This is a genomic window from Roseimaritima sediminicola, assembly GCF_009618275.1.
Lineage (GTDB): Bacteria > Planctomycetota > Planctomycetia > Pirellulales > Pirellulaceae > Roseimaritima > Roseimaritima sediminicola.
The window spans coordinates 1-57671 of the sequence record NZ_WIAD01000003.1; the positions used below are offsets into that span (position 1 = coordinate 1).

45 protein-coding genes and 1 tRNA gene (1 of these 46 running past the window's edge) are annotated in these 57671 nt (G+C 62.8%); 23 read left to right on the forward strand and 23 right to left on the reverse strand.

Annotated features, from left to right (window positions below):
* Positions 1-1223: 1223 nt before the first annotated feature.
* From GE027_RS02790 to GE027_RS02800, 3 genes are all read right to left on the reverse strand, one after another.
* Positions 1224-1658: a hypothetical protein gene (locus GE027_RS02790; protein ID WP_153555657.1), complete on the reverse strand. Its 435-nt coding sequence runs from the start codon at positions 1656-1658 to the stop codon at positions 1224-1226.
* Between the two features lie 48 nt (positions 1659-1706).
* Complete coding sequence (locus GE027_RS02795) at positions 1707-2225, reverse strand: four helix bundle protein (protein ID WP_153555658.1); 519 nt, start codon at positions 2223-2225, stop codon at positions 1707-1709.
* 195 nt (positions 2226-2420) lie between these two features.
* Entirely contained in the window at positions 2421-2792 is a 372-nt protein-coding gene (locus GE027_RS02800; protein WP_153555659.1) for a hypothetical protein, read from the reverse strand.
* A 623-nt stretch (positions 2793-3415) separates the two neighbouring features.
* Between GE027_RS02800 and GE027_RS02805 the strand changes: the two genes are divergently transcribed.
* Positions 3416-6973 (forward strand): AsmA family protein, encoded by a 3558-nt coding sequence (locus tag GE027_RS02805; RefSeq protein ID WP_153555660.1) that lies wholly within the window; start codon positions 3416-3418, stop codon positions 6971-6973.
* A gap of 261 nt (positions 6974-7234) precedes the next feature.
* Here the strand turns inward: GE027_RS02805 and mutS are convergent, their stop codons facing one another.
* From mutS to GE027_RS02850, 9 genes are all read right to left on the reverse strand, one after another.
* Complete coding sequence (mutS, locus tag GE027_RS02810; protein WP_153555661.1) at positions 7235-9892, reverse strand: DNA mismatch repair protein MutS; 2658 nt, start codon at positions 9890-9892, stop codon at positions 7235-7237.
* Positions 9893-9965: 73 nt separating this feature from the next.
* A complete protein-coding gene (gene mtnA, locus GE027_RS02815) occupies positions 9966-11078 on the reverse strand; it encodes an S-methyl-5-thioribose-1-phosphate isomerase (RefSeq protein WP_153555662.1) in 1113 nt (370 codons plus the stop codon).
* A 48-nt stretch (positions 11079-11126) separates the two neighbouring features.
* Positions 11127-12575, reverse strand: a complete 1449-nt coding sequence (gene lpdA / locus GE027_RS02820; RefSeq protein WP_153555663.1) for a dihydrolipoyl dehydrogenase — start codon at positions 12573-12575, stop codon at positions 11127-11129.
* Between the two features lie 163 nt (positions 12576-12738).
* The gene (rpsD, locus tag GE027_RS02825; protein ID WP_202617313.1) at positions 12739-13347 is read right to left on the reverse strand and encodes a 30S ribosomal protein S4; all 609 of its coding nucleotides are present in this window, start codon (positions 13345-13347) and stop codon (positions 12739-12741) included.
* Positions 13348-13563: 216 nt separating this feature from the next.
* The gene (locus GE027_RS02830) at positions 13564-14517 is read right to left on the reverse strand and encodes a GHMP family kinase ATP-binding protein (RefSeq protein WP_153555665.1); all 954 of its coding nucleotides are present in this window, start codon (positions 14515-14517) and stop codon (positions 13564-13566) included.
* Positions 14486-15061 (reverse strand): DUF447 domain-containing protein, encoded by a 576-nt coding sequence (locus GE027_RS02835; RefSeq protein WP_153555666.1) that lies wholly within the window; start codon positions 15059-15061, stop codon positions 14486-14488. Before GE027_RS02835 ends, GE027_RS02830 begins: the two co-directional genes overlap by 32 nt.
* Entirely contained in the window at positions 15058-15651 is a 594-nt protein-coding gene (locus GE027_RS02840) for an anthranilate synthase component II (RefSeq protein ID WP_153555667.1), read from the reverse strand. The genes GE027_RS02835 and GE027_RS02840 overlap by 4 nt, the downstream gene beginning before the upstream one ends.
* Positions 15648-16964 carry a citrate synthase gene (locus GE027_RS02845; RefSeq protein ID WP_153555668.1) on the reverse strand — a complete coding sequence of 439 codons (1317 nt, stop codon included), beginning with the start codon at positions 16962-16964 and terminating at the stop codon, positions 15648-15650. Before GE027_RS02845 ends, GE027_RS02840 begins: the two co-directional genes overlap by 4 nt.
* A 172-nt stretch (positions 16965-17136) precedes the next feature.
* Positions 17137-18087, reverse strand: a complete 951-nt coding sequence (locus GE027_RS02850; protein WP_153555669.1) for a putative 2-dehydropantoate 2-reductase — start codon at positions 18085-18087, stop codon at positions 17137-17139.
* 380 nt (positions 18088-18467) lie between these two features.
* On the opposite strand from GE027_RS02850, the gene GE027_RS02855 reads away from it, so the two are divergent.
* From GE027_RS02855 to GE027_RS02865, 3 genes are all read left to right on the forward strand, one after another.
* A complete protein-coding gene (locus GE027_RS02855) occupies positions 18468-19616 on the forward strand; it encodes an NPCBM/NEW2 domain-containing protein (RefSeq protein ID WP_162006545.1) in 1149 nt (382 codons plus the stop codon).
* Between the two features lie 8 nt (positions 19617-19624).
* The gene (locus GE027_RS02860; protein WP_237607211.1) at positions 19625-21451 is read left to right on the forward strand and encodes a S1C family serine protease; all 1827 of its coding nucleotides are present in this window, start codon (positions 19625-19627) and stop codon (positions 21449-21451) included.
* Positions 21452-21545: 94 nt separating this feature from the next.
* Positions 21546-22547: a S1C family serine protease gene (locus GE027_RS02865; RefSeq protein WP_315852902.1), complete on the forward strand. Its 1002-nt coding sequence runs from the start codon at positions 21546-21548 to the stop codon at positions 22545-22547.
* Between the two features lie 51 nt (positions 22548-22598).
* On the opposite strand, the gene GE027_RS02870 is transcribed toward GE027_RS02865, so the two are convergent.
* Positions 22599-22910 (reverse strand): hypothetical protein, encoded by a 312-nt coding sequence (locus GE027_RS02870; protein ID WP_237607213.1) that lies wholly within the window; start codon positions 22908-22910, stop codon positions 22599-22601.
* 277 nt (positions 22911-23187) lie between these two features.
* On the opposite strand from GE027_RS02870, the gene GE027_RS02875 reads away from it, so the two are divergent.
* Positions 23188-23682, forward strand: coding sequence for a hypothetical protein (locus GE027_RS02875; RefSeq protein ID WP_153555673.1), 495 nt, complete (start codon positions 23188-23190; stop codon positions 23680-23682).
* Between the two features lie 169 nt (positions 23683-23851).
* On the opposite strand, the gene GE027_RS02880 is transcribed toward GE027_RS02875, so the two are convergent.
* The 3 genes from GE027_RS02880 to GE027_RS02890 all read right to left on the reverse strand — a co-directional run bounded on the left by GE027_RS02880 (position 23852) and on the right by GE027_RS02890 (position 28370).
* Positions 23852-25018 (reverse strand): sialidase family protein, encoded by a 1167-nt coding sequence (locus GE027_RS02880; RefSeq protein ID WP_153555674.1) that lies wholly within the window; start codon positions 25016-25018, stop codon positions 23852-23854.
* A gap of 341 nt (positions 25019-25359) precedes the next feature.
* Positions 25360-26823, reverse strand: a complete 1464-nt coding sequence (locus tag GE027_RS02885) for a sulfatase (RefSeq protein WP_153555675.1) — start codon at positions 26821-26823, stop codon at positions 25360-25362.
* 17 nt (positions 26824-26840) lie between these two features.
* Positions 26841-28370: a hypothetical protein gene (locus GE027_RS02890; RefSeq protein ID WP_153555676.1), complete on the reverse strand. Its 1530-nt coding sequence runs from the start codon at positions 28368-28370 to the stop codon at positions 26841-26843.
* A gap of 507 nt (positions 28371-28877) precedes the next feature.
* On the opposite strand from GE027_RS02890, the gene GE027_RS02895 reads away from it, so the two are divergent.
* Entirely contained in the window at positions 28878-29144 is a 267-nt protein-coding gene (locus tag GE027_RS02895; protein WP_153555677.1) for a hypothetical protein, read from the forward strand.
* A gap of 192 nt (positions 29145-29336) precedes the next feature.
* Here GE027_RS02895 and GE027_RS02900 read toward each other — a convergent pair whose 3' ends face one another.
* Complete coding sequence (locus tag GE027_RS02900) at positions 29337-30065, reverse strand: N-formylglutamate amidohydrolase (RefSeq protein ID WP_162006546.1); 729 nt, start codon at positions 30063-30065, stop codon at positions 29337-29339.
* 158 nt (positions 30066-30223) lie between these two features.
* On the opposite strand from GE027_RS02900, the gene GE027_RS02905 reads away from it, so the two are divergent.
* From GE027_RS02905 to GE027_RS02965, 13 genes are all read left to right on the forward strand, one after another.
* The gene (locus GE027_RS02905; RefSeq protein WP_162006547.1) at positions 30224-32386 is read left to right on the forward strand and encodes a vWA domain-containing protein; all 2163 of its coding nucleotides are present in this window, start codon (positions 30224-30226) and stop codon (positions 32384-32386) included.
* 2 nt (positions 32387-32388) lie between these two features.
* Entirely contained in the window at positions 32389-34977 is a 2589-nt protein-coding gene (locus GE027_RS02910; protein ID WP_237607239.1) for a VWA domain-containing protein, read from the forward strand.
* Positions 34978-35009: 32 nt separating this feature from the next.
* Positions 35010-35924, forward strand: a complete 915-nt coding sequence (locus GE027_RS02915) for a hypothetical protein (protein ID WP_162006548.1) — start codon at positions 35010-35012, stop codon at positions 35922-35924.
* 99 nt (positions 35925-36023) lie between these two features.
* Positions 36024-36242, forward strand: coding sequence for a hypothetical protein (locus GE027_RS23010; protein WP_153555682.1), 219 nt, complete (start codon positions 36024-36026; stop codon positions 36240-36242).
* Positions 36243-36511: 269 nt separating this feature from the next.
* Positions 36512-38077, forward strand: a complete 1566-nt coding sequence (locus GE027_RS02925; RefSeq protein WP_153555683.1) for a Do family serine endopeptidase — start codon at positions 36512-36514, stop codon at positions 38075-38077.
* A gap of 35 nt (positions 38078-38112) precedes the next feature.
* The gene (locus GE027_RS02930; RefSeq protein ID WP_153555684.1) at positions 38113-39564 is read left to right on the forward strand and encodes a sensor histidine kinase; all 1452 of its coding nucleotides are present in this window, start codon (positions 38113-38115) and stop codon (positions 39562-39564) included.
* Positions 39561-40931 carry a sigma-54-dependent transcriptional regulator gene (locus GE027_RS02935; protein WP_153555685.1) on the forward strand — a complete coding sequence of 457 codons (1371 nt, stop codon included), beginning with the start codon at positions 39561-39563 and terminating at the stop codon, positions 40929-40931. The genes GE027_RS02930 and GE027_RS02935 overlap by 4 nt, the downstream gene beginning before the upstream one ends.
* 136 nt (positions 40932-41067) lie before the next feature.
* Positions 41068-41142 (forward strand) — tRNA-Pro (locus tag GE027_RS02940).
* A gap of 313 nt (positions 41143-41455) precedes the next feature.
* Entirely contained in the window at positions 41456-42049 is a 594-nt protein-coding gene (locus GE027_RS02945; RefSeq protein ID WP_237607215.1) for a c-type heme family protein, read from the forward strand.
* A gap of 168 nt (positions 42050-42217) precedes the next feature.
* Entirely contained in the window at positions 42218-43825 is a 1608-nt protein-coding gene (locus GE027_RS02950) for a cation:proton antiporter (RefSeq protein WP_153555686.1), read from the forward strand.
* 220 nt (positions 43826-44045) lie between these two features.
* Entirely contained in the window at positions 44046-44747 is a 702-nt protein-coding gene (locus tag GE027_RS02955; protein WP_153555687.1) for a hypothetical protein, read from the forward strand.
* Between the two features lie 306 nt (positions 44748-45053).
* On the forward strand, positions 45054-45326 hold the full coding sequence (locus tag GE027_RS02960) for a BON domain-containing protein (RefSeq protein WP_153555688.1): 273 nt from the start codon (positions 45054-45056) through the stop codon (positions 45324-45326).
* A 489-nt stretch (positions 45327-45815) separates the two neighbouring features.
* Positions 45816-46784: a sterol desaturase family protein gene (locus GE027_RS02965; RefSeq protein ID WP_162006549.1), complete on the forward strand. Its 969-nt coding sequence runs from the start codon at positions 45816-45818 to the stop codon at positions 46782-46784.
* 30 nt (positions 46785-46814) lie between these two features.
* Here GE027_RS02965 and epmA read toward each other — a convergent pair whose 3' ends face one another.
* The 6 genes from epmA to GE027_RS02995 all read right to left on the reverse strand — a co-directional run bounded on the left by epmA (position 46815) and on the right by GE027_RS02995 (position 52286).
* The gene (gene epmA, locus GE027_RS02970) at positions 46815-47792 is read right to left on the reverse strand and encodes an EF-P lysine aminoacylase EpmA (RefSeq protein ID WP_153555690.1); all 978 of its coding nucleotides are present in this window, start codon (positions 47790-47792) and stop codon (positions 46815-46817) included.
* Positions 47793-47799: 7 nt separating this feature from the next.
* Positions 47800-49476, reverse strand: coding sequence for a type II secretion system protein GspK (locus tag GE027_RS02975; protein WP_237607216.1), 1677 nt, complete (start codon positions 49474-49476; stop codon positions 47800-47802).
* Entirely contained in the window at positions 49473-50513 is a 1041-nt protein-coding gene (locus GE027_RS02980) for a prepilin-type cleavage/methylation domain-containing protein (RefSeq protein WP_153555691.1), read from the reverse strand. The genes GE027_RS02975 and GE027_RS02980 overlap by 4 nt, the downstream gene beginning before the upstream one ends.
* A complete protein-coding gene (locus tag GE027_RS02985; RefSeq protein ID WP_153555692.1) occupies positions 50510-51049 on the reverse strand; it encodes a prepilin-type cleavage/methylation domain-containing protein in 540 nt (179 codons plus the stop codon). The genes GE027_RS02980 and GE027_RS02985 overlap by 4 nt, the downstream gene beginning before the upstream one ends.
* The gene (locus GE027_RS02990) at positions 51046-51744 is read right to left on the reverse strand and encodes a prepilin-type N-terminal cleavage/methylation domain-containing protein (RefSeq protein ID WP_153555693.1); all 699 of its coding nucleotides are present in this window, start codon (positions 51742-51744) and stop codon (positions 51046-51048) included. Before GE027_RS02990 ends, GE027_RS02985 begins: the two co-directional genes overlap by 4 nt.
* Positions 51745-51860: 116 nt before the next feature.
* A complete protein-coding gene (locus GE027_RS02995) occupies positions 51861-52286 on the reverse strand; it encodes a type II secretion system protein GspG (RefSeq protein WP_237607217.1) in 426 nt (141 codons plus the stop codon).
* Positions 52287-52673: 387 nt separating this feature from the next.
* Between GE027_RS02995 and GE027_RS03000 the strand changes: the two genes are divergently transcribed.
* The 4 genes from GE027_RS03000 to GE027_RS03015 form a co-directional block, all read left to right on the forward strand.
* On the forward strand, positions 52674-54089 hold the full coding sequence (locus GE027_RS03000) for a hypothetical protein (protein ID WP_153555694.1): 1416 nt from the start codon (positions 52674-52676) through the stop codon (positions 54087-54089).
* 212 nt (positions 54090-54301) lie between these two features.
* Positions 54302-55450, forward strand: coding sequence for a carboxypeptidase-like regulatory domain-containing protein (locus GE027_RS03005; RefSeq protein ID WP_153555695.1), 1149 nt, complete (start codon positions 54302-54304; stop codon positions 55448-55450).
* 258 nt (positions 55451-55708) lie between these two features.
* The gene (locus GE027_RS03010; protein WP_153555696.1) at positions 55709-56818 is read left to right on the forward strand and encodes a phenylacetate--CoA ligase family protein; all 1110 of its coding nucleotides are present in this window, start codon (positions 55709-55711) and stop codon (positions 56816-56818) included.
* Between the two features lie 74 nt (positions 56819-56892).
* On the forward strand, positions 56893-57671 hold the 5' portion of the coding sequence (locus tag GE027_RS03015) for an aldehyde dehydrogenase family protein (RefSeq protein WP_153555697.1). 658 nt of this gene lie beyond the right edge of the window; 779 of the gene's 1437 nt are visible here — the first part of the coding sequence; the start codon lies at positions 56893-56895; the stop codon falls past the right edge of the window.

Sequence of the window (57671 nt, forward strand, 5' to 3'; positions counted from 1 at the left end):
CCTGCGAACCATTACGTCAATGTTCCTACCTCCATTTTCCTACCATCTGCTCGCGAGGGATAGGTAGGAAAATGGAGGTAGGAAGATATGTGGAGATCGATATCCGCGCCCGGTTCTCGCCCAACGGCAGGGGCGAAGACTAACGGTAAGTCCAGCAACCATCGGGAATCTTGGCAATCGACCGCGTATCCAATACGGATCTGACAATTCCGAGGTTTGGCACTTGCGGATCGGGGCGTTCGACCGCGCAAATCCGTAGCCGGCAACTCGAGATGGGCGCATCGACGGAGCAAGCTTCTGACTCGTACTTGTACTCGTACTCAGCAACGCGGTACTCGTACTCGATTCGGGAGAAAAGGCAGCATCGCAACCACGGCCGAATCGGCGGTGCATCGGCCACTCGTCACCGGACATTCGAGTAAGAGTACGAGTACCGGGCTGCGCCCTGAGTACGAGTACGACTCTGCACGTGCAAGAACGTCACGCATCACCGGGTCCCGTGAGCGATGCATCCACTTCAAACCGCACACCAACGGGCCTCCGGTGCATGCGATGGTTACCCGCCGATCTTTGTGATCCATGGCGCAACGTCTTCCAGCATGAGGTCCTGGTCCTGACGCAGCCCGCCAACAATAGTCCGCGCTAATAGTAGCGTTGCCGGCCCAAGGTCGGCATTGTAAACCATCGCTGCTTCCTGCAGCCGGGTAGCAACCCAAAGGTATTCGGGGCAATCGGAGGATCTGTGTCGAATCTCAGCGGCGTGATGTGCGATCGGGTGTCCGTCACCAAGTGGTTGAGCCCATAGTTCATGCCGATAAGACATCAGTCGTAATGGCTCATCGAGATATGGAGGTCGCATCAATTGATCATACACATCGCCCATCGACCATGTGTCGGCATGACGAGAGTAGTAAAGTACCGGCGGCGAACAACCGTTGTCGTTCAAATGGTCAACGAACCGATCAATGTGTGAACAAACACGCGTGGGCCACTGGGACGGGCACCACTCATTCGGATTCTCAGTCGTGCGAGCGTCCGCCCAGTCCGCAAGAATCGACCAAATGACGGACGATGACGCTCCTCCTATTGCAGCAACGGTTAAGAACTGGGATGCCATTCAGTGTTTCAGTCGGGTAACGTTAGGGTCCAGCGGGCCGGGAGGAGCGACTTACCATCGCGAATACGCTCGCAAGCCCGGTTCCGTTGCAACCCATGGTTCCGTCCTATTGGAGCAACTCTTCGGTCCAATAGTCAGTGAACTCTTGACGCTGGTCTTCAGTATAGTCTTCGAAGATCCAGCCAGCACGCAGCGGATTGGAGTAGACACCGTCGTTCGAATCCTTCAAGTAAATGTCGTTGTCTAGAATCACGATACAGGAACAGGTATCGTCATTCCAAACGCCGGTTACCATCCGGCCAATAAGGTCATCGACGGGAATTCCGTCAGTTTCTCCGGGGCAAACCATCTGATCGCTGGATGCGACGGACAGTTCGGCAGTAAAGAGATCAAGAACCAGGCCCGATTCAAGTTGCAGGTAATGCGACCGGAATTCGGCAGGACCGATCCCTTCGAGTACGAATTCGGGTTTGCTGGTACGCGAGTGACCGATTTGCGCCAGCCGCGAATTCAAGATACGCCGTTTGGATAGATTGGCCATCAGGACAGTGTTTCAGATAGCTGCATGTCGATGACGGAACGGCTGCCGTCACCTGGGACGGACGATTGATTTTCCATTGGCAAAACCACGCAAGCCGTCCTCAGGTGCACGGCTTGGTTCTGGCTCTCGTTCGTGCTCGTGCTCAGCATCGCGGTGCTCGTGCTCGTAATCGATCGCCACGGCATAGTCTACCGCCGATTCGCCGACGCCGTCAAACTTCATTGCCATACGAGTCAGCATCGAGACGATTCGTTTGAGCTTCAACTTCATCTCACGACTGTACGCGTAATCCAATCCACCTGACGCTACCAGCACATCTTTGATCGCGGCACACTCAAACGCACTGCCTCGTGCGATGTCGAAAAATCGGGCTCGATCCTTCAGGCTTCGTTTGCCGTTGCCTTCGGCGATGTTCAGTGGAATCGATTGAGCGGCACGGAGCCATTGGTCGCGAGCGTGGCGATGCAAACCGCTCAATGATTTCGATACGTCAAACGCTGCCGAAACGTATTCGATTGAGAGACGATAAACGTCGAGTCGATCGTGGTCAAAAATTGGTTCGGTCAAGTCAGCCCCATTTCAATTACGAGCACGAGCACGAGCACGAGCACGAGCACGAGCACCATTTCATTGAGCACGAGCACGATGATTGATTGTCTGTTCCAGAACGTCTGCCGTCACCGGGTACGGCGGGTTGATTTTCCATTCACGAACGTGCGATGCCGTACTCCGGTGCACGGCATGGTTCCCCGCTTTCTGGAGTCACAGGGCAATCGTTACCGAGTAGTCAAGCACTCTTGAGCAACGCTCCAGCAATCCGATTACCGTTCCGGTATCTCCGTCGGGATAGTGCCCGATTAACGAACTCGTCGCGGGAGTAATGTCGAATGTAACGGAATCGTCCGAGTAATCAAAATCGTAAATCGAAACGCGCAAGATGATGCCAGATCGAGCATCGTCAATCATCTGTCGGGGTGCGTTCAACTCAATGAGTTCAGCCACCATCCCAGCGACGTCCGGCTCACTGATGTCGGACACGGACATTCGATCGCCGAATTCGGATTGAAGCCGAGCGATCAGTTCGGCATAGGGAATTGCGGACGCACCCGTTTTCGGACTGAGCCAGAATTTCACGTTGTCAATTCAGTTGGGGAACTTGTTTCTTACCTGGCGGACAGGGTGAGAACAAGTGTTTTTGGGGGGGGCTCGGGCTTGTGCAGTGAGAATAAGTCTCGTTGGAACACCTTGTTCTCACCGGTTGCCAACTTGTTCTCACCGCGCCGCCGTTTGAGCGAAGACTTATTATCACCGCTTGGGCTGGTGCTAGCAAGCGAATCTTTCACTCGCCTTTGCGCGGAGCCCTCGGCGTTTGCTATCGCCACGGCCTCTTTTGTCGCGCCTCGGTCCGATTCGTCCTGAATGGCCCCGAACAAAAGCTTCTCGCCAAGTCACGGAGACCCCTTGTGGCTGCGCCCTTATGCTAGCGACTGCCGTTGCAGCTGCGATCGAGGTGCGGATGGGTCTTCACAGGCTGGAAGCCTAGGCCACGGAAAAACCCTATGCTACGGAAAAAGCCTATGCCACGGAAAGTCGCTCGACTGTCCCGGCCGAGCCGCGGTGGAACACGGCTTGGAGCGCCATGCTACGTGCACCGACAAAAAAACCTGTCTTGGGGCGGGGCGGCTTTTTTGCCTAAACTGCGCCGGCGTCCAACGCGTCTTGTTGGCCGCTGGCCCTGAATTGGAATCGAGCGTGTCATGGTGGACCGAGAATCGACCAGTCGTTTTCTGCAACACTTGCGCGAACGGACGCAGCAGCGCCGCGGCAAACGCCGCCGCCGCACGCGCACCATGGTGGCGATCGCGATGCTGTTGACCGCAGCCGTCACGCTCGCTCTGCCCAGCATCGCCTTCCAACTGGGCATGGGGCACAACCTGCTGGAGCGCCGCGCCGCCGAATACGGCTTGGACGTCACCGCGGAAAGCATGCAATTCGGCTGGATCACCCCGCTGGAGCTCCGCGGTGTCCAGCTGCAGGGTGCCTCGGGCCAAACCCGCGCTACGATCGACGCGGTCGAAACCGGCCTGCGACTGCTGGACCTGCTGCAGTCGCCCGATCACCTCGGACAGATCACCGTCCGCGGCGTCGAAGCGGAACTGGTCGTCGCCGAGGGGCGAAGCAGTCTAGAAGACGACTTGGCGACGCTGCTGGCCCCCGATCCTGACGCCGGACCGGCACCGGCGACGACGATCGAGGTCCACGACGTGAATTTGACCGTCACCGACGTGGGCAGTGGCACGGCCTGGTTCGCCGGCAATATTCGCTCAACAATCGTCCTGGACGAAACACAAATCAAAGTCCAGGCCTCGTCGGTGGTCACCGATCCGGCCGGAGCGAGCGGGGCCCTGGAAGTCGGGGCGTTGATCGCCAGCACGACCAGCGGCGATAGCGGCGCAGATGCGGCGACCTGGCAGGCGGACCTGCGGATGCGCAGCATGCCCCTGCACATCGTCACGCTCTTCAAACGCCGTTTTCCCGCCTCCACAGAGTCCCTGCCAACCCAGCTGGGCGGCGATGCCAGCGGCGTGATCTCCTTGGCACAGTACGGAGACGGTTCGTTCTCGGGAGATTTCGAAGCGGTTGAGATCCGCAACCTGGTGGCGGCCGACCCGCGACTCGGCCAGCGAACCTGGACCAACGCGCTGGGCCAGATCGATGGTTCGCTGGTCTACGACCGCGGCGTCCTGCAAGCACAAAGCTTGCAGACGGCCACCGACTTCGGCTCCGCCACGTTGACCGGGACGGTACCTTTGCCCAGTCGGACGGCATCTCTGGCCTGGGTGGAAACGATCCGCGGCCAAGGTTCGGCCGAAATCCAACTGGCGAAATTAAATCAAGCCGCGCCCGGGCTGTTGCCGCTGCGAAGCGGCGCGGAGATCAGCGAAGGTCAAGTAACCGCACGGATCGAATCCGGGCCCAGCGACGACGGGCTGTACCGCACGCGGTGCTCGCTGCGTTCGACGCCGATCCGTGGGCGGGCCGCGGGCCGACCGATCGTCCTGGAACCGGTCTCGGCCGATGCCACCCTGGTACTGCGCAGCGGCCGGGCGACGGCCGAACAGGTCCAGCTGCGCAGCGCCTTCGGCACGGCGACCCTGGCCGGCGACCTGCGTTCGGGCACCGGCCGCTTTGACGTCGACTTCAGCCGCCTGGCCAGCATGCTGCGGCCGTTGGTGGAACTGCCCGATGCGGGCCTCCGCGGCACCGCCCGCGGCAACATCGCATGGTCCGCCGGACCGGCCCAACAGTGGCAACTGGAAGGTCAACTGCAGGCCGCCGGACTGGATGTTTCCCTGCCCGGTGGCCAGTCGATCCGCCAACCCTCGCTCGCCGCCGCGGTCGATGCCCGGGGCGTATGGTCCGGCGAGACGCTACAGCAACTCGATCACTTGGCAGCCAGCATGACCAGCGACGGGCATCGCTGGCAGGCGGACTTGGTCCGCCCCGTGGCTGACCCAGCGTCCGGCAACCCATTGCCGCTGCAGATCCGGGGTACGGGCAACTGTGCGGCCGTCGCCGAACTGCTGCGTCCCTGGATGCCCGCCCGCCTGCACTCGATCGATGGCAGCTTCGACGGGCAATTGACGGCCGAAGTGTCGCGGACCGGCGGACGGTTGACCAGCGCTTCGATCAATCTGACACAGCCGCGCGTGGCCTGGCAAGAACAACGCTTTGCCCAGCCCTATCTGAAGCTGCGGTTCGAAGGCGCTTGTGCGTGGCCCGCCGGCGACGTCCTGGCCAACACGCTGACGGTCGAAGGCGAAGCAGTTTCGCTGGCGGTCGTTGGCCAAGCGACGGCCGAAAGCACCGAACTGGAACTGGGCTGGCGGATGGATGTCCAGCGCGTGCAAGCGGCACTGGCCTCGGCGGCCGCGAAAAACCCGGTGCGTCAAGTCGCGTTTGTGGGTCCGCCCCGCACCCGCTCCACCGCCCCCTATCAGTTCTACGGTCGCTGTGAAGGATCGGCGACGCTGCGGGGCGAAGACGGTCTGTGGTCCATCGACACCGACGCGGCAGGCAAGAATCTGGTGGTCATGGAAGCCACCGCGAAGAATCAGATGGTCGGCCCGGTCCGCAACCCCACCGCCAGCGGTCCGGTCTGGGCCGAACCGTCGGCCAGCGTGCGCGGCGTCTTCCGCTACGACGCCAACACCGGTGGGGCGATCGCCGATGCCGTACAAGTCGATACGCCGTGGCTGAGCACAACGGTCGACGGACATATCATCTGGAACGACCTGCTGGGCGAAGTCGTCCTGAAGGGACCGAGCCAACTGAATACGTCGGTTGCCGCCCAGCGATTGTCGACGTTGTCCGGCCAAGACATCCGCCTGCAGGGCGTCCACTCCGCTCCCCTGGACATCATCCTGCAGCGTCGTCCCGACGGACAGGTCACCGCCGACATCCGCAGCTCGATCGGTTGGGACAAGGGTTCGGTCGAAGGCATCGGATTCGGCGCCAGCACCGCATCCCTGGTGATCACCGACACCTCGACCACGGTGCAGCCCACCACCGTGCCGATGGATCTTGGTCAATTGCATCTGAACGGCCGCGTCCACTACGGCGACGACGGCCTCTGGATCGAACAGCAAGCCGGAACGTTTGCCGAGAACATCCAACTGGATCCGCAAACCGCGCGCAAGTGGCTGAAGTACCTGACGCCGCTGGCCGCCGACGCAACCGAAATCTCCGGCACGGTCAGCGTGGACCTGAACCGCTGTGTGATCGCGCCCAACGATCCGGCGCGCAGCCATGTCAGCGGACAGATGTCGGTCCAGCATGCGGAGCTGAACGCTGGTCCGCTGGCCGATCAGGTCATCGCCGGGATCGACCAGCTGAAGAACCTCAGCCGCGGACTTGCCGCCGCGCCGCCGACCAGCCGCTCGCGGCGGCTGCTGAGCATGCCGGCTCAGGTGGTCGAGTTTGAATTGAAAGATGCGGTCGTCACCCACCGCAGGATGTACTTCGCGATCGACGATGCCAGCCTGGTGACCAGCGGCAGCGTCGCCCTGGACGGCCGCTTGAACCTGGTCGCTCAGGTGCCGCTGGAGGCCAGTTGGTTGGGCAGCGACGTACAGTCGTTGGCCGGCGAAACGGTCACCCTGCCGGTTTCCGGCACGCTGTCACGCCCCGCCCTGAACACCGCGGCGATCGCGCAAACGGTCAGCTCCCTGGCGATCAAAGCCGGTCAGAGAGAAGCCGAGAACTACCTGCAGCAGCAGATGAACCGCGGCATCGATAAGCTGTTTGGACGGTAGAGCCGGCGGTGCCCGTAGCTACAAGTCGCCGTAGCTACAAGTCGCCAGAGTTTGGATGGCTGCCCCGACTCGGCTTTCCCAACGCTGTGTAAAGACAATTTCGTTCACTCCCTTCACCCCCAACCCCTCTCCCCGCCGCTCTCGGGCAAGCTCCACTTGCCCGAGAGCGGCGGGGAGAGGGGAGTAAACGTCTAGGTAGTCCGTTGGAGTCCGCGGCGTCGAGGGTCCAAAGTCTGGCGACTTCCGCTACGGGCGGGGACGCTATGACGAGGCGGTCATCTCACTGGTGTCGCTGAGCTTTTCCTGGGCTGCTTTGAGGAAATTCAACGCCTGCATCGGCGTCAGCTCGTCGACGTTTAACTTGCGCACTTCATCCAATAACGGATGGTCGGCAAACCCGAACAGGGTCAGCTGCATGGCCGTGTTGTTCTTGGCCTGCTCGCGAGGCGCGATTGCCGGGCGGTCGAATTGATCGCGGTCGTTGGCTTCCAGTTGAGCGAGGATGTCCTTGGCCCGCTCGTTGACCGCCGCCGGAACACCGGCCAGGCGGGCGACGTGGATCCCGTAGCTCTTGTCCGCTCCGCCGGCGACGATGCGGTGCAGGAAGACCACCTGGTCGTCCCACTCGCGGACCGCCACGTTGTAGTTGGCCACCCGCGGCAGCGAATCGGCCAGCTCGGTCAATTCGTGATAGTGCGTGGCAAACAGGGTCCGGGCCCCGACCTGTTCGTGCAGGTGTTCGGTGATCGCCCAAGCCAACGAGAGGCCGTCGTAGGTGCTGGTGCCGCGGCCGATTTCATCCAGAATCACCAGGCTCCGCGACGTCGCCGTGTTCAGGATCCGAGCCGTCTCGACCATCTCGACCATGAACGTACTCTGCCCCCGGCTCAGTTCGTCGCTGGCCCCGACCCGTGCGAAGATGCGGTCGGTCAGCCCGATCGTCGCCCGCTGGGCCGGCACAAACGATCCAGCCTGCGCCAGCAGGGTCAACAGCGCAACCTGCCGGATATAGGTGCTCTTACCGGCCATGTTCGGTCCGGTGATCAACAGCACCATGCCGTGCTCCGGCGAGGCCAGGCAGTCGTTGGGAACGAATTCGCCCTGCGGCATCGTGATGTCCAGCACCGGATGCCGGCCTTCGACGATTTCCAGCACCGAGTCTTGGGTCAGGACGGGGCGTACCCAGTTCCGCGTGGCGGCCAATTCCGCCAGCGACGCCACGACATCCAAATCCGCCAGCGCCGCGCCAACTTGCTGCAACAACCGCAGGGCGTCGTGGGTCTCGGTCCGCAGTTGCTGGAACAGCGACTGTTCGCGTGCTTGAGCCTGTTCGTCGGCAGCCAGCACCTTTTCCTCGTATTCCTTCAGCTCCGGTGTAATGTATCGTTCGGCATTCTTGAGCGTTTGTTTACGGATGTACGAATCGGGCACCTTGGCCTGATGCGCCTGGCTGACTTCCAGGTAGTAGCCGAAGACGCGATTGAAGCCGACCTTCAGGTTGGCGATACCGGTTTCTTCGATCTGCGCGGCTTGATACTTGGCGATCCATTCCTTGCCACCGCGGGCCAATTGACGTAGCGAATCGAGTTCGCTGTCGAAGCCTTCGCGAATGAAGTTGCCGTCGGCCGCGTTGATCGGACACTCATCGACCAGGGCGGCTTCGAGTTTGCTGCGTAGTTCCGGACAAAGGTGCAGCTGCGCTTCGAGTTCCTGCAGCAGTGTGGCATTGCGAGCGGTCAGTTTGGCTTTCAGCGCCGGCAGACTGGCCAGGGTGCGAGCGACCTGTTGCAGATCTCGCGGACCGGTTCGAGCGGTGGCGATGCGGCCCAGCAGCCGGCTGAGGTCGAACGTGTTTTTCAGCGTCTCGCGGATCGCGCCGCGCAACCGGTTTTCATGAACCAGTTCTTCGACCGCGTCGTGGCGCTGCCGGATCATCGCTTCGTCGACCAGCGGAGCCGATAACCAATCGGCCAACAGGCGGGCGCCCATCGGCGTCTGGGTCAGGTCCAGCACGTCCAAGAGTGAACCTTCGCGGGAGGCGGTCCGCAGGGTTCGTGTCAATTCCAGCGAACGGCGTGTGGAGGCATCGATCTGGACGACCGTGCTGCGACGGTGAGCGATCAAGGAATCGAAATGGTCCAGCCCGCCGGGCTGGGTTTCTTCCAGATAGGCCATGATCGCACCGGCGGCGCGGATCGCCGGCAGGTCTTCGCCGCCGCCCTCGGCGTCCAATTGGAATCCAAAGCCTTCCAGGTTGTGGACGTTCAACAGCCGGCACAGCGTCTCGCGGCTGCTGTCCGCGGCGAAGGTCCAGGCCGGCCGCATCGTGGCGGACCAGGGAGCGGTCGTGTCGGGGCTCAGCCGCGGGTCGTCCTCGCGGTACAGCACCTCGGCGGGCCCGATGCGTTCCAGTTCATCCTCGACGCGGTGACGCGGAAACACGCCGGCCTCGAAGCGGCCGCTGGACAGTTCCGCCCAGGCGATGCCGACGGGCACCTCGGCGTCGCCTTCGCCGCGCCGCGGCGGCACCGAGAAGACGCAGGCCAGGTAGTTTGCGCTGCGCGGGTCCAGCAGTTCGTCATCGGTCAGTGTGCCGGCCGAGACGATTCGCGTGATCTCGCGGCGGACCAGCCCCTTGGCCTGCTTGGGGTCCTCCATCTGCTCGCACACCGCGGCCCGGAATCCGGCCGTAATTAATTTGCGCAGATAACCATCCAGTTGATGGTGCGGAAAACCGGCCATCGCGGTGGGGTTGTCGCTGTCCTTGTCGCGACTGGTGAGCGTTAACCCAAGGACACGCGCCGCCGTTTTGGCGTCCTCGTGGAACAGCTCGTAGAAGTCGCCCATGCGAAACAGCAGCAGCGCATCGCCGCACGCTTCCTTCGCCTCGTAGTACTGCCGCATCATTGGAGTGGTCATGGCGACAATGCTATCGAAGCCGAACTGCTCGGGCCAGTCCCGCCGTGCTCAACTCACCGCGATCGAGCCGAATTCACGGTGCAGAATCGGTTTGGCCGGCAAACTCTGCCACGATTTTGCGGATGTTCGCCGTGTCGACCGGCCGGATCACGCCTCGCTCGGTGATGATCGCCGTAATCAATTCCGCCGGGGTCACATCGAAGGCCGGATTGTAGACCTGGGCTTCGTCGGGAACGCTCTGCACGTCGCCCCAGCGAGACACTTCTTCGCGGCGACGTTGTTCGATCGGAATCTGCGTGCCGTTGGGCAGGCTCAGATCGAACGTGCTGCTGGGTGCGGCGACATAGAAAGGCACGCCGTGATGCCGAGCGACGATGGCCAGCGGGTAGGTACCGATTTTGTTGGCCGCGTCGCCATTGGCGGCGATCCGATCGGCCCCCACGATGACCGCATCGACCTGGCCGCGCTGCATCAAACCGGCGGCCATCGAATCGCACAGCACGGTTACGTCGACGCCGGCTTTGGCCAGTTCCCAAGCGGTCAGCCGCGCCCCTTGCAGCAGAGGCCGCGTCTCGTCGGCGTAGACGTGCACCGGATTGCCGCTCGCGTGCGCCGCATAGATCACCGCCAGGGCGGTGCCGCGTTCGGAGGCGGCCAGCCCGCCTGCGTTACAGTGCGTTAGGACATTGCGGCAACCGTCCAGCAGCGGCGCCCCGTAGAGTCCCATCGCCGCGCACATCCGGCGGTCCTCGTCGTGGATCTGGCGAGCCTCACGCAGCAGCGTCTCGGGCAGGTCGTCGTCGTCGGCGCGGTTGAGAACCGCCCGCATCCGGTCCAGGGCCCAGAACAGATTGACGGCCGTCGGGCGGCTGGTCGCCAGATAATCGGCGGCCCGAGCCACGGCACTTCGCACCGATGCGGCTTGCTGGTGCGATGCGTCTTGCTGGTGCGATGCGGCTTGCTGGCTCGATGCGTTCTGGCGGAGCGCATCGGCAGCGGCCAGGCACACGCCGTAGGCGGCGGCGATGCCGATCGCCGGAGCCCCGCGAACGACCAGCCGCGAGATCGCGTCGTGCGCGTCATCGACCGTGCGACAATCCAGATACGTCTCTTCGCCCGGCAGGCGGGTCTGATCGATCAGCCGCAGGTAGCCGTCCGTACCACCGATCCACTCGAGCGTTTGCATCGCGGAAACCTTCTGGTGCAGGCGAGCCGCCTGCCGGCGCGACCGAGCCTACTCGGCGACGGCGGCCGGTTTGCGTTTGGGTTTATAGATTTCGGTCGCGGTTCCGAAGAAGACTTCGGCGCTATTCATCAGCGTTTCGCTCATCGTCGGATGGGCGTGAACGGTTTCGCTGATGTCGCCGGCTTCACAGCCCATCTCGATGGCCAGCGCGGCTTCGGCGATCAATTCGCCGGCACCGACGCCCACGATCCCACAGCCCAGCACGCGTTGCGTTTCCGGATCGATCAGCCATTTCGTCAATCCTTCGGTGCGTCCCAGGGCCTGAGCGCGACCGCTGGCGGCCCAGGGATAGATCGCCACATCGACGTTGCGTCCTTCGCGGCGAGCTTCCTCCTGCGTCAAACCGGCCCAGGCGATTTCGGGATCGGTAAAGACGACTGCGGGAATCGCGGCTTTGTCGAAAGCGGCCGGTTTGCCGGCGACGACTTCGGCTGCCACCCGGCCTTCGTGCGTGGCTTTGTGCGCCAGCATCGGATCGCCGGCGACGTCGCCGATGGCCAGGATGTGCGGATCGGCCGTGCGTTGTTGGGCGTCGCACTCGACGAAGCCACGCTGATTGACGACGACCTGCGTGTTTTCCAGCCCCAGTCCCTTGGTAACCGGACGCCGCCCGATCGAAACCAGGACGCGATCGAAGCGTTCGTGGCCGAACCGTCCCGGGCCTTCGAAGGTAACTTCGATCCGGCCGTCTTCGGCCTCGGCGATCGAGCCGACTTTGGTGTTCAAATAGACGCGGCCCTCGAGCAATTTCTCGATGCGTTTGGCCAGCGGCTTGACCAGGTCGCGGTCCGCCCCGGGAAGCAGTCCTTCGGCCAACTCGACAACGGTCACTTTGCTGCCCAGACCGGCATAGACGCTGCCCATTTCCAGGCCGATGTAACCGCCGCCGATGACCAGTAGGTTCTCGGGAATGTCCGCCAGCGCCAGGGCTCCGGTGCTGTCCATGACCTTGTCACTGCCGATGTCGAACGCCGGCGGCATCGCCGGAACGCTGCCGGTGGCGAGGATGCAGTGATCGAAGGTCAATTGGCCATCGTCGGGGATCGACGGATCGTCGCCTTCGAGTTTCATCGTGGTCGAATCGATAAACGACCCTCGAGCCCGGATCACGGTCACGCCCCGGCGCTTGGCCAGGTTGCCCAAGCCGCCGGTCAGATTATCGATGACCTTGTCTTTGCGGGCGCGAACCGCATCGACGTCGATCCGGGGACGATCGTCATAGCTGACGCCCCAGTCCTCTCGCAATTCGTCGACTTCGCCGATCACACGAGCCACATGCAGCAGGGCTTTGCTGGGGATGCATCCCCGCAACAAACACGTGCCGCCCAAGCGCGGTTCGGCTTCGACGATCGTCACGTCCAAGCCTTCGTCTGCGGCCAAAAATGCGGCCGCATAACCGCCGGGGCCACCGCCAAGAACAACCAATGGCGTATGCATGATTCAACTACCGTTCGACAGAAAAGAAGCAAGAGGCGTGGAGCACTTGACACTCTCCCACTGGGAGAGTCGGGCTCTCAGGCACGGAGAGGGTGTCGCATCGGCCCTCCCCGGGCCTGAGAGCCCGACCCTCCCGCGGCGCGGGAGGGTTGCGTAAGGGGATTTATCGCGACAGGAATTCGACGACCGCGTTGGCGTCGACCGGCAAGCTGATGTCGCTCGGACCGGGCAGGCCCTGGACGGTGGCTTTCAGGTTTTCGCTGTCAAAGGCGACCCAATCCAGAGCGTCCGGCGTGGCGTTGGCGATCACGCCGCGGTAGACGTCCTTGAGATTCTCGCGGTTGCGGACTTCGATCACGTCACCGGGACGCAGCAGGTAGTTCGGTTTGGTGACCTTCACGCCGTTGACGCGGAAGTGACCGTGGACGATGCCCTGGCGAGCCTGCGGGCGGGTCTTGGTGAACCCGCAGCGACGCACCACGTTATCCAGACGCGACTCGCACATCAGCAACAACAATTCACCCGTGTTTCCGCTCCGCCGAGAGACGGCATCGAAGTAGCGTCGCAGTTGACGTTCGCCCAGCCCGTAATAGTGCTTGATCTTTTGCTTTTCCATCAGCGCGATCCCGTAGTTACTCGGGCGGCGACCGCGGGTGTGCATGCCGGGCGGATTGGGACGGCGATCCAGCGCCTTGGAGGCGCCAGCGGTTTCGTAGATCAAGGCGCCCAAACGACGGTTGATACGGGCTTTGGGACCGGTGTAACGTGCCATAGTGGCAAAACTCCTGCGGAGACCGCTTTCCAGCATCTGCTGAACAAAGCGGCCGGGTGAATGAAAAAACCTCGTGGCTGACATTAGCCGCGCGACGATCCCGCTCCGGTGAGCATTTCCCTCCGGTGGGTCGCCGCTGATTTCGGTGAGTGGCGCCAAGTGTCCTCGGAATCCCCCGTTTTGACAAGAGGACCCGGGCAAAGCCAATCGCTTTTCTTAGCCAATCGACGCCGGACCGTTCAGCGGTGCAACAATTCGGGCCGCGGCGGCCGGTGCCGGGGGGTCCGCCGCCAATCGCTGGGCCTGGTCCAGCGAGGGGCAGACGACGAATACGGTCGGCCCCCACGAGCTTTGCCCGACCGCTTCGTAGCCGGCCTGCTGGACGGCATGCACCAGGTCTGCGATCGCCCCCCCGTGATAGGGTCCGCCCTGAGCGGCTTCGAACAGTTTGCCGCTGAGCCAGTTGTAACGGCGGAGGGCCGGAGCAAAACGATCGAAAGCATCGGCCTGGGCCGCCGGCACCAGTTGCTCGCCCAGGCAGGCCTGCAGGGCCGCTCGTTGGGACTCGCTGGCACGCGGCAGCCGCGCAAAGCGACGATTCTCTTCGCCGCCAGAAACCCGTTCCGAGGCCTGACGAGGCTGCAGCAGCACGATCCGCCAAGCCGCCGGAATGGCGACCCTGCGAATCGTCTCGCTGTCGACGATCAATCCGCCGGTAAAAAAACCGTGGCTGCCCACGCCCGAGCGGGCTCCGCGGGCGGCGACGTGGCGCACCAAGGCCTCGCGATCCAGGCCAGCGTCCAGGCAGTGATTCAAACCCGCCGCAACGGCCATCGCCAATTGGGTCCCCGTCCCCAGGCCGCTGTGCGCCTCCGGACGGCGGGACACGGAGACCCGCACCGGTGGCAACCGATCCAGGGCGGTGCACCGCTGGAAACGGCCGGCCACCTCGCCGATGCGGCGGCGCAGGTCCTGGGCGGCCGGACCGGTGGCGACCGCTTCGAATTCTGCGGCCGGCTGCAAGCGGATCTCGGTCGCCGGACGGTCGATCATCATGCCCGCGCCGCCAAACGGTGCCGCCGTATCGAGCAGCCCGAAGTGCAAACGTGCCCCGGTTCGGACGACGACCTGCCGCGAGTCAGCTTTCCAGTTTTCCCGGTGCGTTTGCAATGTATTCCTCGAGCAGCTGAAAAGCTTCGTGTTCGCGGTCTCCGCCGGTTCGCTCGACCAGAGTGGCCAGCTGCCGCAGCTGGGTCCGAAGCACTTCCGCGGCGATCAAGTGCACTCGCGTCGCCAGGATCGCGGCTTCGACCACCGCGTACTGGGCTCGGTTGAAGCCAAAGAAGTCGCGTTGTCGATTTTGCGCTACGATAATGCATCGAGCGCGCGGTCGCTGGGGGTGGTCGTGCCACTTTTCGACGCGCACGGCGAACCAGCGGCAAGCGTCGCGGAGCACCCAGTGGTCGCCGTCATCGACCGAGCGTACCAAGCCGGCCGGGTCGACCCAACCGATCGCCGAACGCGCCAGCAGCAGGCAATCGTCGGTCACATGAATCGTCGCCCGGCCGCTCTCTCGCAGGTTGGCATGGGTCCGCGAACCGACGAACGGCCGCAGCTCGAACCGCGTCAGTTGGCGATCGACGTGCGGGCCCAGCGGAGCGATGTTGACCACGCCCTCGGCATCGACCGTGGTGACGATTGCTTCGAGAATCAAGCCAACGCCTCGATCCGCGGCGTGGCGGTGGCCAGGGAAAAGAAATTGCGGAGCATCTCCAGACCGTACTGCGTCAGCACCGATTCGGGATGAAACTGCACCCCATGGATCGGGTACCGCCGATGCGCTACCCCCATCACCAATCCCTCGTCGGTCGTCGCGGTTACCCGCAAACAATCCGGCACCGTGGACGGCTGGAGCGCCAACGAATGGTACCGGCCGACGGGAAAACGATTCGGCAGTCCAGCAAACACCGACTCGCCACGATGGTTGATGAAACTGCTCTGCCCATGCATGGCCGGGCACTGCACCACGGCCGCCCCGAAGGCTTGGCCGATGGTCTGATGCCCCAGGCAGACGCCCAGAATGGGGATCGACTCGCCCAACCGGCGCACAACATCCAGGCTGCAACCCGCGTCGTCGGGACGCTTGGGGCCGGGCGAGAGCACGATCGCGGCCGGTGCCAGGCACTGGATCTGTTCAACGGTCACTTGATCGCTGCGGATGACCCGCGTCTGCTGGCCCAGCAGCCGCAGGTAGCGAGCCAGGTTATGGACGAACGAGTCGTAGTTATCCAGCAGCAGGATCATCGCTGGTCCAGCGGAACGAACTCGCGCTCGGTCGGGCCGGTGTAAACCTGTCGCGGACGATAGATGCGTTTGCCCGGCGACTGATGCATCTCGTGCCAGTGAGCGATCCAGCCCGGCAAACGGCCGATGGCGAACAGCACCGTAAACATCTGCACCGGGATGCCCAGAGCGCGATAGATCACGCCGGAGTAGAAGTCGACGTTGGGATAGAGTTTACGCTTGACGAAGTACTCGTCTTGCAGCGCCGCCTCTTCCAATTGCTGGGCCACGTCGAACAACGGATCATCGCGTTGCATTTTGTTTAGCAAGCGGTCACAGGTGGCTTTGATGATCTTGGCTCGCGGGTCAAAATTCTTGTAGACGCGGTGGCCGAAGCCCATCAAGCGGAAATTGTTGTCCTTGTCTTTGGCCATGTCGACGTACTTCTGAACGTTCCCGCCGTCGGCGACGATCTGGTCCAGCATGTTCACACAGGCTTCGTTCGCGCCCCCGTGCAGCGGTCCCCAGAGGGCACAGATACCGGCGGAGATCGACGCGAACAGGTTGGCGTTGCTGCTGCCGACCATGCGCACCGTGGAAGTGCTGCAGTTCTGTTCGTGATCGGCGTGCACGATCAACAACAGCCGCAGGGCGTCGACAAAGTCGGGATCGATTTCGTAGGGTTCGGCCGGCGTGGCGAACATCATCTGCAAGAAATTCTCGCAGTAATCCAGCCGGTTCTGCGGGTACATGAAGGGCTGGCCGTTGGATTTTTTGTAACTGTACGCCGCGATCGTCGGCAATTTGGCCAGCAAGCGATGGATGGAGATTTCGACCTGTCGCGGATCGGTGGGGTCCAGCGAATCCTGATAAAACGTCGACAGGGCCCCGACCACGCTGCTGAGAATGGCCATGGGGTGGGCATCCCGCGGGAAACCGTCGTAGAACGACCGCATCTCTTCGTGCAGCAGCGTGTGTTCGCGGATGCTCGAGCGGAACGAATCGATCTGTTCGGCCGTGGGCAGGTTGCCGTAGATCAACAGATAACAAACTTCGACAAAATCGCAGTGCTTGGCGAGCGCCTCGATCGGATAGCCCCGATAGCGGAGGATGCCTTTCTCGCCGTCGAGGAACGTGATCGCGCTGGTCGTGCTGCCGGTGTTGACAAACCCTTCATCCAGTGTGATGGCGCCGGTTTGTTTGCGCAGTTGGCTGATGTCCAGAGCGACTTCGCCCTCGCTGCCTTCCAATACCGGAAGCTCCAGTTCACGCCCTTCGATGGCTAGCCGCACGGGGTCTTTCTGTTGGGGTTCGCGACTAACAGCCGTACTCATCCTGATCTCCGGGGGACTCTGCGTCCCAATACAAATACAACGGTGAAAAATCTTCGTCTCCGCGGCCCGGACGGGTCCGCTCACGTGAAGACGCAGTGTAACGGGCTAGCAACGGGTCGACAATCTACGGTCGGCGAAGCTGGCCCCGGTTCAGCGGCGCCGCTCGCGCAGCTTAGCGGCTTCGCCCGGACGGGCGCTGCTCGAGGAAGCGGAGCTGGTCCAGCAACATCTGGGCTTTGGGCATCGCCGCTCCGGCGCGCTCGGCGGCCGCGATCGGGTTGCCCAGAATCGCCTGCAATTCCATCGGTCGCCCCGCTTTGTAGTCCAACCGCATGCTGCTGTCGTAGGGAACCATGTTTCGCGTGTGCTCCATCGTCGTCTCGATGGCGTCCTCGGGCTGGGGACGACCGCAGGCGGCCGAGCCAGCGGCGACCTCCTGCATGATCTCGCGGGCCAGTCGAGTGGCCGCGGCGTTGTTCATCAATTGATCGGTCGCCGCATCCAGCACGACGCTCAGCCCATTAAAGGGAATGTTCCACATTAATTTCCGCCACCGCGCTCGCCACAGATCCCCGGTCGCCTGGGCGTCGATCCCGGCTGACTTGAGATCCGCCGCCAAAGCCTGCAGTGGTTCATCGACCCCCACCGGCGGTTGGTCCGCCGGTGAATAGCGTCCGAACAGGATGCGTCCGTAGTCCAAATGGTGGATGTGTCCGGGGCCCACCTTGTTGCTGCACAGAAAACAGCAACCGCCCAGCACGCGGTCCGGCCCGACAACGGCCGCCGTATCCGCTTCGACATCCAGACCGTTCTGCAGGACCAGAACCACGCCGTCCCGGCCGGCCGCCGCCGGCAACAGCTCGGGCAATAGGTGATTATGAGTGGTTTTCAGGCCCAGGATCGTGACGTCACAGGCGGGCATCTTGCTGGCGTCGTCGTACACCAGCACGTCGTTCAGGTGAAAGTCGCCGTTCTTCGAATCGATCTGCAGGCCATGCTCGCGAACATGGTCGGCGTCGGAGTGCAGCAGAAAATGCACCTCGAATCCGGCCCGCGCCAACATGGCTCCGTACAGCCCCCCCAAGGCTCCGCTGCCGATGACGGCAAATCGACGTTTCGACATTCCCGTGACCCATCCATTCGTTGTGAGTGCAGATTGAACGACTTCGCCCACCATAAGGAACGAAGCCGGGGTAGGGGAGGGAGGGCGACAGCCACAGCGCACAGGCTCCGCCGCGACGATGGCCGGCGATTGCAGGGTCGCTTATAATGAGCCGCTATCCACTTCGTACGAATCGCGTCACTACCTTGCGCGATCGAATCCCGACTAGTGCTGTCTCAGCTTTCGATCTTACGTTCTGGCCGTAGCTGAAGTCGCCAGACTTTGGACTGTTTCGCCGCCTCGATCCAATCTCTGGCGAGATCGGCTACCCTAAAGTTAAATCTGGACGAACCACCTGCGGCGCCCTCGCCCCCTTTTTCGGACTGAACGCCCCGATGCCGTTGTTTTTTCTTGCTACCGCCGTCCTGCTGGCCGGCGGTCTGTTCGTGGAGGTCCAGCCGGTCGATGGCGAAGCCTATCAAGCGGAACTGGTCGGGGCCGTCGAGGGGGCGGTGCAGTTAAATGTCGATGGAGAAACGCGCCAGGTGCCGCTGGCGGACCTGCGAAGTTTGCGACGTAGCGAAGCGGACGATCGCGTCGCGGCGTCGATGACAGCCACCTTTCGCGATGGCACCCATCTACCGATCGACGACGTGACGGTTGCCGAAGACCGCGTCGCGTTGAAGCTGCGCCGGCAAGGCGTTTTGGAAGCCCCCCTGAAGCAGTTGGCGGTGCTGCGGCTGCGGCCCGCAGCGGCGGCGGTCGACGACCAGTGGGCGGGCTACACGTCCAAGCCGCAGGCCAACGATCAATTGGTCATCCGGCGGGGCACCGATACGCTGGACGCGGTGGGCGGTGCGGTCACCGGGATCGATAACCGGACGGTCCAGTTCCTGCTCGACGGCGCGCCGATCGATGCTCCCTTTGATCGACTGGAAGGCATCGTGTTTGGCGGCGCGGACGCGCCGAGCCAGCGTCCCGAGATGCGCATCACCGACGTGTACGGCGCGGTCTGGAACGCGCGGGCCATCTATGCTGCCGACCAGGCTGGGCACCTGGTTGTGGACACGGTCGGCGGGCTGAAACACCCGATCCGGATCGATCTGCTGCGCTCGATCGAACTGTCGGGCGGCGTCCAGATGTTGACGGAAGCGGAACCGGCACAAGTCACCTTCCAGCCCTTCATCGCTTTGCCCGAAGGCGTCTCGCAAAGCGTCGCTCGAGGCTGGCTGGGTCCGCGCACCCGCGCCGACCAAACGCTGGTGCTCCGCAGCCGAAGCGTTCTGCGCTACCGAGTGGAACCCGGGTTCAGCCGGTTCGTGGCCTCGGTTCAAATCGATCCCACGGTCACTCTGGGCGGGCAGTGCGAGGTCAGGGTCTTGTTGAACGACCGCGTCGCCTGGCAGAAAACGTTGCGGATCGGCCAACCCGCCCAAGAGATCGAATTGCCTTTGGACAATGCCAGCCGGTTGAGCATCGAGGTCGATTATGGCGACGACGGAGACGTCGGCGATATTGTTTTTGTTCGCGAGCCCAGGCTGTTGAAATGATGCCACGGATGTTTCGAAATCTCTCCGCCGTCTTCCTCGCGATTGCCGCGACGACCGCCTGTTGGGCCCAGGCCCCTGCGGTGCTGGAGTTCCAACAACAGCGCGTCGAGGCCATCGAGAGGGCGGTGCCGACGGCCGTCTCGGTGTTCGTGCCCGGCGGCGGCGGCGGGGGCAGCGGCGTCCTGATTTCTCCCGACGGGTACGCGCTGACGAACTTTCACGTCAGCAGTCCCGCCGGCGTGCACATGCGCTGCGGACTGGCCGACGGCAACGTCTACGACGCGGTGATCATCGGAATCGATCCGGTGGGCGACCTGGCGTTGATCCGATTGCTGGGCCGCGACGATTTTCCCGCCGCCACGTTGGCCGACAGTGATCGGGTGCAGCCCGGCGACTGGTGCTTCGTCGTCGGCAATCCGTTTCTGTTGGCCTCGAATCTCCAGCCCAGCGTCTCGTGGGGCATCGTCAGCGGCGTCCGGCGGTATCAGTACCCGGCCGGAACGCTGCTGGAATACGCCAACTGCATCCAGACCGACGCCGCGATCAACCCCGGCAACTCGGGCGGTCCGATTTATGACGCCCGCGGCGATTTGATCGGCATCGTCGGACGAGCTTCCTTCGAAAAACGCGGCCGCGTCAATGTGGGTGTCGGCTATGCGATCTCGATCAATCAAGCCAAGAACTTTCTGGGATACCTGCACAGCGGCCGCGTGGTCGACCATGCCACTCTGGGCGCCACGGTCGTCACCGACAGCGAGGGCGGAGCGGTGGTCAGCAATATTCTGGAATCCTCCGACGCCTACCGCCGCGGCCTCCGCTACGGCGACGAAATTCTCGAACTGGCCGGTCAGCCGATCATGACGGCCAACGATTTTAAAAACGTCCTGGCCACCCTGCCCAAGAACTGGCGTGTCTCGCTGGTCTTCCGACACGGAGGCGAAACGATTGAGACCCTGGTGCGGCTGGCCGGTGTTCACCTGGAAGACGAATTGCTTGAGAAGATGGCCGGCGCTCTGCCGCCGCCGCCGCCGCGTCCGGTCCCGCAGCCGAAACCTGCCGAAAACTCGGAACCCAAACTGGAAGGGGACGCCGAAGAGGACAGCGAAGCGAATCCGCACGCCGGTTCCGACGGCGACGGCCAATTGCCCGACGCCGTAGCCGCCCTGTACGAGCAGCGCCGCGGCTACGCCAATTACCACGTCAACGCCCAGCATCAACAGCGGTTGTGGCACGCCCTGCGGACCGCGCTGCCCGCGGCAACCCCGTCCGAAGATGCCCCGTCCGACTCTGGGGCGGCAAACGAGTGGTATCTGCAGGGCAGCACGCCCCAGGGCCGCTCGGTCGAGATCCTCATCGGCGACGACGTCCAGCAGATCACGCTGGGCGAAACCGATCGCGAAGAAGCGCGGCGGCTGCAATTGCAGGAACCGACGCACGCCTATCAAGCGATCGAGGAAGCGTCCCCGGCCGCGCTGTTGGCGGCACTAGGCAACCTGAAACGCTTTGCACGCTTGGGTCCCGGTCGCTACGGCGACACGTATTACCTGGGCACGATGCCGCTGCTGGGCCAGTGGCCGCTGCGAGACGTCTTGGTGGCCACCGCCGGCGACGTGGAAACCCGTTTCCTGCTGCACGAGGGTCGGCTCGAATCGATCGAAGCCTTTGCCGGCCGCGATAGGGACCCCGCCGAGTTGCTGCTGCGAGGAGCCGGGGCGGAGGATGCTGAGCTGCCGCAAACGCTGGAACTGCGTTTTGGGACGACTCCCGCCCTGATCATCCAGTTGCAATCCTGGACCACGCGTCCCGCCACCCTCCATTCCGGCTCGTCCAGCTGACTTCGCACGTTCCCAAGGTTTCCCTCTGATGGACTTTTCCGCTCGGTTCTGTTTTTCTGATTTCGGTGTCGCATGCCTTCGCCGAATCTGCCCGGTGACTTGGTTGTTGGGCGTGTTGCTGGGCGGGGCAGTGCTCTCACCCGTTACGGCTCAGTCGACCTTGCCGAGTGTGATTCGCGAGAGTCAGCAGCGGGTGGTCAAGGTTTACGGCGCCGGCGGCGTGGCGACGCTGGAAGGGTATCAGAGCGGTTTTTTGGTTTCGCCCGAAGGCCACATCGCGACGGCGTGGAGCACGGTGTTGGATGTGGAACCGGTGGTCGTGCTGGACGACGGTCGCCGCTTCGACGCGGAGATCGTGGGATTTGAACCGACGCTGGAGTTGGCGGTTTTAAAGATCGACGCCGACGACCTGCCCTTCTTCAAGATGCAAAGCGATGTGCCGGTACGGCCGGCCATGACGGTGTTGGCGGTCAGCAACCTGTTTGGCATCGCCGCGGGCAATGAACCGGCCAGTGTGATGCGCGGACGCGTGGCCACGATCGCCTCGTTGGCCGCTCGCCGCGGAACGTTCGAAACCGCTTACACCGGCGATGTCTTGTTATTAGACCTGATCGCCAACAACCCGGGTGCCGCCGGCGGGGCCTTGGTCGACACCCAGGGTCGCTTGATCGGCATGCTGGGCAAAGAGCTTCGTGATGCCGCGACCGGCGTGTGGGTAAACTACGCCGTGCCGGCGTCAAGCCTGCGGCCAGCGGTCGGGGACATCATCGCGGGTCGTCAGAGCACGCCCGTCGCAGATCAACAACCCATGTTGCCGCGTGACGAAGCCCATTCGCTGCAGACGTTGGGGTTGGTCATGGTGCCTGACGTGTTGGAAAAGACTCCGGCCTTCATCGACGCCGTTCCCGCGGGAACCCCCGCCGCCAACGCCGGCCTTCGGCCAGACGACCTGATCCTGTTGATCGGCGAGGACCGAATCGACAGCCAGCGAACGCTGAAGGAAACGCTGCGGCGATTGGATCGTCGCGATGCGGTCGAAGTAACCGTCCAACGCGGCTCGCAGATCGTCCCGGTGACCCTAACCCCAGCCCCCTGAGCCGCAGGCGGGCTGTCGAAGTAGTCCCGTCCGGGAATATGCGCCGGGCGGTTAGGCGCTGGAGCGGCTGATGAATTTGCAGAACCGGCTCAGCTGGCCATCGCTGGTCTTGTCCTCGTGCAAGAATGCGAGCCCGGACTCGTCGAATTTTGCAAAGAAATCTTCCCAGCTGATCGTCGACAATTCGTCATTGCGTTCGCCGTGCGGAAAATCGACCCGCAGGACGCCGACGTCGTCGGCGGACGAGGTCGTGCCTTCGACGGTCGCCGGCACACCTCCGCGGTCTTCCACCCAGCGGCGGATGGTTTCGTGATCAGTCGTCGTCTCGGCCATGGTCGTTTGCTCCTCGATTCTCGTAGACAACAGCGTTGCTCTCGTAGACAACAGCGTTGCCGCTTCCGCCAACCCGGTTCCTCAAACCAACCACTGACGGTACGCGGCGTTTCTTTTTGTAACACTCGGCACAACCGAAGGAGCAACCGACGTGCCAAACGGCTCCCGCAGTGAGCGCGTCTGATACCGGCGGCGGTGCGCCGATTGGGGTGTGCTAGAGTTGTCTCGTCATCGGTCCAATGTCCATCGGTCCAATGCCGACGTTCCTGAGGGGGCGTCGAAGCCGTCTTTCCCTGTTGCAATGCATATGACTACTACGATTGATCTGAGCGATCCAGTCGCACTCGGCAAGATCTCCTGTGGCCGAATTGTCGTCGAACGGGGCAGGGTGGTGGCTCTGCAGCGGCGACTGTTGCCGCGCCAGGTTTCGCTGTTGGGAGTTTGGCTGGACAGCGTGTTTCCGCGAGGGAAAACCGATCGCTGCGTGTTGGACTTTCATCGCCCCTGGGGCTCGCCGGGATTCCTTACCCTGGACTATGTGCGGAGCGGGCCGCAAACCAGCTTCCGCAGTTTTCGTCGCGCCGTTGCGACGTTGGATCAGGTGGCCCGCAGCCAACAAGTCCTGGCCATCGTCGCGCACGTCAGCACCAATGCGATCAGCGACCGCTTGCTACGCCGCTGGGGGTGGCAGCAGCACTGTTTGCACTGGAAGGGCCGGCACTGGATCAAGCGCTTTGACAAGGGTTATCCGGCACCGCTCGAGCACCGGTGCGCGAATGCAGAGGTTGCGCCCGCATCGTAGGTGCGCAAGCGTTAATCCAGCCAACCAGTGGCATAGGCTTCCAGCCTGTGAGCAGTGGCATAGGCTTCCAGCCTGTGAACTGTGGCATAGGCTTCCAGCCTGTGAACCAGTATGTCCTCGGCTGGGACAGCCGAGCTACTCTGTGGCATAGGCTTCCAGCCTGTGAAACCTACGCCAGCCGCCAACGAGCTTGGCGGAGGACGGCGTTGGGGTTTTCCGGGCGGTGCTCGTACCAGACCGTCAACAAGCGGCCGTCCTCCAGCTCGACGGTGCTGGGGTAGCCCAGGTCGCCGCCGTGGCCATCGTCGGAGATCGTGATCGGATCGCTCCAGGACTTGCCGCCGTCCTCGCTGACACGGGCCTGATTGCCGAACGGTTTACGGCGGTAGCCATAGGTCATCAGTAACCGGCCATCGCGGAGCACGGTCAGGAAGGAAGGCAAGCCCCACACGCCGATCGAATGCGGCTCGGACCACGTCTTGCCACCATCGCTGGATTCGGTCTGCAGCGTTTCGCCTTTGTTGGGCGAATTGTGGTTGCGGATGTGGACCACCAGGCGGCCATCGGGCAGTTCCGCGGCGTGCAGTTCGTGATAGGCGCCGGTGGAATCGCCTTGGCGAGCCGGAATATCGCTCAGCCATTGCCAACTCTGGCCGTCGTCGGTCGATTGAGCCAGACCCACGCGACGAGGTTTATCCCAGAGCGCGACGCCGGCGTACAACAGGCGACCATCGGCGGCTTGAATCGGTCCGTGGGGACTGTTGACGATGCTCGAGTAACGCTCCGACCAAGTCACCCCGCCGTCGGTCGATCGAATCATCCACTGCCCCAGTTCCGCCTGCCGTTGTTCGGCGTCGATCCGCTGGTGCACGCCGCGCCAAGCGGCCAGTTTTTCGGCGGACCACGACGAAGCTTCCGGGTCGGCCAATGCGTTCTGAAACGCTTTCGAGTCATAGGCCAACGAGGTGAAGGTCGTCACCAGTAGCGTGCCCTGAGCGGTTTCCAACACGCCCGCGTCGCGGTCATCGATGGGTCCATCGAGCAGGGTTCGCGGCCAGGTCCACGTTTCGCCGTTATCAACCGAACGCATCATGTCCACTCGGCCGAACGGACAGACGTGTTGTTGCCGCCCACCGGACCACACCACCACCAGCTGGCCATTGGCGCGCCGCGTGAGCGTCGGCCAACCGCAGTAGTACTGCGGTGTCTGGCTGATCGTGCGGATCGATTCCACTTCGCTGGTGGTGCCAGCCCATGACGGTGAAGGCAAGGAAGCGGCGACCGACAAAGCGGCAGCGGTCTGAGTGAAACGACGGCGGGAAAGTTTCCAAGACATGAGCGACATCTCGCACGGAAGGAAGGAAAGAAGGAAGAAAGGAAGGGAATGTGGCATAGGCTTAGTAGCTCGGCTGTCCCAGCCGAGGGTTGCGCGGTCTACGGCCGCCCGCGGCCGTGCTACGTTCACAGGCTGGAAGCCTATGCCACTGAGGGCTCGGCTGTCCCAGCCGAGGGTTGCGTGGTCTACGGCCGCCCATGGCCGTGCTACTTTCACAGGCTGGAAGCCTATGCCACTGAGGGCTCGGCTGTCCCAGCCGAGGGTTGCGCGGTCTACGGCCGCCCGCGGCCGTGCAACGTTCACAGGCTGGAAGCCTATGCCACTGAGGGGAACGGCGACGCTTAGAGGTCGTTGTCACGAACGCTGGCCAGCTTGGCCGCCAGCTTGGCTCGTAACCGCCGGACCGTGTCCTGGTGCTGGGGATGATCGGCCAGATTCGTGTACTGCTGGGGGTCGGCCACGGTATCGAACAGTTCGATGCCGCCCGAAGCGTCCTCTTTGTACTGGATGTAGGCCCAGCGAGGTTCCCGCAGCAGAAAGCCTTTGCGCATCGGCGCGACACTGAAGACGCTGTCGTGCACGGTCGCTTCCGGATCATCCAGCAAGACCGAAATGTCGCGGCCCTGAACGTGCTTGGGCACCGGCAAACCGCACAGGCTGGCGACCGTGGGGTACAGGTCCAACAGTTCGACCAGGCTGTCGCACACCGCCGGAGCTTTGCCGGGAACACGGATGATCAAGGGCACCCCGGCCGATTCGTCTCGCAACGAAACCTTGGCCCAAAAATCGTGTTCGCCCAGGTGATAACCGTGATCGCTGGTAAAGATAACGATCGTGTTGTCTTCCAGGTCGGCGTCTTTCAGGGCCTGCATAACCTTGCCCACCTGCGCGTCCATGTAGGCGACCGAAGCGTAGTAGCCGCCGACGGCTTTGCGTTGCCGCCGCAGGTCCATCTTCATGTTCTGACTGGTTTTGTAATTGATGCCCGCCTTGGGGATATCGTCCCAGTCGCCTTCCACCTTGGGCGGCAGCTCCATCTTGCTGTAGGGTTTAAAGGGGTCGAAGTAGGGTCGCGGGGCCACGAAGGGGACGTGAGGACGCACGAAACCGACGCCCAACCAGAACGGTTCATCGCGATGGCTCTGAATCAACTCGCACGCTTTGCGAGCGGTCTTGCCATCGGAGTGCACTTCGTCGCCGCCATCGGCTTCGACCACTACGAACGTATTGCCTCCGACCGCGGGCTTCTTTCCATCGGGGTTGTTTTCCAGCGTTTCGCCATCCCCGGCCGCCTTCCATTCGGGGCCCGGGCTATTGAACCGCTCGGTCCACGAGCGTGGATCGTCCGCCCCGTCGCCCCCGGATTCGATCCCACCGGGCACACCCATGTGAAAGATCTTGCTGACCCGCGCGGCGTAGTAACCGTGGTCCTTGAACAACTGGGACCAGGTTTGGCGGTCGCCGATGCGTTTGCGCGGATTGCGGTAGCCCAGTTCGCCGCTGGCGTGCGGGTAGTAACCGGACATCAACGAGGCCCGCGAAGGTCCGCAGTAGGTGCCTTGGCAGTAGGCCCGCGTGAACCGGGTTCCGCTGGCGGCCAACGCGTCGATGTTGGGCGTCTGACAAACCGAATTCCCATAACACGACAAAGCATTCGCCGTCAGGTCGTCCGAGATGATGAACAACACGTTCCACTGCGGGTTCGCGGCGCTCTCGGCCGACACGTCCGCGGCGGTTGTGGGATTGCAGGTAAAGAAGCTCAGGGCCAGCCCGAGCACGGGAAAAATCGCAAAGGTGGTTTTCATCAAGCTGTGTTTTTTTATCAAGCTGTGGTTTTCATTGCGTCGCGGATACGGTCGACCAACGGCGTGGTCGCTTCGTCGGCAGCTCTCATTTTAAACAGCGAAGCGGCCAGGAAGCGGTCTCGCCACTCGGGGCTGACACCATGGTAATCTTCCAGCACGGCCGAGCTGTACTTGTAGTCGTGGGAATCGCGTCCTTTCAGAAAAATCAAACGGCGGGCATACGTGACCGCGTCGGCAGGGTTGTTGCCGGCGCGCAAGTAGGCCAGCATCTGCGAAGCCGCTTGCGGAGCGTTCTGCCCCAGCGTGTGGAACACTTCGTCCAGTTCGACCGGCGACTGCTCGCCGGCGGGCTGCAAAGTGTCGATTCGCAGGTCGGCCAATTTACCACGATTGAGGGCCGCGTGTCGGAACCGCGATAAAAAGGATGCGTTCTGCAGCAGCAGGTATCGCCGGGTGGCATCGTCGCTGCAGGTTTGAAACACGTAGTGGATGGCATTGGTCGTGGTCATCGCGTGCAGCGGCACGATGGCCGGTTGCCGCATCGTCAATTCGGCGGCCGCGGCGAACAGCGCGTCGTAGATCGATTGCACGGCGACGCCGCGGTTCAATTGTTCGACGACCAGCCGAGCGGCGTCTTCGGAAGACACGTCGCGCAGCGCCGCCAGCAGTTCTTCGGTGGCCGCCGGATCGGCGCGGCCGGCCAACCAGTCGTCTCGAATCTCCTCGGTCCGCTCGCGGTTCAGCCGCCCATCGCGGTCCGCCTCCAGGTCGGCCGTGGCCGGGTTCGGCTCGCCGCTGTGATTCAGCATCGCGTAGACCAAGCTGCGAACCACCGGCTCGGCATGATGCCAACCGATGGTCTGCAGGGTGCGAAAGCCGTTGGCCAGATAGATCACCTTGTGCCCGATGCTGCGGAAGTCGCGAGCGGCGAACTCGGCCAAGACATCGAACACGGTGCCGGCGGAATGTCCGCGGCACAGTCCGGCCGCCGCCACATCGGCGGCCGACTCGTCCCAGTTCTCGAGCGCCTGACGCATGGCCGCGACCGCTTTGTGGGGACGCGGCACCGCGGATTCGTCCACCGCCGCCATCGTCCAGTCGCCCTCGCGCACGTCGCGGGCCTGCGAGCTCTTGAAATTGTCCAGCGTCCAGAAGATGGGCAGCCAGCGGTCGGTGTCGGGAGAGGCCAGCGCCGCCAGGTGCGCCGAGTTGACGACCAATACCGCGTGGAATTTAAAACCCACCGACGGCCGCGGCTGGACATTGCGAATCCCGGCCAACAACAGCGCCGCGACCGTCTGCCGGTAGGTGACCCGCCCATCGCGCACGCGCCGCGCGACCTCTTCGATCACGCGGTCCCGCGGTGTCTGTTCGATCAGGCGGATCAGCGGTTCCAGGTCGTCGGCAAACCGTACGCTGTCGGCCGGCAGGTCGACGTCGGCCGCCGACAGCCGCCCAAGAGAATCCAGCCCCGCCAAGGCTGGCCATGCCGCGGCCGTGGTCGCCGTAGCACCTTTTAGAAACAGCCGTCGCGTTGCAGTGTCCATCGTCGATCCTCGTGGTTTTGGGGAGGTAAGGGGCGGGGGACCATCCTTGTCGGCCGGTAGGGGCGTTGCCGGCAGGTACGGGTCCAATATACCACCGACCGGCAACTCGCCTTTCCAGTGGCATAGGCTTCCAGCCTGTAAACAGTGGCATAGGCTTCCAGCCTGTGAGAGCAGTGGCATAGGCTTCCAGCCTGTGAAAGCAGTGGCATAGGCTTCCAGCCTGTGAAAGCAGTGGCATAGGCTTCCAGCCTGTGAGATTCCCGTAACGGAACTCGCCAGAGCTCGGCCGGGGCCAATCGTTCGGCGGGTACGTCCCCCAAAGTCTGGCGACTTCAGATACCGGGTTAAACTTTGGCGATCCCTTGGATTGGGTAACCAACAGGGGGTCAAACGGGCCCGCAGATCGGCGAGTTCCGAGGATTGATCCTTTCCCAGTTTGCCTCGGCAAGGTAGAATGACCGCAAGCATTCATTGAACTTTCTGGATGATTCCTTACACGGCTACCCTATGGCGCGCGCAGCAAAAACGATCGATCCCAACGCCCCTTTGACGACTCCCGAAGAAAACGTGCTCCGGGTGTTCCGGGAATTTCTGATGCGGCCCGGTCAAATGCTGTGCTTTCACGGCCCGGACTTGGAAAAGCACCGCACGGCCTTGGAGGCGTTGGCGGACCGCGACCTATTGGTCCGCGAGAGTTTCAAAGGCGGCTACTCGCTGACCCTCGATGGTTTCGAAGCGATGAAGGCTTGCACGAGCCGCCCCGCAGCCAAGTGACACAAGTAGCGAGGCTGGACATAGTAGCTCGGCTGTCCCAGCCGAGAGCAGCTAAAAAGTATCACTGCTTTCACAGGCTGGAAGCCTATGCCACTGCTTTCACAGGCTGGAAGCCTATGCCACTGCTCTCACAGGCTGGAAGCCTATGCCACTGCTTTCACAGGCTGGAAGCCTATGCCACTGTTGCCACTGTTAGGCGGCGCCGAAGCTGGGCATGGATTCGATCTCCAGAATCGTTGCCAATGTCTCGCCGATGCCGGCGAAGGTTTCTTGCCGGATCCGCGTTGCCCGGGCCGCCCAGGCCTGGTTCAGATGGACCTCCACGCCCAGGTATTCGGCGGGGCTGTAACGCTCGCGCAGTGATTTGATCAAGCTGTCGCGACGGCCGCGTACCGGATAATTGCGGCGGACGCGCACCCAGGGCACTTCGAAGTACAGCTCCTCGTGCCAGTCCAGGCATAATTCGCGCTCGTCCTCGCGACAGGGATCGTAGACCAGGCCGATGTCGGTGCGACGCGGACCGGATCTGCCCTGCAGCGGAAACGTTCGCACGGCCAGGTGCACCACATAGGCCGACTTCTGCAACAGGTGTTCGATGGCGCTGTGGACCTGACAACGATAGGGTTCGTAAACGTTCCGAACCAACCGTGTGCGAACCGCCTCGGGCAGCCGTTTGGTGTAGCGAGAATACAGTTGTCGGTGGTGCAGCGAATGATTGACATCGATGGCGAGTCGCGAAAACGGGCAGACCAGCAACGGTGCATGCGTCTGTGCGGCCAGCTCGCGAGCGGCAGCCAGAGCGGCTAGGTCGTAGCCCAGGGGTGAAGCTAGATCGGTCGCGGCCGATGCGCTGCGGAAGGCGTCGGCGACGAAGGTGGGAACGCGGTTCCCTCCGTTCTCGCAGGTGATCAGCAAAGACATACTTGCGGCATGCTTTTTGGGTCTTTGAGCTTTTCTGGCGGAAACCCCGTGGCTGCGTTCGCACAGCCATGCCATCCACTGCATTTTGCGGTAAATTTGGTATTGGTGCCATACAAATCCTGCCGTTTACCCGCCTTGATCCCCCCAAAAAGCTGCTAATGCTGCTGTTTCATTCGCCCGAACGCTGGATTTGGATGCTAGCTGCGGTGCCGATCCTGCTGTTCTTCCTGCTCAGGACTCGGCTGCGAAGGCAACCGGCTGCGACGTTAATGTTCTGGGACGAGGTCTTTCCGCAGCGCGAAGCGAGGTCCTTTGGTCGCCGACTGCGACACCCGCTCAGTCTGTTGCTGCAGCTGCTGTTTCTGACGCTCTTGGTGCTGGCCCTGTTGGACCCGTTGTGGTCCAGCCAGAAACGCACCGGCCGCCAATTGGTGTTGGTCCTGGACCGCTCGGCCAGCATGTTGGCCACATCGGACGGACGATCGCGATGGGAGCTGGCGATCGAGGCCGCCGGAGAGCATCTGCGTTCGCTTCGCGCCGGCGAGGAAGTCGCTCTGGTCACCGCCTCGGCCCACCCCGAGTTGGTCGTCAATCTGACCGAGTACGGTCCGGCGGTCGCCGAGACGCTCCAAAGCCTGCAGCCCACCGAAGCGGCGGCCGATATTGCGGCCGCCATCGAGACGGCGTTTCAGGTGGCCCCGGATCCCCGCCGCCGCGACGTGGTGCTGATCAGCGATGGCGGCTGGAACCAAACGTCGCGAGAGTCCATCCAGGAGCGCCCCGGGGTACGGATCCAGCGCGTGGGCTCCAGCGTCGCCAATGCGGCCATTACCCGTTTCCAAACCCGCCGCTCTCTGACCGATCCCACCGGCTACGCCACTTTGGTCGAAGTCCATTACTTTGCCGACGACGAGCAACCGCTGACCTGCCGGTTGGTCCTGCAGTTCAATGACCAGTTGTTGGATGTCGTCCCCCTGCAGCTGCAACCCGGACAACCATGGCGGCGTACCTTTACCGAAGCCAGCACCGAGGGCGGTGTCTTAACGGCCAGCCTGGAAGCCGACGATGGGCTGCGACTGGACAACCACGCCGCGGCGGTTCTGCCCGCTCGGCAAAGCGTGGAAATTAATTTGGTTCGCCCCGGTGCCACGACCGACCAACCGGCGTCACAGCCGGCCCGCGAAACCGGACAGGCGGAAACCAACGGACAGGCGAAAACCGCCGAGCCGTCACCGTCCGCCGACGCATCACCGTCCGCCGACACGTCACCGCGGTTCCTCGAGCAGGCGCTGCGAGCGCTGCCGCACGTTCGCCTGGCGGTGACCCCCAAGGCGATTCACCCCGCCCCCGTCGGCGGCGTGGCGGTGCTGGACCGAGTCGTACCGGAGTCGCTGCCCGACGGTCCGCTGCTGTTCATCAATCCGCTGGCGGACAGCCCGTTCTGGACCCTGGGACCACCGCTCGGTGACGCCGTTGTGGAGCAGCCTCGGTCCGCTTCGCCGCTGCTGGCTCACGTGCGACTTCAAAACGTGGCGGTCCGCGGCGCCCTACCGCTGCGGATGAACCAACCCAGCACGACGCTGTTGCGCACCGCCGACGGCCAGGTGCTGATGGCTTCGTTTGTCGACACCACAGCCGCTCGCGCCCGCCGCGTGGTCGTGCTCAGCGTTCCGCTCGACCAGACCGACCTGCCACTGCGGGTCGCATTTCCGATCCTGATCGCCAACGCCATCCATCACTTGACCGACCACGACCAACACCTGCAGACAGCGCTGCAAACCGGCAGAATCGCCACGTTGTCCGCGGAATTTCTGAACGGTGCTGAACCGTCCGCCGCATCGTTGCCGGGCGGTTCGGCGGGATCCGACCCGGGGCACGACGGCGAGAGCGTGACCGAAGAGAACACGTCCGATGCCGCGGCCGACGACACCCCGCCTCGCGTCCAGACGTGGACTCTGGTCGGACCGCTGGCAGACGTTGGCTCCGAGCGGCGAACCGTATCGCAGCCAGAGGATTCCGCGGCACGCTCGTGGCCGGTCCGCGTCGACGAGCGAGGCGCCACGATCGGACCGCTGTCACGCACCGGGGTGTATGCGATGCGTCCGCCGCGGCGGCAGCGCAGCGCCCAGCAGCGTTTGCTGGCGGTGAATCTGACCGACCGCCAGGAAAGCGACCTGACGATGTCGCCGGAGGGCGCGTCGCCCGAGCCGGACCAGGACCGGCCCCCGGTGCGGCGACCGCTGTGGTTCTATCTGGTGCTGCTGGGCGTCGGCCTGATCGTTAGTGAATGGGTGTTGTACCAACGCAGGATGGTCGGTTGAGTATGGATGCTTGGAACGATCTCCAGCTGCAGTGGCTGTACCCGCGGGTGCTGTGGTGGTTGCTGTTGGTCCTGCCGGTTTTGGTTGGCTTTCACTTCCGCAGCCTCAGCGATTTTCCGCTCTGGCAGCGTCGTCTCAGCCTGGCTCTGCGGATCGCCCTGGTCGTGTGTTTGCTGCTGGCCCTCAGCGGTGTGATGCTGCTGGCCCCGACCCAGCGTCAAATGATCGTGTTTGCGGTGGACCAAAGCCAAAGCATCGACGCGGCGGCCGCGGACGAAGCGCAAGCGTTTCTTGCGGACGCCGTACAGATTGCCGAGGACCGCTCCGACGTAACGCTTCGTTATGTCACGTTCGGTGCGGAGGCCGCGGCTGCGACCGACGCGCTGCCGGACACCGCGGGCGCCCGCCCCGGTGAATCGACCCGCGTCCGCGAACCGGTGCTCGGAACCCACCTCGCAGCGGCCCTCGAAGCGGCCGCGGCAACGGTGCCGCCTTCCTACGTGCCTCGTCTGGTCTTGCTCAGCGATGGCAACGAGACGGGTGGTGACGCGGTCGCCACCGCGGCCACCGTGGGCGTTCCCATCGACACGGTGGCCCTGCCGGTCCGCCGGGAAGCGGAGGTCCAGCTGTCGGTTGTCGAGGCACCGAATCAGGTTCGCCAGGGACAACCCTTCTACGTCGACGTCGTGGTCAGCAGCAATCGGGACACCGCGGGAACGGTCGAGCTGTACCGCAACGACATTCGCGTCGAGACCGACATCGGCCAGGACGTTTCACTGCAGCGAGGCGAGAACCGGTTCCGGTTTCGTCAGACGATCGTCGATCAACGCCAGGTCACCTTCGCGGCCGCGGTGCGAGTCCCCGCCGGCAACGACACGCTGGCGGAAAACAACACGGCCTCGGCGATGGTGTTTTCCGAAGGGCGTCCCCGGGTGTTGGTGATCGATCCGGAGCCCCAGCAGATCGATCCGCTCCGCTGGGCCCTGGACCAACAGGAGATCGAACTGGAGGTACGTCCGCCGGCGGGCCTGCCTCAAGACCTGGCGGGCCTGCAAGGCTTTCAGTGCGTGATGTTGTCCAACGTCCCGGCGACCGCGATGACGGTGGACCAAATGCAACTGCTTGGCACCTGGGTGCAGGAGCTGGGCGGCGGTCTGATCATGCTGGGCGGCGACCAATCGTTCGGGCTGGGCGGGTACTACAAAACCCATCTGGAACAGATCTTGCCGGTGCGTTGCAATTTCGAAAAAGAACGCGAAAAACCGGCCCTGGCCATGGTGTTGGTGATCGACCGCAGCGGATCGATGGGCGGCGAGAAAATTCGTCTGGCGCAGGACGCTGCCGCTGCCGCAGCCGAATTGATTGGGCCTCGCGATTCGCTGGGCGTGATCGCTTTTGACAACGAGACCTACTGGGTCAGCCGTCTGTTGCCGGGCACCCAGCGGGGTACGATTCTCGAACAGATCGCCACGATCGATGCGGGCGGCGGAACCAATATGTATCCGGCCATGCAGCAGGCCTACGAGGCTCTGGCCGACGCTTCCGCACAGCGCAAACACTGCCTCCTGTTGACCGACGGCATCTCTTCGCCGGGACCGTTCGCCCAGCTGGCCACGGAGATGTTCGATCACCAGATCACCGTCACGACGGTGGCCCTGGGCGATGGCGCCGACCAACAACGTTTGGAAGAGATTTCACGACTGGGCGGCGGACGTCACTACGTCTGCCAGGACCCGCAGTCGGTGCCCCAGGTTTTTGCCAAAGAAACCGTTCAGGCCAGCAAGGAAGCGCTCCAGGAGGAGCCGTTCCTGCCGCTGCTGGTCCGTCCCACCGAGGTGCTTTCGGGCGTTGATGTGGAGCTGAGTCCGCTGTTGCTGGGTTACGTTGTTACGGAAGCAAAACCGACCGGCCAGACGATCCTCTCGACCGAAACCGGCGACCCGTTGTTGACGTGGTGGCAGTATGGGTTGGGCAAGACCGTCGCGTTCACCAGCGATGTGAAAAGCCAGTGGGCCGCCGAGTGGCTGGCCTGGCCCCAGTTCGGCCAGTTTTGGGCCCAGGTCATCCGCCACACGATGCGCACCGACGATCATCAGGGCATCTTCGTCCGCCTGCAAAGCGAACAGGATCGGACGCGGTTGATCGTCGACGCGGTGGACCCCCAGGGCGGCTTTGTCGATCAGGCCGAGGCGACGCTGAATCTGATCGGTCCGGATCAACAGCGTCGCCGGATGACCTTGTTGCAAACCGCGCCAGGTCGCTACGAAACCACCTTTGCCAGCAACCAGAGCGGGGCTTACCAGATCGATCTCGCTGTGGAAGCGGGGTCCCTCAAACCGCTGCGGCAATCACGCGGATTCGTCGTGGGCTATCCGGAGGAACTGCGATTACGACCGGCCGCGACCGAAACCCTGCAGGCCATCGCCCGGGTCAGTGGCGGACGCTACGCGCCGTCGCCGGCGGAGGTGCTCCGCCGCGATGCTCGGCACAGCCGTCTGCCGATCGTCGCCTGGCCCTATCTGCTGATGACCGCCGTGGTCTTGTTCGTAATGGACGTCGCGGTGCGGCGGATCGTGCTCGAGATCGCTTGACGCCGCGATCGACGATTCCGTACTGTGCCGCGATGCACGCTCTAGCGCTCCGTCCGCTCGCGGCCGCCGGTCGCCGTTTCAGCATCCTCGTCGCAACGGCGAGCCTGGTGCTCGGTGGGTGTGCGCAGTGGAAGGAAGCCCCGGAACCGCCGACCAAACGCGGCCTACCCGCCGCCACCGTGGCCGACGAAGCCGCCGTCTTGGACGTGATCTTCTGGCCCGTCCCGCTGGAAATCCCAGGCGCACTGAGCGAGCCGATCGGGGCCGCGGACCAGACCGCCACCACGGTGGATCCGCTGGACATGCTGTGGCGCGAAGTCGACGAATTAGCCGTCCCGGCAGACACCCGCCAACACCTGATCAACAACGGCCTGCGCGCCGGGCGCATCGAGCATATCGAACAATGGATCGAGCGGATCGGTTTGCCGCAGCCGGCCGATGCCTCGGAACAACTGATGCAGCAGGCGGCCGTCTCGTCGGAAATCGCTCACTCCCGCCACCGGATTCCGTTTCGCAACGGCCAGCCGCAGGACTTTGCGATCCGCCAAACCGCCGCCGGCAATCAGAGCGTGCTGGTCCGCAGCGGCAGCACCAGCCACGGCCGCAGCCTGGAACAGCCGCAGTTTTTGTTGACCGTGCAAACGCATCCCGAACCGGATTCCCGCGTCCGAGTGCGGACTTGGCCGCGGATCGAACACGGTCCCTTTCGGCAATCCTACGTCAGCAACGATCAAGCGATCCGCATGAACAGCCGCCGCGACAGCTGGCCGCTGCACGAGCTGGCGATCGAGCTGGCCTTGGACCAGAACCAAACCCTCATCGTTGCTCCGGCTCGAGACGCCTTCGGACTGGGCAAACAACTGTTGACCGACGTCGGTCCCGACGGCAGCAAAGAGCGGGTCGTGATTCTGATCCGGCTGGCTCGCAAGCCACAGCCGAAGCTCTAGGCGCTGCGGCATCCATAGCGCCCTGCCCACTGCGACACCACTTTCCCGCGCCGCGAGAGGGTCGCGTCTGACAAGGGGATCGCACGCTATAATGCGTCCATGCACTGCGATTTAGACAGCACCGTTCCCGAGTGGATCATCGAATACCCGCAGACCGAAGGCCTGTTTCGGCGGCTGGAGCTGGAGATGCACTGCGGTGGCAAGTCGCTGCGGTATGTCTGCCAACAACGCGGACTCGATCCGCTGGAGGTGCTCGGAGGGCTGCGTGCCGCCGTCCGGTCCGACGACTCGGCCGCCGACGACGACGCCGCACAATAAGCGGCAGCATCGCTGTGGGGCAGATTGCCCCAGCGTGGTTTAGCGCCCCGGCGAGGCCGCCTGACCGGCTCCCAGAAGAGGTGCCTGCCGGAAAATGCGCGAGATTCTTATTTCGCCTCAATTCCCTGGGTTTTCCTGCGAAACGTCGGCCTTGTTCCTGCGTCCGGCCAGCGCGTGGCACACCAGCTGCTTTATCGCTTCGTCGCTCGGGTCGCCGGTGGTTGCTGGCGACCGCACCAGCCTTATCACCACAAGATGGAATCAAGGATATGAAGCGAACGAAATCACGCATTTGGGCGGCCGGTATCGCCGCCCCGGCCGTGTTGACGACCGTCGGACTCTTGGTCGCAGCCGGCCCCTCGAACAGCCCGGCCGTGGACGTCCAAGCGGCGTCCGCGACGGCGGCTCGCGCCACCGTACCGCCGCTGTCTGCCGAACAGATGAACGTCGCCAACTCGCTGTCGCAGGCCTTCCGCAATGTCGCGGACCGAGTTCTGCCGGCGGTCGTGGCTATTGAAACCCGACCGGACCGGACCGCAATGGCATCCGACGGCGATGCGGGTCACGGCACCCACCGCCGCCCGAATCAAAACCCCTTCAAGGGCACTCCCTTCGAAGACATGTTCCGCGACGGCCGCCTGCAACAGGCACCACACAAGTCGCCTCCGCGTCAGTCACCGCCGGGTCGCGCCGGCATCGGCTCGGGCGTGATCATCGATTCGGCGGGGATCGTGTTGACCAATAATCACGTGGTCGCCGGCGGCGGAAAAGTGATCGTGCGCACCCAACAGGGACGCGAGTACGAAGCGATGGAGGTCTACACCGACCCCAAGACCGACATCGCCGTGGTCCGGATCGAAGGAGACGACACGCTGGTCAGCGCTCCGCTGGGCGATAGCGAGACGGCCGCCGTGGGCGACTGGGTCGTGGCCCTCGGCCAGCCCTTTGGTCTGGAGAGCACGGTGACGGCCGGCATTATCAGCGCCAAGAACCGCGGCATCGGGATCACCGACCGCGAGAACTTTATCCAAACCGATGCGGCCATCAACCCCGGCAACAGCGGTGGACCGCTGGTCAATCTGCACGGCGAAGTGGTCGGCATCAACACGGCCATCTCTTCACGTGGCGGTGGCAACAACGGCGTCGGCTTTGCGGTGCCATCGAACCTGGCCCGCTGGGTCAGCGACCAATTGGTCCGCAGCGGCACGGTCCGGCGAGCTTACCTGGGCGTTGGGATCCAACCGGTCTCGTTCGAACTGGCAGAGCAACTGGGCGTCTCGCCCAAGAGCGGTGTGGCGGTGACCAACGTGTTCGCCGACACACCGGCCGCGGAAATGGGCTTGCAGAGCGGTGACGTGGTGGTCCGTTTCGGTGACCAGGCCGTCAGCTCGCCCCAGCAGTTGCAGTTGGCCGTCGAACGCTCGGCCTTGGGAAGCACGGTTGCCGTGGAGGTCATCCGCGACGGTCAGACGATCATGCTCGAGTACGAACCGGCAACGTCACCGGAATCGTCGACGGCCAGCCAACCGGCGACCGAAGCCGCGGAGCCTGCCGTGCGGCCGATGGGTCTGGAAGTTGCCCCGTTGAGCGAGCGGGTCGCCAAACAGTTGGGCGTTGAAGACGCAAACGGCGTGGTCATCACCGCTGTCCAGCCCGGCAGTGCGGCGGCCGAAGCCGGACTGAAAGCCTCGATGGTGATTCGCCAGGTGAATCGTCAGGATGTGGAAAGCCCCGAGCAGTTTGCTCGGGCGGTCCAAAACGACGAGGATGGCAGGATCTTGTTGCTGATCGGCACCAGTGATGGCTCACGCTTCGTCGTTGTGGACGGATCGTAGACGAGCCCCAGTCGCCACTCGCGAGGGGAGCACCGATGAAACTCGCCGCCAAATTAATCCTGCTGTTCATGCTGGGCGTCTTTGGAATTGTCGCGCTCTTTTCGTGGCAAACCATTCGCCGCCAGCAGCACTGGGATGAAGTGCGGCGAGCCCATCATGCCAGCGATTTGGTGGCCGCTTTGAAACCGGCCATCGATCGCGCCTACCGCGAGGGCGGCGCGGTGACCATCGAAGAGGCCATCGAGGTCTCGGCTCAGTACGTGCCGGGACAAAAGATGCGCTGGATCGACGGCGAGCGATTGAACGATCATGCCGGCCGCGGCACGGCCACGATCACCTCCAGAAAAACCTCCAGCATCTCGGTCTTCGACAGCGAAGGCGCGGCCGTTGCCCACACGGTGGTTCCGTTGGTCGTCGACGGCCAGACCGCCGGCGGCATCGAGATCTCCGAACCCGCCCAGCATTCGCATCGGCTGGTCCGAGATTCTCTGGTCGCGTCGCTGCTGTCCCTGCTGGGCGTCGCCGTGCTGTCGGCCGGCGTGATCTACTGGGGCGGCGTGCGCTGGGTAGGCAAACCGCTGGAACGTCTGATCGATCAGGTGCACCGCATCGGCGAAGGCGATCTTTCCCAGCCGCCGGCACTTCGCCGCAACGACGAACTGGGTGCGTTGGCCGTCGCCATCAGCGAAATGAGCGGCCGACTGGATCAACAAAAGCAGGCGATCCGGCACGCCGACCGCTTGGGTACCGTAGGCACCCTGGCCGCCGGGATGGCTCACGAAATGGGTACCCCCCTGAACGTCGTCTCGGGCCGCGCAAATCTGATCGCCAGCGGGAAACTGTCGCCGAATGAGGTCCAGCGAAGCGCACTGACGATCAAGAGCGAGGCCGATCGGATGGCCAATATCATCCGGCAGCTGCTGGATTTTTCGCGGCAAACGCCTCAGCCGCACGCGCCTCTGGACCTGCGCGACGTGGCCCGCAAGACCTGCCACCTGCTGGAACCGCTGGCCGAAAAAGCTGACGTAGAGATCGACCTGCAGTGCGCCCCGCAGCCCTGCACCATCAACGGGGACGCCGCCCAAATCCAACAGGTGTTGACCAACCTGTTAACCAATGCCGTGCAAGCGATGACCGACCCCGGACAGGTGCAGGTTCGTGTCCAGCATGAGACCGCCCCGGAACCAGCGGTCACGGTCCAGGTAACCGATCAGGGCCGGGGGATCCCACCGGACGACCTGCAGCGCGTCTTCGAACCGTTCTACACCACCAAAGACGTGGGGCAGGGCACCGGCCTGGGATTATCGATCGCCTATGGGATTGTGAAAGAACATGGCGGAGACATCCATGTCCACAGCCGCGAGGGCGCGTGCACGACGTTCCTGGTCCGTTTTCCCGCCGTCGATGCGCTGCCGCAACCCCCACCGCGGAGTGAAAGCATGCCTCCCCCACAAAACTCGCCTTCCACGGAATCCGCCCAGCCATGAGTGACGTCTTTGCCCAGTCGCGTGTGTTGATCGTCGACGACGAACAGAACATGTGCGAATTGATCGAAACCGACCTGCGACTCCGCGGCCTGGCCAGCCGCTGGGTGTTGTCCGCTGCCGAAGCGGTCGAGCGGATGCACGAGGAAGATTTCGATGCCGTGCTGACCGACGTGCGGATGCCGGGAACGACCGGTCTGCAGCTGTGCCAACAACTGTCGAAGTTGCGTCCCGACGTGCCGGTGATCGTGATGACGGCTTTCGGGACGCTGGAAACAGCCATCTCCGCGATGCGTAGCGGCGCCTACGACTTCATCACCAAACCCATCGAGATGGACCTGTTGGCGATCACGCTCCGCAGGGCCCTGGAGCATCGTCAGTTGTCCCAGCAGGTGCGGCTGTTGGAAGCCTCCGCAAACCAACAAGCCAGCTTTGGCGAGATGATCGGTCGCAGTCCCGCGATGGTCCGCCTGTACGACCAATTGCAACGCGTCGCCCAGTCCGACGCAGCGGTACTGATTCAAGGCGAAAGCGGAACCGGCAAGGAACTGGTGGCCCGGTCGATTCACAGCCACAGCCGCCGCAAGGACCATCCCTTTGTTGCGGTCAACTGCGCGGCCTTGACCGAAACGCTTTTGGAAAGCGAATTGTTCGGGCACGTGAAGGGTGCCTTTACCGACGCGCAAGGGTCGCGCCGCGGCCTGTTTCTCGAAGCCCACGGCGGCACGCTGCTGCTGGACGAGATGGGCGAGATGCCGATGTCGATGCAAGTCAAACTGCTGCGGGCACTCGAAGAGCGAACGGTGCGCGCGGTGGGCAGCGACCGCGAACAGGCTTTCGACGTGCGCGTCCTGACGGCCACCAACCGCGACCTGGAAACCGCCGTGGCCGAAGGTCGCTTTCGCGAAGACCTGTACTACCGCATCAACGTCATCGGGCTGGAACTACCGCCGCTTCGCTCGCGCGGAACCGACACGCTGCGGCTGGCCGAACATTTTCTGAAGCAATTCGCTGCCGCCGAAAACAAAGCCGTCGAGGGACTGGCCGAAGGCGTCGCCGAAAAACTGCTGGCCTATTCCTGGCCGGGCAATATCCGCGAGCTGCGGAACGTGATCGAACGCGCCGTGGCCCTGACCCGCTACGACAAAATCACCCTCGAAGATCTGCCCGAAAAGATCAGCCAGTACCGGGCCGACACGGTTTTTATCGGTGGTCTTGATCCTGCCGAACTGGTCACGATGGAAGAGATCGAGCGACGCTACATCGAGCATGTGCTGGCCGCGGTGGGTGGCAATCAGACGCAGGCGGCAAGAATTCTGGGGCTGGACCGCAAAACGATTTACCGAAAAATCAAGCAGGAGGCGAAATAAGCGGTCGACCGGCAAGCCAAATTGCCAGTTTTGCGACGCCTCGCCGCCAACAGGCGTTGAAAGATCGCGGCGAATATGGCATATTCCCGCCCATCTCAGCGGCCGACGATCCGTCGCGGCCGCAAAAGACGAAGCACGGGCTGTAGCGCAGTCTGGTTAGCGCGTTTGACTGGGGGTCAAAAGGTCGGAGGTTCGAATCCTCTCAGCCCGACTTCGTTTTTTCTTCTTGCCCGATGCTGGGCCCGGCTCGTAAACCGGCTGGAACACCGAGGCCGTACGCGACTGTTGTCGCGCCTTTCTGCAACCGGTGACGGGCACGCTTGTTGTGCAACGTGCGGACGCGGCATTTGACCACCGCCCCGGCACGACCTATAAAAACTACTCCCCACGGTGCAGTTTTGACAGCCGGTCGGTGCCGGGCTGCCGAGGAGGATTGCCGAAGCGGCCAGCCCGATACTCGGAAATGCGATGCTCGGAAATGCACTGGGGCGGCAGTAACCGGAATTCAAACGAAAAGGCGATTCATGAAGACGCGAAGCGGTGTAGCGATGTTTGCGGGTATCGCCCTGATGATCTTGATCAGCATGACCGCAGGCAGCCGGGCCGAGGAGGCGGCGCCGCCTTCCGGTGATCCCGCCGATAGGGCTGCGGTCGCGGTTGATTCCACCGCCAAACTTGCCGCCGCGAAAGACGTCGACGAAGCGCGTGCCCGAGCTCGCTTGTTGGCCGAACTGAGCAACGGCGCCCTACAGGTCATGCACCGCGACTTCTTCGACGAAGAGGATGCGGTCGCAATACCATCGGCCTCGCTGGAGGACGTCTTTCACGAGCTGGAGATTCAGTTCGATGTCCGCACCGAGTGGTTGGTCGTCAACGCCGACGCGCTGAACGTGGACCATCGCCCCAGCGACGCGTTTGAGCGGCGGGCCGCGGAGCTGTTGGCCGACGGAGCGGCGTACGCCGAAGCGACCGAGGAGGGACGCTACCGCTTCGCCAGCCCCGTGCGGCTGGCTTCGCAGTGTTTGAAGTGCCATCTGAAACGCCGCTCGAGCAACAAAGATCGCCTGGCCGCACTGACGCTTTCGATTCCGTTACAGCCAGCCGCAGGCAGCGAATAGTCGCGGACGTCCGAACCGATTGAACGGGGCCGACGAAGCGCCCCTGTGCATCGCGCTGCGCTGCCGGGGTCGCGGCTTGAAAACCCCTACTAGGCGGAGCAGGGTGGCGGTGTATTCTGAGCGGTGTCGCTGACTGGCCTTCACCCAAATCGACTTCTGTCGCCGCCGATGCCTCAAACGCTGCTGCACGATCTGCTGCTGATCCTGGCCGGTGGATTGTTCGCTGCGCTGATCTGCCGCTGGTTGCAGATCTCGATGCTGATCGGTTACCTGCTCGTCGGCGTGCTGCTCGGACAGGGCGTCTTGAATTTGATCTCGGATACCGAGCATCAACTGGAGACGTTCGCCGAAGCCGGCGTCTTTCTGTTGCTGTTCTCGATCGGGCTGGAATTCTCGCTGGGCGACCTGCGGCGGCTGGGCAGCAAACTGCTGATCGGTGGCGGCGTGCAAATGGGCTTGGTCGCCGTTCCGCTGGCGCTCGGCCTGGCGCGCACCGACCTGTCCTGGCAGGCCTCGATCCTGATCGGTTCGGCCGTCGCCTTCAGCTCCACCGTCTTGGTCTTCAAGGCGCTGTCGGAATTGGGACAAACCGAAACGCCTCACGGCACCCGCGCGGTTGGAATTCTGTTGTTCCAAGATGCGGCGTTGATTCCCCTGCTCCTGCTGGTGCCGCTGTTGACCGGCAGCGGCGAGGTGGCGGGCCTGTTCGACTATGTCCAGTTGGCCGTGTCGTCGTTGCTGTTTGTCGCCGGGATTGTGGGCCTGCGTTTTGTCTTGGCCCAGTGGCTGATTCCGATGCTGGTACGTTTTCGCAGTCCCGAACTGGTGACCCTGTTTACCATCGTCTCCTTGGGCACGGTGATTCTGGTGGCCTACATGATCGGTTTGCCGCCAGCGGTGGGCGCTTTCGCAGCCGGATTGATCTTCAATGGCAACCGCTGGACGGAGCAGGTGGAATCATTGGTGTTGCCGTTTCGCGAAACCTTTACGGCGATCTTTTTCGTCAGCTTGGGGCTGATCCTGGACCCGCAGGTCTGGCTGGACGCACCGATCGTGATGACCGCCATGCTGGTGACGGTGATTCTCTGGAAGGCCGCGGCGGCCACCGTCGCACTGCGGTTGACCGGATTGCCGCTGCGGCACGCTCTGGGCATGGGGGTCGGCTTGGCCCACGTCGGAGAATTCGCGTTCGTGCTGGTGCTGTTGGGCTACGAAGCCGGGGTGGTGTCCAGCACCGAGTACCAACGCATTGTTTCTTGTGCGTTTGGATCGCTGATCCTGACCCCGCCGCTGCTGAGCGCGGGCTTGCGAATGACCGACCGGACCGAGATCAGTGAATCCGGCGAACCGCTCCGCGACACATCGCCCTGGGCATCGTCTCTGGCCACAGTGATCGGAGCCGGTCCGGTGGGCCAACAGATCGCGTCGCAGCTGGAAACGATGGGACATGATGTCTGCCTGATCGACTTCAGTCCGATCAATCTGCATCCGTTCGCTCTCCAGGGCTTCCGCACCATTACCGGCGACGCGACGGAAACCGGTGTGCTGAAATTGGCTCGCGTCCAGGACTGCCGGATGGTCGTGGTGTGCGTACCGGAAGATGAAACTGCGATGCATACCGTGCGAGCGATCCGCGAGCTGAATAACAAGGCTTCGGTATTGGTCCGCTGTCGTTACCAGAGCTACGTCAAAAAACTGTTGGGCGTGGGAGCCGACCGCGCGATCAGCGAAGAGACCGAGGTCTCCAGCGCCCTGCTGGCAGCCTTGGTCCACTGAAAACGTCCGGCCCGTTTTTTTTCTGTCCGCTGCGCGGGCTGGCCGCGTTGAACCAATCAAGTGCGCGGATTTGCTACGGCACCCCGCTCCCGGATACAATCGAGCGGTGGCCAGACCCCGCCAAGCGGGCGGGTTCTATTCTTGCGTGGATTTGGTCGAGCTCGCAGCGGTTGCGAAGCTCGTGGTTCGGTGGGAGAGTTTTCAGAAAGGACGGTGAGAGATGCGAACGATTATGTTGACGGCCGCATTGGTGGCTTGCTGCAGTGCCGGAATGGTTCGAGCTCAAGACCAGGGGGCCCAGGAAGCGTCGCGGCTGGAATCCCAGCCGGAGAAACGTACGCCGGCGGATCAGATCGATTTCAACGTCGCCCTGCAAGTGCCGCTGAAGACCTTGGATACGTTGGGCCAGACGATTGAACAGGCGCGGTTGACGGCCGACCCGGTGGCTCTGGCAGCGGCGGCTCGCGTCTTGGCCGCGGCCGAGGCGGTCGCCGGCGACAAGACCGCGGAGTTAAAATCCGATCAACTCTGGCAAGAAGCCCAGCAGTTGGCCAAACGACGCAATGAGTCAGCGGAACTGGCCGCGCTGGCAGAGCTGGCTCCCGACGGTGTCGCAGCCGACCTCCAGGAGGCCAGCGAAGCGGCAAAGACGGCCGAGGAAGAGGCACGCGTCGCGGCCGAAGCCGGGGAAAAGTCGCGTGACATCCATGGCGTATTGCACATCATCAATCGCTCCCACGAATACATTCACCTGCAGGTCGATGGCCGTTGCATCGGCTCGATCGCGCCGCACGGCCAACGCCGAGTCCATGTCCACGGGGCGTTCCACCTGACCGGCCACAGCCGCTACCACCACTGGCATGAGGACGCGTACGGACACCACCACCACTATGACTGGGTGCTGCACGACCCGCATCATTAGCGGCCCATCACGCAGCGGAAAAGGTGCGTGACCCAGCGGAAAAGGTGTGATGCGGGCGTTTCGATTCGCCCGTACAGCAGGAGATCGCCCGTCAGCTAGCGTCACGAAAAACCTGACGTGGCGGGGCGGGCTTTTCAAGCGAGATGGATCCCTTCCCCCCACTTTATAATGCGTTCGTGGGCGGGCTTCGATAGACGGTGGTCGGTATCCAGCGAGATCGTCAAGAGCTTCGACGCGCATCCACTCTAGTCTTGAGCCGTATCGATAGATCTCGGTTCGCGCCGCTTGCCCTCTGAGGATCTCGCAATGGTTGACCAAAATCTAGAACAGTGCGTCAGCGTTTCTCTGCAGCGAGTCTGCGGCGCGAACGCCGTTCGTGGTGTGCAGTGCCAGGTAGATGGTGGGGTGGTGACGCTCCGCGGTACCGTGTCTTCACGCGAAGAGATGATGATGTGTGTCGCCGTCGCTCGGACGGTGCCCAGCGTACGAATGGTTGACAATCAATTGTCCCTGGGACAAGTGCCCGAGACGAAGGATGGGCCCGCAGACCGTTCCGACGACTCGGTGGCCGCGGAGTAGCCCGTCGCCCTACGCGGGATTTTGACGGCCCTTGCTTTCTTTCTGCTCACGCCGGTAGGCGGAGCGCAGACCACTGCGTCCTACCGGCTTTTTCGAGTGGTCCTCTGATCGCCCGCGCGACGGGCCAGCGACTCGAGCTTTCTCAGAACTCGTCGCTCTTCGTAGCCCGGTCAGACCTAGGCGTCCCGCCCAGCGGAGCCAAGCCGATGAAATAAGTCTCGTTCTGCTGCTGAATTGGCTCTGATTCCCCTTTCGGGAAATAGGCAATTTCGGGTAACAGTAGGAAGCAGAAAAGAAGCGCAAGACCGAATCGATCGACGCCGCGGACAAGATCTTGGCGGTCGGTCCGAGATTTGCGTCATCACCAACACAGACGCAGCGGTTCTGTCACTACGGACAAGCCCCGCTTGCGCGGCTTCGCTCGGGGCACCTACCGTAAAAGAGCGAACCTACGGGACGACACTTCTATGCAGTATGGAGTTCAGCAACATGCAGTCGTGGCACTGGTCGGCAACGCTGGCAGTGGAGTTCGCCGCCATCTTTCTATTCATTCTGGTGTTTGGATACCTGCTGCCCTGCGGGCAATCCTACTACGCCTATTTCGTTCGAAAAGACGAAGAGAAGGACAAGCGAAGGATCCAGGAGCGTCGTCCAACCGGCAAGCAGATCCGTCGTGAACTTCGCCTTTCGATGGTGACCATCACGATCTTTGCCGCCATGGGAACCGTTCTGTTTGAGATGTACAAAGTCGGCTGGACGAGCATCTACCGGGACATCAACGCGTACCCACTGTGGTACTTGCCGGTCAGCTTTTTTTTATGCCTGGTCGTGCACGACACCTTCTTCTACTGGACGCATCGGTTCATGCATTGGCGTCCGGTGTTCAAATACTTTCACCTGGGGCATCACCGTTCGGTCAGCCCGACGCCTTGGGCGATCTATGCGTTTCAACCTCTCGAGGCGGTTACCCAGTTTCTGGGAATCATGTTGATTGTCGTCTTCATTCCGCTGCACCCAATTGCCCTGCTGGCGTTCTTGACCTGGGATACGGTGGTGAATGTGGCCGGGCATACGGGTTATGAAATGGTTCCCAAGTGGTTGTCGCGCAACCCGATCTTCAAGGGCTTCAATACCGTGACCCATCACGACAACCACCACACCAATATGAAGGTCAACTTTGGCGCCTTCTTCAACGTGTGGGACCGCTGGATGGGAACCTTCCTGGAAGACGAGCCGGTGGAAAACCCGGAGTCGTCGCGGAGTGCCGTTCCCAAGCCCGCGCTCCTTCGCTCAGAGCGGGCCAGCAGTGAGCGGGTCAGCGGTGAGCGGGTCAGCGGTGAGCGGGTCAGCAGCGAACGGGTCAGCGGTGAGAGGGCGGGCAGCGATTGGCCGGGCGAACGACGGCCTCGGCCGGGCTCGGCATCGCTTCTCGCTTCGCCAAAACCGCAGCGTCGCTAGACGACCGAAGTCTTGCAGAGCCAGTCCCCGCTAAGCTCGTTCGATCGGAAACGTCAGAACCTCGTCGATCCTCTCGGCGGCGGTTGCGACCATCAGCAAGCGGTCGAACCCGACGGCGACTCCGGAGCAGGGCGGCAGGCCCGCGCGCATGGCCGCTTCCAGATGGCTGGTCGACGGCAACTCTCGGCGGCCGCTGAAGCGGCGGACCCGATTGTTCTCGGCGACCCGCCGGGCCAGTACGTCGGCATCGCGCAGTTCGCCGTAGCCGTTGCCCAGCTCCAAGCCATCGACGAACCACTCAAAACGTTCGGCCGTGCCCGGTACGTCGGGATCGGCTTGAGCCAGAGCCGCTTGGCTGAGCGGGTAGTTCGTTAGGATCACCGGTCGCTCCGCACACATCCGAGGCTGGATGGACAGGCTGAGCAGGAGGTCCAGGAGATCATTCCGCGAGCAGTCCTCCGGCAGGGCCGAAGCGCACGCGGTGGCCGCCTCGCGGAGGTGTTCCAGTGGTGCGTCCAGCGGATCCAGCGACGTGTACTGGAGAAAGGCGTCACGATAGGTCAACCGCAGACAGGGCGGACGCCCAAGAATGGTTTGGCAAAACTGGTCGACCAGATCGATCGCGTCGGCGGCCCGATGCCCCACGCGATACCACTCCAGCATCGTGAACTCCGGATTGTGCAGAGGCCCGCGCTCACCGGCACGGAACACGGGCCCGACCTGATAGATGGCCTGGGCGCCGGCGACCAGCAGACGCTTCATCGCGTACTCTGGCGATGTCTGCAGAAATAGTTCTTCGGCCAGTGGAACCGAAGAAATCGCCAACTGCTCGGATGCCAGAGCCGGCGGATCCAAATACGCATCCACCACGGTGTCGGCCGACAAGCACGGCGTTTGCACTTCGCAAAAACCGCGTTGGTCGAAGAACTGCCGCACGCGGCGGAGCAGTTCTGCACGTTGCCGCAGCATCGATAGCGAACAACTGGGCGCGTGGCAAGGTCGGTTCATCGATTAACTACTGCACCGCATCCAGAGCTTGAATGCCCAGCACAGCCACGTCGAAACCTCGTCCCAAATGGCTGAGGTCGCGGTACAGAACCAGATCCGGATTAATGGTCGTCGCGTCGATAATCATTTCCGCACGACTAAACAGATTGCCCTGTTCGTAGTAGCCCACGACCTGGGCTCGGTAGGCGTCCCCGCCGCCGGTCAACAGCGGCATCAGCAACCGCATCTGATCGATCGTGACCAACCCTTCCACCAACAACCAGGTTTCGTAGCGGCGGTTCTCGGTGTCGTTGTTTTGAGCGCGCGCATCGACGATCGCATCGACCGTTTCCGCATCCAGCAGCGGGATTCCGTACAGCAGTTCTGCGGGGCATTCATTTAAATTAATTCGTCCCGGCAGACGGTCGAAGTCCTGGGTGGTCAAGTTTCCCATCAACGCCGGCATGTAGGCCGCCATCGCCAGAGGATCGCTGGAGAACGGCGACGCCAGTACCTGTTGATCTTCGCCTTCGCCGATGGTGACCGTGGCGTCGACCAGATCCAACAACTGGGTGATCGTGGTGCCACCGCCGCCGGACAAGTCGACGTCGTCCAGTGCCGCGGCGGACCAGGGCCCGGTGATGTTGGAATCCTCGTCGGATTCTTCCCGCCCCTCCTGTGCACCGTCCAGGGCTGCCGAGGCGACGGTGGCCGCGGGTTGCCCGTGGACGCGATACGCGGCGATGAACGTGGCCCAGTCCTCATCGCCCAGAGCTTCGCTCAATTCGCTGTACAGCAGTTCGAGGTCGTCCTGGTTGACATCGATCCGAGGCGTTCCGTCGGCGCGCCGGTTGCCTTCCACACCGTGCACCGTCAGGTAGGCGGACCATCCCAATGCCGCACCACTGGCACTGTCGCCGACGACGAACTGCTGTTCGGAAGCGTCAACGACGCCGTTGCGATTGACGTCGGCCCCAAACAACAACTCGGGCGTCACGCCTTTGACCAACAGCAGTTCTTCGATGCTGTCCAGCGGACCGTTCTTGGCCGCATAGGGCGTCGGCAGGGTCATGTAGTATTCGGTTTCCGCGCCATAGTCCCGCGGCTCGTCATCCTCGTCCAGCCAATCCAGGATGGCTTCGGCCGTATCGACGGTCATGCCGGGCAAGGCCAGCAGCAACGACACGGCCAGGTTCTCCGCTTCGACCTCGTCGCTCGCGTCACCCGCTTCGCCGGCCATATCGACCATCGGCATCAACATCGAACTGTTCTGTTCCAGCGTCGTTAGGGTGTTCACATTCAGCCGAGCGGACTCGTTTTGCAGGCCGAAGCGGATGCCGGAGAAGCGGCCGGTTTCATCCAGATCAGGCGCCAGGATCGCGAAGTTCACGCGGTCGACGGCACGGGTGCCGGGAACGACGTTGATGCCGCGAAACAGCTGGGCATTGTTGCGTACGCCGCCGAGTTCCTCACGCACCATCGGCGGCTCGGACAGAATCAATCGCACCGCCTCGCCGGCCGATTCCACGGCCAGTTCGCACTGCACGCGGTCAGCGGTTATCTGCACCGATTCGTTGTAAGCCAACATCAGCTCGGAAAACGAGTACACGGCCATCGTCGCCACCATCACGACGATCAACACCAGAATCAAGAACATCCCGCGGCGCGGCGGACGACGATGGGCGGCACGATCACGCTTTCTCACAGGCCCACCCCCGAGAGATCGTCTTCGGCCAATTCGGATTCTTCGAGGATGCGGCCCATGGGAATGCGGACCACCTGCTGAAACACGCGAACGCCCCCCGGGTCTCCCGCCGCAGCGGCGGAGGTGGCGGCAGCGGGCGGGGCGGTTGCCGCCCGATCGACGACTTGACCGGGTGGTCCGATCGTCAAACGAATTTGGATCGCCAGCGGCAGGGCCTGCATTTCGTCGCTGTTCCACTGCATCTGCCACATGAATCCGTCCCAGTAACTGAACTCGATACCCAACACTTCGGGCGCCAACAGATCTCCGGTGCGATTCAATGTCGCCGTATTGCCCGATTCCAATGCGTACAGCGTGGCCTGCCGATCCAGTTGCCGGCGGACCAATCCGCCGTTGTTGTTTTGCACCGCCAACGGCTCGGTGCCGGTCGCGATTTCCGCCAAGGGATCCAGCACGCCGGTCGTTCCCGCTGGCTGGACAAAATAGGTGACGGTTTTGATGTCGCTGGGCACATCGACCAACCCTTCGCTGGGCGGGGCCATCAGGGTTTGAAATTCTTCCAGCCGCGGCGGTCGGCTGATGTCGAACATGACCTGATACTGGTTGCCGATCAGACCGGGCCGCTGCAGGGCGGTCGTCCCGAGTGCCAGATCAACCGTTTCCATATCCAGGAGCGTATCCTCTTCGTCCAGCGGCTCTTCCTCGACGTCAAAAAGCATCGAAGATGGCTCACCGCCTTGGTCGCTTTCCTGGCCGGGCAGGCCGGCGCTGCTGAGCGCGGCGGCCAAGGTCGCGTCATCGAACTCCGCGATCGAAAGCGTGGCCTTGAGATCGTCCGAGATCATTTTCATGACCGACGTGGCCAATTGGACGCGGCGGACTTCCAAATCCCGCGTTTCCAGCTGGACGACGTAGAACGACATGGCCTGCCCGATCAAAACCGTCAGGACCACCGCCAGCGAAAGCGCAAGGATTAGTTCCAACAGGGTAAAACCGGTTCGGCAACGACCGCGATGCAGCGCGATGGTTCGACTCACAGCGGTTCCTCCCCGCCAGCGTCCGCAGCGGCCGCCGCCGCTTCCGCTTCGGCCAACGCCTCGGCTTCGGCTTCGCGTTCGAGCTGCTCGAGGCCCAAAGCCGGATCCACCATCCAACGCACCAGCGAGTACTGGACGGCCGGCTCGTCGTTGGCGTTGAGCTCTTCGGTGGAAACGGTCACGCGAATCGTCAGCAACCCTTGCAGGTTCCCCTGCTGGACTTCCACGGCGTACTGAAACTTTGCCAAACCGGCCGAATCGGGCAGGCTGTCCGGTTCGACCGGAATCTGCGGCACCGCCAACGGCACCACTTCGCTGTCCAGCAGCAATTCGTTCATCTTGGATTCGCACAGCATGCGAGCGACGGCCAGGTCCGAGGCTTCACTCGATGCGCCGGCCCCGGTCACGGCAATACTCGACAGCACCGCCAAGGAACCGCCCAAAATCGCTAGCGCCAGGAGGATTTCCAGCAAAGAAAAACCAACGCGTCCGGCATCACGTCGCAAAACACCACGTCGCAAAACACCACGTCTCAAGGCAGTTCCTCCCCGACAGTGGCTTCGCCGGTCAATCCACGCAGGACCACCACAATCCGGCCCGCCTCGCCTTGCAGGACCGTCACCGCGGCGTTGCTGGTCGTGCCGTCGGGATAGAACAGGATCGGCGAACTGGTATCGTCCGGCGTAGACAGCTGGGCGGTTTGGTTTTCGACGCTCATCGAACGCGTGGTCGCTTCGACACGGCAATCCGCGACGGTAATGCCTTCGGGCAATTCGACGACCCGAGGCTGCTGGGTGGCGTTCGCTGGCGAACCGGCCGGAGCGCCGGTCGTGGCCGGGGCGCCTGTCGTGGCCGGGGCGCCGGTCGTGGGCTGGGGAGCCGCCATGGGCTGGCCACCGCTGAGCAGGGCGGTCCCCGAGCCCAGTTGATCGGCCGCCTCGGTCAGATCGTTCATGTCGTGAAACGCGTAGGTGGTGATTTCCTGGCCGCCGGGCGGACAACGCATCAGGTGGATTCGCCCTGAACGCATGGCCTGCAAGCGGGCGTTCATCATCTGCACGCGGACGACTTCCGCGCCGCGCACCAGCCGCCGATTGCCCAGCATCCCGTCGAGCATGGGCAGGGCCAAAGCGGCGACCGCCGTCATGATGGCCAGCGTCAACAACACCTCCAGCAGGGTCAGGCCGCGGAAAGCGGCGAAACGGCGATTGCGCACAGGCCGTGACGTCATGCTCAATTCGCCCCTCCCGGGGGCATTCTCCAGAGTCGGGGGCGGGTCCAGCGGCTCCGCGGCCTGTCGACTTATCGAGCCGCTCAGGGACAGGGCTTCGCAGATGGAGGTTTTCTTTAAGGTCCGGTGACAACCAAGTCGTCGTCGGTGTTCATTTGACCGTCGATTCCCCCGGAACGCAATTCAAACGTGTTGCCGTTCAGCGTGTAGGTAATCGGCTTGCCCCAGGCGTCCGTGGGAATCTCGCTGATGATCGGCGTAAAGCGAGCTTTCTTGGCCGGATCGCTGGGCCCATCGCGGAGCTGCTCCAGGGTCTCGGGCCAAGCCTTGTTGTTGATTTTGTACATCTGGATGTTGCCCTTCAGGGCGTTCATCTGCGTCGTGGTGATGTCCGCATTGGCACCTTCGCCGACGTTGATGAAGTTGGTCAAAACAAAGCCGCCCAGGACGACCAAAATGGCCAATACGAGCAACAGTTCCAGCAGCGTGAAACCGCGGCGGGACGGACGATTGGGGCGGCGGCGAGAGAGGGATCGAGTCACCGGGAAATTGCTCCTAGCAGGAATGCCAAATTGGGGGGGGTGGGACTGCAAAGCGTCAAAGCCTGCCGAGACAAGCCAAGCGAGGGGCTACAGAGGCCCCAGCGACCGGCAGGAATGTGTCAGTCTAATCGAATCCCTATTCTAACCCCAGACGGCCGAATCGGTTCCGGCGTTTTGCGAAAACCCATCCGGCCCAGTCCGATCCCTCGGCACCGTCGGCCGCCCCCCCCGCGTGATTTTGTTTGTCATAACAGGAACAACCGGATAGGTTACAGCCACAGAGCGACTTCCCGCCAGCAATCTGCGAGAGTTTGTTGGCGTTCGGACAGTCGTTAAATACTATAGGGTCAACGATCCCTTTTCTGACGTTCTGCGAGTATTCACACTATGGCAGTCGCACGCGACGATTCCGTAATCCGTGGCAGCTTGATCGCCACCCTGATTCTGCTGGTCCTTTCGCTGGCGCTGAACTTCTTCCTCTATCGCTGGGGCGACCAGCAATCGGAGGCAGAGGCGCAAAAGAGCCAAAGCTTGACCAATGCGAACAGTGAGATCGCGACCCTCTCCGGCCAGCTGGACACGCTGAAGAAGATGTTGGGCGTCGAGCCGATGAGCGACGCGGAATTCGAAGCCTTGGCGACCTCCGATTCGGGCGACGCAGATATCGATGCCATTGGTCAACGGTTCGTCAAGGACATCGGAGCGCTGGGGCCGAACCTCGACCCGGCCAACCGCAATTACCCGGCCATCCCCGAGTTCATGATCAACTCGCTGCGCGACCGCAACGTGCAGAACACCCAACTGAACGACGAGCGCAAGCGGATCGACGAACAGGCCAAGCAGGACGTGACAATCGCCGAAAAGGCTGCCGCGGACGCCAAAGCCAACACCAAGAAGATGGAAGATACGCTGAACGAGCGAATCGCGGAATTCGACAAAGCTCGCGAAGCCATGAAGCTGAAGAATGCCGAGATCGCCGACAGCTTGACCAATCTGGAGCGCCAACTGACCCAGGCTCGCCAACAGGCGCAGCAGGAAATCGCGTCGCTGCGACAGGACATCACGGCCAAAAACCAACTGATCGACGTCCAAAAACGCCGCATCAATGAACTGCAGCAGACGCAGTTCGAAGTCGCCCAAGGCGAGGTCACTTCGGTGCTGAACAAGTTGATCCAAATCAACCTGGGCTCGGCCGACTCGCTGCGTCGCGGCGTGGTATTCAGCGTGATCGATGCCGATGCGACCCGCGTGACCGACGCGGAACCCAAAGCAAAAATCGAAGTCATCGCGATCCGCAGCGACCACCTGTCCATCTGCCGCGTGATCGAAGCACCCGCACTGAGCGATCCGATCATCCCCGGCGACAAGATCTACTCGCCGTTCTGGGCGCCCGGACGCACCGTCAAAATCGCCTTGGCCGGTGAGATCGACATCGATAACGATGGCCGGGGGGACACCGAAACCCTGCGTGGCATGATCATGGCCGCTGGCGGACAAGTTGTCGACGAATTGGACAGCGAAGTGCGATTCCTGGTCGTGGGCGAAACCCCCGAAGTCGAGGATGGCGAAGATCCGCAGGCTCGCCAACGGGTCAGCAACCTGGGTGCGATCCGCTCCGAAGCACGCGAACTGGGGGTTACGGAAATCCCGGTTTGGAAGCTGATGAATTACATCCAGGCGATCAGTGATGCCCGCACCACTCCGCTGGGTTCGGCGGTCCGAGGAGATGACTTCCCCCCGGAAGCACCCGCCGGAACCAATCGCCGCTTGCCCAGCGATGTTTCGGAAATTTTCCGGAACTAGGGAAAGTTAGGCAATCTGTAAGGCGTTCGCTTGCATTGCGTCCGTCGTGCGCGTAAGATTCGTGCTGACTTGCATCACGATTAAATCCGCCTAAAGCTTCCTAACCGGTAGTTCTGACTGAAAGGACAGCCATGAGTTTTGCCACTGCGACGAAATCGCTCCTGCTTTGCCTCACATTTCTACTGCTTCCCCACTCGGTATCGGCGCAAGAGGTGTTACCGAATCCGGCCGGCGCGAATCCCTCGGTGGTTCAGCAGTGGGTCCACGGTGCGGGAGCTTTGCACGGCGTTGCAGTGACGCCCGCTCATACCGGCAGTGAGGTTCCGCTGCAGGAGGCACAGGTCAGCTTGGTTGGAATGGGAAACGTCGGCGTCAGCACGACGACCGATCGCCAAGGTCAATTCGTTCTTCCCACCGTGGCGCCGGGCACGTATGGTTTGCTGGTCACCAGCCAGCAACCTGCTGCAGTTGCGCTGTACGCCGTACACGTCCTGCCCCCGGTGGCTGGTGAGGCGGCTCCCGGCGTACATCCGTTGCGTGTGACCGCGGCCCCAGCAGACCCGCAACTGGCGTTTTCGATTTATGCTCGCTACCTGCCCTCTGGACCTGCGGGCGGCGTGCCCATGGTCCAGCAGCCCGCACCGGCGAAAGCCCAAGACGCACAACTGGTCCGTCAGCAAGAAGCGGTAACGCCCGCGCCGGCATCGCAGGTACAGCCTGCCGAGGTCATCGACAACACCGTTCTGCGGCGTGATGGCGGGATGGACGGCACACTGTATCGTCACGGCCGTGCCTATGCCCCCGCTGCCAACACCAACGTCCTGGTCTTTCAGGACGGGCGCCAGGTTGGCCGAGCGGTCACCGACCCGGCCGGACGCTTCCGAATCGAAAACCTTCCCGCCGGTCACTACGCCCTGATCGGCGCGGGAACGGTCGGCCTAGGCGCCGTAGGGTTCCAGTTGGTGGACGAACTGGGTTCGTCGGTCGCAGATAATGCCGGACAAACCACGACTTTGGTATCGCATAAAACCACCGAAGCCAACGGTTCCTTCGGCCTGCAACTGGCGCCGCTCAGTGCCGCCTTGCGTTTGCTGCGATCCGGCGGCGGCTTTCCCGACGGAGTTCCGGGTGGATTTCCAGGTCCTGCTCCCATGGGCTTTGGCGGCGGCGGCTTCGCCGGTGGTGGCGGAGGCTTCGGCGGCGGCGCCGGCGGTGGCGGTGGTGGCCTGGGCGGAGCTGGCGGACTGCTGGGAATCGCTGGTTTGGCAGCCGGAGCGGCCGCATTGGCCGACAGCGATGACGATTTCACGGCACCGCCCGTGACCAGCCCCGACGCTCCTGTGGTTCCGGTCCTGCCGTAACCTCCTGGTTTGCTTAGACGGTAACCGGTTTGCTTAGACGGTAAAACGGCCGACGGCATGGCCTATTGAAAACGCGCTGACCCAGGAGCTTGCCTCCTGGGTTTTCTTTTGTTCCCACCACGGCCGGGCAGCGACTTTTGTGCCGCACGCCCTCACCGGCCGCTGGATTGTTCGTTAGAATCCTGGGGTCGCCGAGTGGCCGCGCGCGGCCGCCACCCTCTCCTTCCGCCCCCCCCCCTCCTGTGAGACGCTGTTTCTATGAGCACCGTTCAGACGAAAGTCGACGAAGCCCGCGAGCTGTTGAACGAACACACCTTGAAGACGGTGCACTGGCACTTCAGCGACGAGACGGGCAGCCCCTTCTGGTTGGAAAAGAAACGCGAACTGGGGTTCGACCCGCTGAAGGATATTCAATCCTTCGACGACCTGAAGAAGTTTCCGCTGTTCGAAGACGATTGGCTTCGCGGCGGCCCGGTACGGCGCTGGGTGCCCAAGGGTCTGGCGGGCAAACCGGTCTACGTGTTCGAAACCGGCGGTACCACGGGGGTGCCCAAAAGCCGCGCGGTGGTCGAGGACCACTGGAAGGATTACGAACTGTTCTCGCACACCCTGCCCGATCAGTACTTCCCCAAAGGCGCCAACTGGTTGATGCTCGGCCCCAGCGGTCCGCGGCGACTGCGGCTGGCCGTAGAGCACTTGGCCCAGTACCGCGGAGGCATCTGCTTCTGCATCGACCTCGACCCACGGTGGGTGGTCAAGATGTTGAAAAAGGGTTGGATGGACCAGGTTGAAGAATACAAAAAACATTGCATCGACCAAGCCGTAACCATCCTGACGGCCAATCACGACGTCAAATGCATGTTTGCCACCCCGAAGTTGCTCGAAGCCCTCGGTGAAGCGCTGGAAGAAAAGGGCACCAGCATTGCCGAAACCGGCATCACGGGCATCTTCAGTGGCGGTACCGAATTCACGCCGCAGTGGACGCGTTATGCGGTGGAAGAATTGCTGGGCGGACCGCCGGAAGAGGGCGGTGTCTATATGACTCCCACCTACGGCAATACGCTGATGGGACTGGCCTGCAGCAAACCGGTCACCGCCGAGGAAGGTTACAAAATCAGTTACTATGCGCCGCAGCCGCGGGCCGTGACCGAGGTGGTCGACATGGACGACCATACCAGCGTCGTCGGGTACGGCGAGACGGGACGGGTCAAGTTGTATACGTTGACCGATGAGTTCTTCGTGCCTGGCTTCCTCGAGCGCGACGAAGGGGAACGCGAAGAGCCGTTCGAAACCTATCCCTGGGACGGTGTCAGCGGCGTGCGGCCCTACCACAAACTGGCCAGCGCGACGACCGTCGGCGTGTATTAGACGCCTCCGGAGTGCCGCCTCTTTCCGCTCCTTTCCTTTCATTCTCGCCAGCCCAAGAACCCGAAGCCAGAAACATGTTGCACCTGCCCGCCCTGCGTTGGGGAAAACCTTACGAGTCGCTGGAAAAGCAAAACGTTGTTCACTTTGACACCGGTGCGCCGATCGCCCAGGTCAGCCAGGTCGGTGGCGGGATCGTCCAGCGGGACCTGCGTTCTGCCGACAAAGCTCGCCAAGCCCTGCTCCAGCTCTCCGCCGACGAACTGATCGAGCGCTGCAAGCAAGCGGCCGAGCTGTTCGAAACGGCCACCTTGCCGATGGGCGACGCCACCCAAGACGTCGACCAATTTGTCCATCAGCAATCCGCCAGCACCGGCTTGCCCGAGCACATGTGTCGCTCGAACATGGCCAAGAACGCATTTGTGTTGGCCAACATGGAACAGATCCTGGACTGTTTGACCCGAGGCCTGGATCTCTCGATCCTGTCCCGCGGCTACGGTGAAGAAGGTCGTGGCGTAACGGTCAGCTTCCAGGCGCAGACCCCTATCCTCGGTGCCGTCCTGCCAAACAATTCCCCAGGCGTTCATACCTTGTGGCTACCCGCCGTTCCGCTGCAGATCGGTCTCGCTTTGAAACCCGGTTCCCAGGAACCCTGGACCCCGTACCGCATGGTGGCGGCGTTTATCGAAGCCGGGATTCCGCGGGAGGCGTTCGGTCTGTACCCCGGCGGGCACGACGCCGGCGGCGCGATCCTGGCCAAGAGCCCCAAGAGCATGATCTTTGGCAGCGCCGAAACCATGCGACAATACGCCGGTAATCCTCGTGTCCAACCGCACGGTCCGGGGTTCTCGAAGAT

What these genes read in the sequence shown, in the direction of transcription:
- GE027_RS02790 (WP_153555657.1), bottom strand. Translation starts at nt 1,658, where the DNA reads ATGGCCAATCTATCCAAACGGCGTATCTTGAATTCGCGGCTGGCGCAA.
- GE027_RS02805 (WP_153555660.1), top strand. Translation starts at nt 3,416, where the DNA reads ATGGTGGACCGAGAATCGACCAGTCGTTTTCTGCAACACTTGCGCGAA.
- mutS (WP_153555661.1), bottom strand. Translation starts at nt 9,892, where the DNA reads ATGACCACTCCAATGATGCGGCAGTACTACGAGGCGAAGGAAGCGTGC.
- mtnA (WP_153555662.1), bottom strand. Translation starts at nt 11,078, where the DNA reads ATGCAAACGCTCGAGTGGATCGGTGGTACGGACGGCTACCTGCGGCTG.
- lpdA (WP_153555663.1), bottom strand. Translation starts at nt 12,575, where the DNA reads ATGCATACGCCATTGGTTGTTCTTGGCGGTGGCCCCGGCGGTTATGCG.
- rpsD (WP_202617313.1), bottom strand. Translation starts at nt 13,347, where the DNA reads ATGGCACGTTACACCGGTCCCAAAGCCCGTATCAACCGTCGTTTGGGC.
- GE027_RS02840 (WP_153555667.1), bottom strand. Translation starts at nt 15,651, where the DNA reads ATGATCCTGCTGCTGGATAACTACGACTCGTTCGTCCATAACCTGGCT.
- GE027_RS02845 (WP_153555668.1), bottom strand. Translation starts at nt 16,964, where the DNA reads ATGAGTACGGCTGTTAGTCGCGAACCCCAACAGAAAGACCCCGTGCGG.
- GE027_RS02850 (WP_153555669.1), bottom strand. Translation starts at nt 18,087, where the DNA reads ATGTCGAAACGTCGATTTGCCGTCATCGGCAGCGGAGCCTTGGGGGGG.
- GE027_RS02860 (WP_237607211.1), top strand. Translation starts at nt 19,625, where the DNA reads ATGTTTCGAAATCTCTCCGCCGTCTTCCTCGCGATTGCCGCGACGACC.
- GE027_RS02875 (WP_153555673.1), top strand. Translation starts at nt 23,188, where the DNA reads ATGACTACTACGATTGATCTGAGCGATCCAGTCGCACTCGGCAAGATC.
- GE027_RS02880 (WP_153555674.1), bottom strand. Translation starts at nt 25,018, where the DNA reads ATGTCTTGGAAACTTTCCCGCCGTCGTTTCACTCAGACCGCTGCCGCT.
- GE027_RS02885 (WP_153555675.1), bottom strand. Translation starts at nt 26,823, where the DNA reads ATGAAAACCACCTTTGCGATTTTTCCCGTGCTCGGGCTGGCCCTGAGC.
- GE027_RS02890 (WP_153555676.1), bottom strand. Translation starts at nt 28,370, where the DNA reads ATGGACACTGCAACGCGACGGCTGTTTCTAAAAGGTGCTACGGCGACC.
- GE027_RS02895 (WP_153555677.1), top strand. Translation starts at nt 28,878, where the DNA reads ATGGCGCGCGCAGCAAAAACGATCGATCCCAACGCCCCTTTGACGACT.
- GE027_RS02900 (WP_162006546.1), bottom strand. Translation starts at nt 30,065, where the DNA reads ATGTCTTTGCTGATCACCTGCGAGAACGGAGGGAACCGCGTTCCCACC.
- GE027_RS02905 (WP_162006547.1), top strand. Translation starts at nt 30,224, where the DNA reads ATGCTGCTGTTTCATTCGCCCGAACGCTGGATTTGGATGCTAGCTGCG.
- GE027_RS02910 (WP_237607239.1), top strand. Translation starts at nt 32,389, where the DNA reads ATGGATGCTTGGAACGATCTCCAGCTGCAGTGGCTGTACCCGCGGGTG.
- GE027_RS02915 (WP_162006548.1), top strand. Translation starts at nt 35,010, where the DNA reads ATGCACGCTCTAGCGCTCCGTCCGCTCGCGGCCGCCGGTCGCCGTTTC.
- GE027_RS23010 (WP_153555682.1), top strand. Translation starts at nt 36,024, where the DNA reads ATGCACTGCGATTTAGACAGCACCGTTCCCGAGTGGATCATCGAATAC.
- GE027_RS02925 (WP_153555683.1), top strand. Translation starts at nt 36,512, where the DNA reads ATGAAGCGAACGAAATCACGCATTTGGGCGGCCGGTATCGCCGCCCCG.
- GE027_RS02930 (WP_153555684.1), top strand. Translation starts at nt 38,113, where the DNA reads ATGAAACTCGCCGCCAAATTAATCCTGCTGTTCATGCTGGGCGTCTTT.
- GE027_RS02935 (WP_153555685.1), top strand. Translation starts at nt 39,561, where the DNA reads ATGAGTGACGTCTTTGCCCAGTCGCGTGTGTTGATCGTCGACGACGAA.
- GE027_RS02945 (WP_237607215.1), top strand. Translation starts at nt 41,456, where the DNA reads ATGAAGACGCGAAGCGGTGTAGCGATGTTTGCGGGTATCGCCCTGATG.
- GE027_RS02950 (WP_153555686.1), top strand. Translation starts at nt 42,218, where the DNA reads ATGCCTCAAACGCTGCTGCACGATCTGCTGCTGATCCTGGCCGGTGGA.
- GE027_RS02955 (WP_153555687.1), top strand. Translation starts at nt 44,046, where the DNA reads ATGCGAACGATTATGTTGACGGCCGCATTGGTGGCTTGCTGCAGTGCC.
- GE027_RS02960 (WP_153555688.1), top strand. Translation starts at nt 45,054, where the DNA reads ATGGTTGACCAAAATCTAGAACAGTGCGTCAGCGTTTCTCTGCAGCGA.
- GE027_RS02965 (WP_162006549.1), top strand. Translation starts at nt 45,816, where the DNA reads ATGCAGTCGTGGCACTGGTCGGCAACGCTGGCAGTGGAGTTCGCCGCC.
- epmA (WP_153555690.1), bottom strand. Translation starts at nt 47,792, where the DNA reads ATGAACCGACCTTGCCACGCGCCCAGTTGTTCGCTATCGATGCTGCGG.
- GE027_RS02990 (WP_153555693.1), bottom strand. Translation starts at nt 51,744, where the DNA reads ATGACGTCACGGCCTGTGCGCAATCGCCGTTTCGCCGCTTTCCGCGGC.
- GE027_RS03000 (WP_153555694.1), top strand. Translation starts at nt 52,674, where the DNA reads ATGGCAGTCGCACGCGACGATTCCGTAATCCGTGGCAGCTTGATCGCC.
- GE027_RS03010 (WP_153555696.1), top strand. Translation starts at nt 55,709, where the DNA reads ATGAGCACCGTTCAGACGAAAGTCGACGAAGCCCGCGAGCTGTTGAAC.